This is a genomic window from Butyrivibrio sp. WCD2001, assembly GCF_000424485.1.
Taxonomy (GTDB): Bacteria; Bacillota; Clostridia; order Lachnospirales; family Lachnospiraceae; genus Butyrivibrio.
In genome coordinates, this window is record NZ_AUJZ01000006.1 from 57672 (window position 1) to 115342 (window position 57671).

The window sequence follows — 57671 nt, forward strand, 5'->3', positions numbered from 1 at the left end:
AGAGTTGAGGAGAGAAGAGTAACAACAAAAAGGGGTATGGAATTAAAACTTCGAACTCCGACGGCAGAAGATGCTGAGAAAGTATTGGCTTTCAGGAGGGATGTTGCCGGTGAGACAGTATATCTGACCAGGTATCCCTACGAAATTGAAAATTCCGTGGAAAAAGAGTGTGAAATCATAGGAAATTATTTAAGGGCTGAGCATCTTGGCATGATAGCGATTTTTGATGAGGATTTAATCGTAGGAGTCACTTCAGTAAGCCCTGTGGGTTTAAACTTCAAAACTCGTCACAGGGCTTCAGCAGAGCTTGTGGTGAGAAAACAATACTGGAATTTGGGACTGGGGTCACATCTTCTTGATCAGGCTATAGAGCTTGCTGAGAATTGCGGATATGAGAGATTGGAGCTCAGTGTTTTTGCTGATAATGCAAGAGCACTTAGATTATATAAGAAAAAGGGATTTTTGGATTGCGGTCAGATTCCGCAGGCTTTCAAAATGATGGATGGGACCTATCATGATGAGATTTTGATGTCCAAGAATTTATGGAGACACTAGTACGATGCGAACATCTTTTGCGCCGATGGAAGGCATAACATTATATTGCTACAGAAATGCTCATCACAGAATCTTTGAGGAGGGTATAGATGTCTACTATACCCCGTTTTTATCGATTTATAAGCATCATTCGATAAAAAAGAGAGATATCCGTGAGATATTACCTGAAAACAATTCTGAGCAGGGAATAAGGATAATACCGCAAATAATGGCAAATGATGCGGATGAGATAATTTGGGCATTGGGCGAGCTTCATTCGAGGGGATATGATGAGATAAACCTGAATATGGGCTGTCCGGTGGGAACAGTAGTAAGTAAGCACAAAGGTTCAGGAATGCTAGAGGACCCCGAAAGACTTGATGTATTGTTTGCAGAAGTTTTTGACGATAAGATAACAAGGGATATTAAATTTTCGGTAAAAACCAGGCTGGGACTTGTAAATCCGCATGAATTCGAAGATATTTTACCTGTACTTAATAAGTATCCCTTTTCAAGTGTAATAATACATCCCAGGGTTAGAACTCAGATGTATAAAGGACTTCCTGACATGGGGGTTTTTTCCTGGGCTTATGAAAACAGTAAGAATCCTGTAGGATATAACGGTAATATATTTCATGCAGAGGATTATCAACGAATCATAGGACAGTTTCCGGATTTATGCGAGGTAATGCTGGGAAGAGGGTTGGTTGCAAATCCTGCACTTGCAAGACAGATAAGCGGAGGATCAGGAATAACACTTCTTGAATTAAAGGATTTTATCCGAGAACTTGAAAACTGTTACAAGGTAGAAATTCCTGCAGAAGAATCAATAATGCATAAAATGAAAGAAATATGGTTTTATGTTGGAAATCTTTTGATACAGGAAAATGGACAAGCGGCTGAGCCCTATATACACAAGATAAGAACTGCAAAAAATATTGCGGAATACAGGAATGCCGAGAGGGCAGTATTCAAAAATTGCATAATAAAAGAGACATGACAACAATACATCATGATGTCATGCTGTATAAAAGGAGTATTTATTGCGGAATATCCTTCATGAGCATTTCATGTATGGCTTTTGCCAGGATTTCATCCGGTGCAGCTTTAAGCTTTTTGGCTTTTTCAGCTTCCTCAGGATGTGTTGGTATATCCGCTAATTCTTCTTTTTCCTTATTTTCTGCGCCCATATCGCCTCCTGATATAGAGTGTTTATATACTAATCATATCACTAAAATGGGACCAGAGGCACAAAAAAATGCGGTTTTCATTTTGAAAAATAGCGAAAAAGCGTATAAAAGCGTTGATTTAGATGATAGGTAGTGGTAGAATTTCTTTAGTTTCAAAATACAACCTACAAAGGGGGATAAAAAATGAATAAGACAGAACTTGTAGAAGCTATTGCTAAGGAAACAGGTCTTTCCAAGAAGGATTCTGAGAAGGCTGTTAAGGCTTTCATTGATGTTGTTTCTAAGACACTTAAGAAGAAGGATAAGGTTCAGCTCGTTGGCTTTGGTACATTCGAGACCACAAAGAGAGCAGCTAGAACAGGTAAGAACCCTCAGACAGGTGCTTCCATTAAGATTCCTGCTTCAATCGCTCCTAAGTTCAAGGCTGGTAAGGCCCTTAAGGATCTCGTTAACAAGAAATAATTCAGATCATGAGCTTAGACCCGGGGTGTCATTGGCACTCCGGGTTTTTCAATTTTTACGAGGAATAATTTATGAAAATATTTAAATCTTTTGTAGTTACATTGGCAATTGTATTGGCTATCGGAGGAATATATCTTTACAGTAAAGATTCAATTTTTAATACAAATACCGAGGAGACCGCGGAAACTTCCGAAGAGACGAATGCGGAAGGTGCGAAAAAGCCTGAGGAAAAAGGGATAACAGGTGCTATAGAAAGTGCCAAAAAGGAAGTAGTAAAAGGGGTTGCAAAGACTGTTGTAAACAAGGCTATCGAGGAATACGCAGAAAAGTCCGATTCGGAAGTTAAGGAAAAGTTGGAATCAATTACCGAAGAGGAGAAGGATAAGGTTTCTGAGATTATTTCCGAGAATATCTCTCTTGAATCGATGGGAGATGTGGAATCCTATATATCAAATAAGGATGTAGATGGTCTTATGGACTATGCACAGGACAAGCTTACAGCTGAAGATTATTCTGAATTGACCGGAATTCTTGAAAAGTATTCCGATGGTGTTATGGATCAGATTGACGGAGCTACAAATTAAAATATGAAAAATACAGAGGTGACTGCGGCGGATGCCATAAAGGTAAAGCTTCCGCTGAAAGAATGTCTGATTGGCGAGGCACATTTTTACAAAAAAGTAGCGATGGTTGTCTTGCCGATGATTATACAAAACACCTTGTCCAACGTTGTGGGACTTTTAGATAACATTATGGTTGGGCAGGTTGGAACACTTTCGATGTCAGCGGTTGCAATTGTTAATCAGCTGATGTTTGTATTCATGTTGTGCGTCTGGGGTGCTCTTGCGGGAGCAGGTATTTTCGGAACACAGTTTTTTGGAAAAAGAGATTATGAAGGAGTAAGAATCACCATGTGTTTTAAAATGATAGTAGCGCTGGTGATTTCTGTTTCTGCGATTATTTTGTTCAAAATAGCAGGAACAAGCCTCATTGAGTTATATATAGCAAAAGAGACATCTGCCGAAGAGGCTGCGGAAACAATGAGACTTGCAAGAAATTATCTTAATATTTTGCTTGTAAGTCTTGTTCCGTTTGGTATTACGCAGGTCTATGCAGGAACCATACGTGAATCGGGGAAGACCACACTTCCGATGGTTGCCAGCATGACTGCTATGATTATTAATTTCATATTTAACTACATACTGATATTCGGTCATTTCGGCTTTCCAAAGCTCGGGGTTTCCGGAGCGGCAATAGCAACTGTTATTTCAAGGTTTGTTGAATCAAGTATAGTAGTATTCAGAGGTCATCTTAAGAAGGCAGAGTACGAGTTTTTGAAGGGCTTATATAAGAATTTTCATGTACCTGTGCACATGATATGGCCGATATTGTCAAAGAGCCTTCCGCTTTTGGTAAATGAATGCCTGTGGAGTCTTGGACAGGCGGTTTTACTGCAGAGTTATTCTATGAGAGGAATAGAGGTAATTGCCGCGATGAATATTGCCAATACAATAGCACAGATATTTAATGAGGTATTTTTATCTCTTGGTAATTCAACATCCATTGTGGTAGGACAGGAGCTTGGAGCGGAGCATTATGTGAAGGCGAGGATTTATGCATGGAGAATGGCGGCTCTTAGCATAACAAGCTGCATAATTATGGGCAGTTTATTGTTTTTAGTATCACCTGTTATTCCTCAAATTTACAACACTGAGCCCGAGATCAGGAATCTTGCAACGGAATTTATTAGGATTGTTGCGTGTGTAATGCCTGTAAATGCTTTTGCAAATGTGTCATACTTTACATTAAGATCAGGAGGAAAAACTCTTATTACATTTTTGTTCGACAGCTGCTTTACATGGGCGGTAAGTGTTCCGGTTGCCAGAGTTCTTGCAGGATATACCGTGATGGCTGTGACCACGGTTTACTTCTGCGTTTGCGCATTGGAACTGATTAAGAGTACAATAGGATTTATACTTGTGAAAAAAGGTGTTTGGGTTAAAAATATCGTCAAAAATGCATGATGTATTTTAAGGAGGATGATATGGATATTGAAAAACCCGCATGGATTCTCAAGGAAAAAATATTCTCCGAGGACCATATGTTTACGCGCATGCTCGGTTACGCTATCGAGGAAAATCTCTCAGAGACCTATCAGGCTCTCTATTATGCCAGAGATAAACATGCCGGGCAGACACGAAAGAAAAGTCCCTATACGCAGGAGCATATTCCGTACATAATCCATCCTCTAATGATGGCCTGTCATGCGCACGCGATGGGAATAAAGGATGATCGGCTCCTTGCGACGATTCTTTTACATGATGTCTGCGAGGATTGTGGGGTGGCACCGGAGGAACTCCCTTTTTCAGACACTGTAAAGGAAGCAGTCAAGCTATTGACCAAACCGGTCGATTACAGCGGGACTGCTGATGAAAAGAAGAAATACTATGATGGAATAGCGACAAACGCCATGGCATCGATAGTTAAGGGGCTAGACAGGTGTAATAATGTTAGTGTTATGGCGATGGCTTTTTCTACCGAAAAAATGATCGATTATGTGGAAGAAACACAGGAATATCTGTATCCGATATTGGAAAAACTGAAATATGACAATCTTGAGTATAATGACGCTGTTTTCCTTATAAAATATCAGCTTAGAAGCATGTTGGAGACAATAAAGGCGTTTATTATAAAGTTAAATTGAAACACAAATCCCCGCAGATTAGTTGCATCTGCGGGGATTTTTAGAGGATAGAAAAAAGGAAGGATTAGCGATGGTAGTTTAGCCCATGATGGCTTCTACATGGTATTCCTTAACGGAAGGATCATGAGGAATTACTGTTCCTTCAATCTCAGTTCCGTTTACGATAAGCTTCTTAATACCCTTCTGGGCACCGTTGGTCTTAACGGAGATGTTATAAGTTGTTCCTCTGTATTTTCTTGTGAGCTCAAAATCACCAAAATCAGCCGGAACACAAGGATCAACGGATAATCCCTTATGTGTGGGATAAATTCCGAGGATATACTGTGAAATATTAACAAAGGTCCATGCTGCTGTACCTGTAAGCCAGCTGTTCTTACCCTGGCCGAAGAACTTAGCATCCTTACCGGCTACCATCTGGGAGTATACATAGGGCTCTGTGCAGTGAACATCACTGATTTCCTCTACGTAAGCAGGGCAGGTCTTCTTATAAATCTCGAATGCTCTGTCACCATGGCCAAGAACGGTTTCAGCGATTGAAACCCAAGGATTGTTGTGGCAGAAGATACCTGCGTTCTCTTTGTATCCCGGAGGATATGAGCTAACTTCGCCAAGTTCAAGGTGATACTCTGTATAAGCAGGCTGAAGGATCATTACACCATACTTGGTATCAAGACGCTCTTCAACGCTCTTAAGTGCCTTCTCTGCGAGGCCCTCCTTAACACCGATACCTGCAAGTACGCAGAAGCCCTGTGGCTCGATGTAGATCTGACCTTCCTTGCACTCGTGTGAACCAACCTTGTTGGAGTGAGCATCATATGCACGAACGAACCATTCGCCGTCCCAACCTGCTGTGCAAACAGCATCGTACATCTTCTTAACTTCAGCACGAGCTCTCTCTGCCTCAGCGTTGTCACCCTTAAGCTCGCATAACTGAGCGTACTCTTCACCGTATTTTACAAACATACCTGCAATGAAAACTGACTCGGCAACGGGGCCTTCGCTGGGACCAAAAGTCTGGAAGGATTCACCGGGATGTGCTGAGAAGCAGTTAAGGTTCAGGCAGTCATTCCAGTCTGCACGTCCGATAAGAGGCAAATCGTGAGGACCCTTGTGGTTAACGATGTAGTCGAAGCTTCTCTTTAAGTGGTTCATAAGAGGTGTTGCAACGCTCATATCATTATCAAAAGGTACTGTCTCATCAAGGATTGACATATCACCTGTTTCTCTAATATATGCGCTGGTACCTGCAATCAGCCACAGCGGATCATCATTGAAGCCTGATCCGATATCGGAGTTACCCTTCTTTGTAAGGGGCTGGTACTGGTGGTATGCACTACCATCCTGGAACTGAGTAGAAGCGATATCAATGATACGCTCTCTTGCTCTGTCGGGAATGAGGTGTACGAAACCAAGAAGATCCTGACAAGAATCTCTGAAGCCCATTCCACGGCCGATTCCGGACTCGTAATAGGAAGCAGAACGTGACATATTGAATGTAACCATGCACTGATACTGGTTCCAGATATTAACCATGCGGTCAACCTTTTCATTACCGGATTTGATGTGGTAGATGGAAAGAAGGTTGTCCCAATATGTATTAAGCTCAGCAAGAGCCTTCTCTACATCAGCATCTGACTGATATTTTGCAAGGAGATCATTTGCACGCTTCTTATTAATGATTCCGTGAGACTCCCATTTCTCCTCCTCAGGATTCTCAACATATCCAAGGATGAAGTTGAAGGTCTTGGTCTCGCCGGGAGCGAGTGTGATGTCAATCTGGTGTGCTGCGATCGGAGACCATCCGCTTGCAACGGAGTTTGTGAGCTTTCCTGCGAAAACAGCGTCCGGATGATCGGGGCCGTTGTAAGCGCCAAGGAATGCATCACGACTGGTATCGATGGCATCAACCTTAGTATTTACGGAATATACTGCATAGTGATTGCGTCTCTCACGATATTCTGTTTTATGGAAAATTGTGGAATCAACAATCTCTACTTCGCCGGTACTTAAGTTACGCTGGAAGTTCTTCATATCATCATCAGCGTTCCAGAGGCACCACTCAACATATGAGAAAAGCTGAATCTTCTTCTCGGAAGAGCTGTTGTTTGTAAGCTCAACGTGAGAAACCTCACAGGTATCACTCATAGGAACAAATGTAAGGACAGAAGCCTTAACACTGTTCTTCTCAGATGTGAACTTACTGTAACCGATACCGTGACGGCACTCGTAAGAATCAAGCTCAGTCTTTACAGGCTGCCAGCCGGGATTCCAAACAGTTTCGCCATCCTTAATATAGAAATATTTACCGTTATTATCATAGGGAACGTTATTGTAACGATATCTTGTAAGACGAAGGAGCTTAGCGTCCTTATAAAAAGTATAACCACCGCAGGTGTTAGATATAAGGGTAAAGAAATCCTTATTGCCAAGGTAGTTGATCCAGGGCAAAGGAGTTTTGGGTGTAGTGATTACGTATTCGCGGTTTTTGTCATCGAAAAATCCGTATTTCATCGAAAATCCTCCTAAAAAATCTTAAACGATTAAGCGTTATTTGCTATTGTTGATTATATAGGGATTTCTCATAGATTTCAAGAAAAAAAGGAAATGCGTAAAATGCGCGTTTTCGCAAAGGTTTTCGTTAAAAATGGTCTTTTTTAGCGATTTTATGATCGTTTTTGGAAATATTAATAAATTCTTAATATTTATTTTTGTAAATTTGTTACAAAAAGATACAATGTGCACAACAAAATATAAATTTGATATTGATTTAATGGAAAATGTGTTGTATATTCAATTTACGAAAACGATTTAGAAATTTTAAGGGGGATAGATGGCAGCACGTAAGAGAGTTTCATTAAAAGATATAGCAGCTGCGTGCAAGGTATCTGTCGCAACAGTTTCAAAAGCGTTAAACGATCAGGCAGACATCGGACAGGAGACAAAGGATTACGTTCGCAGGACTGCCGAGTCGATGGGTTATTTTCCTAATTTTGCTGCAAAAGCACTAAAAACAAACAGAACTTATAATATAGGACTTTTGTTTATGGATGATTCCCAGAGCGGATTAACTCATAACTATTTTGCCAGAGTTATTGAGAGCTTTAAGAAAAAGATAGAAGAAAGGGGATATGACCTTACTTTTATCAGTAATAACAGAAGCTCACAGGGATATATGTCCTATCTGGCACATGCAAGATACAGAAATTTTGACGGAGTGGCTATAGCCTGTGTGGATTTCTACAATCCGGAGGTTGAAGAGCTTGTAAGAGGAAACATACCGGTTGTTACGATTGACCATGTTTTCAACGACAGATCAGCCATTGTATCCGATAACGTTATGGGCATGAAGGACCTTCTCACATATATATATGAGATGGGTCACAGGAAAATAGCTTACATACATGGTACAGATTCAGCGGTTACACAGAGCCGACTTAAAAGCTTCTATAAAACGGCGATGGATCTGGGGCTGGAGATTCCGGATGAGTACATCCTGGAAGTGGAGTATCGTGATACCGTAGGCGCGCAGAGAGCGACGGAGAAGCTTTTGGAATTGCCGGACAGACCGACATGCATATTGTATCCGGATGATTTTTCATCCTTTGGAGGCATAAATGCAATAAAACTCAAGGGTTTAAAAATACCGGATGATATTTCAATAGCAGGATATGACGGAATCGATATTGCGATGAAGTACAATCCGCAGCTCACAACAATTGTTCAGGATACGGATTTATTAGGAAGAAAAGCAGCCGAAAAGCTCATTGATTCCATCGAGAATCCAAGAACCACACTCAGTGAACAGGTAATTGTTCCGGGGCACCTGAACGAAGGAGAGACTGTAAAGCGTCTCATTTAATAAAGATTTAGAACGGCAAAAGCTGTTTTAAATAAATAACATTCATTTCATTACTTTTATGAAAAGGGAGGTAAAATTTCATGAAAAGAAAGTTACTTGGTGTATTGCTTTCTACAACAATGGTTGCAGGAATGATTGCTGGTTGCGGTGGCAACAGTTCAGCACCTGCTACAAGTGAGCCCGCAGCTGAGGAGCCCGCAGCTGAGGAGCCTGCAGCTGAAGAGACAGCTGAAGAGCCCGCTGCAGAGGAGACTGCTGAGGAGCCTGCAGCTGAGGAGGCTACTGAGGAAGCAACTGAAGAGACAACTGAAGAAGTTGCAGCAGATGAGGGTAAGGTACTCAACATCTATGCTTGGAACGAAGAGTTCAAGTCAAGACTTACAGATCACTATAAGGGATATGAAGAGGTTGACGCTACACACGGTAAGATCGGTGATGTAGATGTAGTTTGGAACATCACTCCCAGTGATGACAACGCTTATCAGAACAACCTTGATGAGACACTTCTTAAGCAGGCTGATGCAGCTGATGATGACAAGATCGATCTTTTCCTTGTTGAGGCTGACTACGCTCTTAAGTATGTAGATACAGATTACACAATGGCACTTGCAGATCTTGGTATCTCTGATTCAGATCTTGCAGATCAGTACACATATACACAGTCAATCGTAACAGACAGCAACGGTAAGCTTAAGGGATCTTCATGGCAGGCATGTTCTGCAGGTCTTATCTACAACCGTGACATCGCTAAGGAAGTTCTTGGAACTGACGATCCTGAAGAAGTTCAGGCAGCTGTAGCTGATTGGGATAAGTATGTTGAGACAGCTAAGAAGGTTCAGGAAGCTGGTTACACAATGTGCTCTGTAAACGACACATATCGTACATATTCTAACAACGTATCTGGTAAGTGGGTACAGGATGGCAAACTTGTTATCGATGATAACCTTATGAACTGGGTAAACGACTCTAAGGAACTTGTTGATGCTAAGGCTGAGAACACATATGACCTTTGGGGCGATGACTGGGCAAAGGGCAAGACTCCTGATGGAAAGATCTTCTGCTACTTTGGACCCGCTTGGTTCTTCAATTTCTGCCTTGATGCTGATCAGGATGGCACAGTAGCTAACCAGGGTGGTTGGGGTTACTGTGAAGGTCCTCAGGGTTACTTCTGGGGCGGCACATGGATCTGCGCAGCTACAGGCACAGACAATGCTAGTCTTGTAAAGGATATCATCCTTACAATGACAACAGATAAGGACGTTCTTAAGGAAATCGCACAGAAGGATGCTGACTGTGTAAACAGCAAGACAGTTCTTAACGAGCTTGCATCTGATGATTCAGGTAACCTTGCTCTTCTTGGCGGACAGAACCCTTATGCACAGCTTGCAGCAGGTGCTGAGACAGTAGATCTTTCAAACCTTTCTGCATACGATCAGGGATGTAACGAAGAGTTCCAGAACGCAGCAAAGAACTACTTCGAAGGCAATGCAACTCTTGACGAGGCACTTGATATGTTCAAGAAGGCTGTAGTTGAGAAGTATCCTGAGGTTACAACAGACTGATATAAATAATAAAGGCAAAAAGCCTGTGAATTAGATTATGAGGGGATTAGCAGGGCGCATGGAGTTTTCCAATGCGCCCTGTATAATGAATATCTTTAATCTGACATTTACGAAACGCCCCAATAGATGATTTGGGAAGAGATAGAAAAGGGGAATGCTTATGAATAAAAAGAGTAAAGTCGTAAGCTACAATAAATGGGGATACATTTTCCTTATTCCTTTTATTGTTGTTTATCTTGTTTTTCAGATGGTACCGCTTGTAACTACCGTCTACAATTCTTTCTTTGAGAATTACCGTTCAGGTCTTACACAGATTGGACCCAACTTTGTGGGACTTAAGAATTATGTAACTATTATTACAAACGGCGATCTGCCGACTTATCTTAAAAACACTTTGATAATGTGGGTTATGGGCTTTGTGCCTCAGATTCTTTTGTCGCTTCTTCTTGGTGCATGGTTCACGGATCCGTCACTTAGACTTAAGGGACAGGCATTTTTCAAAACAGTTATTTACATGCCCAACCTGATCATGGCATCCGCATTTTCAATGCTGTTCTTTACATTATTTGCTAATACAGGACCGATCAACTCACTTCTTTTACAGCTTGGAGTGATCAAAGAGGCATATCAGTTCATGTCTCATGTATGGTCTGTTCGCTCACTTATTGCATTCATGAACTGCGTTATGTGGTTTGGAAATACGACAATTCTTCTGATGGCCGGAATGATGGGTATTGACCCTTCACTCTTTGAGGCAGCTCAGGTTGACGGAGCTACAGCTACTCAGATTTTCTATAAAATAACATTACCGCTGCTTAGACCTATCCTTGTTTTCGTTATGATCACATCACTCATCGGCGGACTGCAGATGTTCGATGTTCCTCAGATTTTGACAAACGGAACAGGTGATCCGATGCGTTCATCAATGACTCTGATCATGTATCTGAATAAGCATCTGTTCAGTAAGAACTATGGACTTGGTGGTGCACTTTCAGTATTTATGTTCATCATTACCGGAATTCTCAGCCTTATTGTATTTAAGTTCACAGCTTCCGGTGAGACAAAGAAGAAACACTAAAATAGAGCATTTGCTTTATTATCATTGATTTAGAGAGGAAAAGAATATGGCAGCTGATTCAAGTATGGCTTTAGAAAATAGAAGCCTTATGGCGGGACAGAAAGAGAATGGTGCTTCTGTTCAGGTCAGAAGAGTAATTTCATATGTTGTGCTGATCCTGGTATCTTTCCTGTGCTTATTCTGGTTCTATGTGCTTTTCATTAACTCAACCAGATCACATCAGGAACTTAGTGCAGGCTTTACAGCAATTCCCAGCACACATCTTATTGAAAACTGGACAAACCTTAAAAATGGTACATTACCGATTTTTAACGGTATTTTTAACTCGCTTTTAATAGCAGTTGTTACTGCAGTATTATCAACATATTTTTCAACAATGACTGCTTATGCTATTCATGCATATGATTTTAAATTGAAGAACTTTATGTTTACTTTCATCCTTATGGTCATGATGATTCCCGCACAGGTAACTGCGCTCGGTTTCTTACAGTTGATCGGAAAGATGGGACTTGATGATTCATTTATTCCGCTGACAATTCCTGCAATTGCTGCTCCTTCCGTATTTTTCTACATGAAGCAGTATATGGATTCAACTCTTCCGCTATCACTTATTGAGGCTGCAAGAATTGATGGATCAGGTGAGTTCAGAACCTTCAACAGTATTGTATTACCTCTTATGAAGCCCGCTATTGCGGTTCAGGCGATCTTTACCTTTGTAAGTAGCTGGAATAACTACTTCACACCTGCACTTGTGCTTCATACAGATACCAAGAAGACACTTCCTATTCTTATTGCACAGCTTCGTGCAGCAGACTGGCTGAAGTTCGATATGGGACAGGTTTATGTAATGATTGCATTCTCAATCTTCCCTGTAATTATTGTATATCTGCTCCTTTCAAGATACATCGTTGGTGGTGTCACTCTCGGTGGTGTAAAGGGTTGATATAAACTTTATACTTACTCTTTTTAAATAAGCGTTAGTAAAGGAAAACCACGGCATGTTATGTGCCGTGGTTTTCTGCATGTGCGCCTTGCGGCGCACTGTTTTATGTATTTTGTAACAATATATCAATGTAACATCTCAAAACTCTTCAAAGAACCACTGCCGCTTCCTACAAAGGTGAGGTACAGAGCGTTAACTCCGGTTATGGGAGCGAAGCTGCAGGTTCCTTCTTTCCAGATATTCTGGGAATCAACCTTGATTTCTCCGAGGACTTCTCCATCCCATTTTGTTTTCACCTGGACAACTCCGTTGAAATAGCCTCTTGTTTTGATTTTAAGGCCTGTTACAGCCTTCATATCAAAGTATTTGAAGCCCGCTGTGGAATTATTGCAAAACTGTCTTATATAGCCGATTTCGGGATCTCCGTCGCCGCCATCCTGAACAACCCTGGGACCTTCGCCGCCAACGTAGATGTCATGCTTTTCCGTAAACAGATTGCAAGCTATATATGCGGGATATTCGCCTACATCGGATAAAGGTCCGCCGTTAAGGCCGCAGGAGGTTATCTCCGCCTGAATTATGCTTCCATCAGGCTTAAATTCAAGCTTTTCAGCGCATCCCTGTCTGGAATACCAGGTGTTATTTGTATGTCTGTGATAGAAGATATACCATGAATCGCCGATTTGAACCATGCTTCCGTGGTTATTTGCACCTGATGCCATGGACATATCTGCTTTTTTGTAAGAATCGATATGTAAATCACAGTTACTTACAATAACACCGCCATAGGTAAACGGTCCCTCGGGACTGTCGGAAGTAGCGTAGCAGAGCTCATGCATTACTTCTGAGGAATAGATAAAGTAATATTTTCCGTCTTTTTTCCTTATAGAAGGTGCTTCGAAGAAAGCATGTCCTTCATATTCAGTTCCTTTGCTGTAGCAGCTACCGGGAGCAACGATTACGGGAGCTTTTTCTACTGTAAGCATGTCCGGACCAAGTACTGTCAGCATAGCACCGTGTCTGGATTTATCACCATGTCCGCAGAAGCCGGTGAAGAGATAAGTCTTATCGCCTTCCGTAAGTACTCCGGGATCAAACTGGGGTTCGTCGCCTTCTTTGTCGCCGAGTTTTGTTCCGTCCGGATAGTGAACATATCCGAGGAATTCATATTTTCCTGCGGGAGTATCGCACACTGCAACAGAAACGATTGATATTTTATCAAGTACATAGTATAGGTAATATCTGCCATCGGGGCCCACAGTCACGTCAGGGGCATAGAGGCACATGTGGCCGTCCTTGTTGAGCGGATCAGCGGTCTTTGGATAGATAACTCCTTCGTAGTGCCAATCTCCGAGATTGGCAACTGGAGCGGACCAGCATACATAGTCGCCTAGGCAGAAAGTCTCGCCATTATACAGGTCGTGTGAACCGTATACATAGACTCTGTCGCCGAATACATAAGGTTCTCCGTCCGGAATGTATTCCCAGGAGGGAAGATAGGGGTTAACTGCCTGCTTTTTACCTGTTATTCCAAGTCTTATGCCGCCTTCCTTTTGAGGAGTGGCACCTCTGCCATCAAATACCATCTCAGCGCGATTTTTATCGGTGTAGGGCTCCCATACGGGAAGATCTTCGCCGTCCCATCCTTTTCCGTTAGGATCGCCGGTTTTAATAAAGTTGGCAAACATATCGCACATTTTTCTTGCGAGTTCAAAATGTCTTCCCTCAAAGGGTCTCCAGCATTTTCCAAGAGACTCAAAGAAGAACCAGAGGTCTACGGAATGGAAGGTTCCGGGGGTGTCATCGCCCGGGATATCGGGATCAAATCTGTAATAGTAGTGATTCTGATTTCTGCCGTTTTTCTCTGCATCAAGGAAGACAGTCTTAACAGACAGCTCTACGCTGCTTTCGCCATCGATCTGGAACTCGTCTGTGGTATTTCCGGAAATAACCGGTACCGGAGCATTTCTTCCCTCAAGGAACTTTACGGCAGGATCCTCCTTGCAGAATATGCCGTCCTGAATAGGGAACATGCGGGGATGAGACTGCGCAAACTCACCATATTTTTCTCTGAGAGTAAAGACATCAATTTTTCTTGCTTCTTCAAGCGTTTTTACTCCGACAAATTCAAAGAATTCTTCACCGAGCTTCTCAGCCTTAGGCAAAGCAAGGGGTTTAAAAATATCATCTGTCATTTTTGGATGATGAATCATGCCGCTGATAACAACGGCACCCTTGATTTTGTCGAAGTTATCATCGCATGCGAGTTGGTGCATTGTGCTGCCGCCACCTGCAGACTGACCTGCGATAGTAATCTGATCGGGATTTCCGCCAAATGCGGCAATGTTTCTGTAAACCCACTCGAGACCTGCTTTCTGGTCGAGAAGGCCGAAGTTTCCGGGAGCATCCGGTGCTTCCTTCGTTATCTCCGGGTGAGAGAGGAAGCCAAGGTGATTTAAGCGATAATTAACGCTAACAACAACGATTCCGCGTCTTGCCAGCTTTTCGCCATCGAATTCCATCTCAGCTGTGTAGCCCCACTGAAAACCGCCGCCGAAGTACCATACTAGTACGGGGAGCTTTTCGTCTGTCTTTTTTGCAGGAGTCCATACATTTAAGTACAGGCAGTCCTCATCCATCGGAATTTCGGGATCAACGTGCCACTCTCTGCAGTAAATGTCGGTTCCAAGGCCCGGGGTATCCTGCACGGAAATGGGGCCGTATTCATAGGCGTTTAGTGTGCCTTCCCAGTCTTTGCAGGGCTGAGGCGCACGCCATCTGTTTTCGCCAACAGGCGGAGCAGCGAAGGGGATTCCCTTGTAAACGGTTATTCTGGGATCTGAGCCCGGAAGGCCTTTAACCGCTCCGTTTTCAACTTTAGTCTGTCTAAGCATTTCTTTTAATCCTCCATTTAAAGTTTCCTACTTTATACCTATTCTCTATTTTGATTGTAGCTATATTGGATTTCCGAGGTCTATGCGAATCTTGCTTTTTGTTTTCTAAAGATTGCTATGCACTACGCAATTTATGCAAAAAAATCAGCAATTAGTTTGTGGAAAGTAATGCCTGTTATCAATAAAATTTATTGTAGATTGGTATAAATATAGGGATTTGCGGTTTTCGCAAGATTTGGGAGGCAGTAATGCAGGTTTTAGAAGAAATGAACATGAAGGAAGTTTTTGCTAATATAAAACTTTCTAAAGCGGTAAAGGGTCTGTCTGAGCATAACCCGGTTATGACGCAGAGATTTGGTGCAGATCCGTATGCGCTTGTTTACGACGGAAGGGTTTATCTGTATATGACAGGAGATAAGCCTATGTATGATGCTGATGGCAAGCTTTTGGAAAATACATACAGCAATATTAATACAATATGTGTTGTATCATCCGAGGATCTTGTGAACTGGACCGATCATGGTACTGTCTATGCGGCATCAGAGACCGGTGCGGCAAATTGGGGTGCTAATTCTTGGGCTCCAGCTGCGGCATATAAAAATATTGATGGAAAAGACAAATTTTTCCTTTATTTTGCAAATAATGGAAATGGAATAGCAGTTCTGTCCGCGGACAGTCCGGTAGGTCCGTTCACGGATCCTATTAACGGGCCGCTTATTTCCAGACAGACACCTAACTGCGCGGAGGTTACATGGCTTTTTGATCCCGCAGTTTTAATGGATGATGACGGAAGCGCTTATTTATATGTAGGAGGCGGTGTTCCTTCTCTTGAAATGGCTGCAAATCCGGGTACGGCAAGAGTTGTAAAACTTGGCGACGATATGATCAGTCTTGCTTGTGATCCTCAGCCTATTGAGAATGTTCCTTTCCTGTTTGAGGATTCCGGAATCAATAAGATGGGCGGGAAGTATTTCTATTCATATTGCTCAAATTTTAGCATGACGCCAGAAGATGAGGAGAAGGAAGGCTATTTGCAGGGAGAAATCGTAACACTTGTGTCCGATTCACCTATGGGACCGTTTAAGCGTTATAAGCCTGTTTTAAGAAATCCTGAGCATTTCTTTGGACTTGGCGGAAACAACCATCATTGCATGTTTGAGTTTAAGGGAAACTGGTATATCACATATCATGCCCGCATTCTTGAGGAAGCGATGGGAATGAATGGCGGATACAGAAGTACAAATATAGATGTACTTGAGATTGAAAATGGCGGTCCGTCCGTTTCAAAGGGAACCCGAAACGGAGTTGTACAGCTTTCTCACCTTAATCCGTATGATGAGGTAAAGGCAGTGACCATGGCAAATTCTGCCGGAATAGACACTGTGCAATATGGTGAAGAGGCAGAGAGATGCGGTTCGGGTGATATGATTGTCACCGGGATGAGTGATGGAAGCTGGATTGGCGTTAGCGGTGCTGATTTTGGAAATGAAGAGCCTTTTGAAATTTGTCTTAAAGTCGGCGGCAATGGATCAGGTGCTATCCGCGTGAGCCTGGACAGACCGGACGGTGAGGTTCTTGCCTATGTTCCGGTGGAGGAACAGGACAACGAGGTAGCGGATGTGTTTGTCTCTTTGGATAAGACCCCGAGCGGAGTACACGATGTATTCTTTACTTTTGCCGGAGAAGGATATGAATTACATTCATGGAGATTTGTGAAATGATTAAAGAGAAGGTTTCCTTAGGGACAATAAATCCTATAATTCCGATGGATTATCCGGATCCGGATGTAATTCGTGTTGGGGATGTATACTATCTGGCCACTACAACTATGCATTTTTTTCCGGGATGTGAGATATTGAGATCATATGATCTGCTTCACTGGGAACACGCATCTTATGTATATGACAGGCTTGATGATACGCCCGGACAGCGACTTGCGGATGGTGAGAATATCTACGGAAAAGGTATGTGGGCTCCGTGTCTCAGATATCATAACGGTAGTTATTATCTGAGCTTTTGCGCTAACGACACGCAAAAGACGTATTTGTATAAGGCGGATTCAATTACAGGTCCATGGAAGAAGCAATATATTGAAGGTTTTTATCATGATGCGAGCATTTTGTTTGATGATGACAGGGTTTTTATCGCATTTGGTAACAGGGAGATAAAGCTGGTTGAGCTTGACAGTGACCTCAAGGGACCCAAGGAAGGCGGACTTCAGAGGGTGCTTGTGAAGGAGGAAGGCAATAATTTTCTTTCATATGAAGGGTGCCACTTCTACAAGATAAATGATAAATACTATCTTTTCCTGGTACATTCTCTGCCGGACAGATGGATGAGAACGCAGAATTATTTTGTTTCATCTTCTCTTGAAGGTGAATTTCGTGGGGGAGAGATATTTTGCGACGATATGGGATACTTCGGACAGGGAGTTGCCCAGGGGGGTATAGTGGATACTCCGGACGGACACTGGTTTACAATGCTCTTTCAGGATAGGGGCGGAGCCGGAAGAACACCGTTCCTGTTGCCGCTTCGATGGAAGGGAGCAGTTCCGTTTATAGAGGAAAATGGCAGACTTCCTGCAGAGATAGAGTTGTGCAATGCAGATCCCGGCTATGAATATCTGCCGCTTTGCGGAAGCGATGATTTTAGCGAAAGCGGGAAGATATCTGATGTGACTGATGGAAGAAAAACTGAAAAGCGGGAATATGACTGCTTCGGCATGAAGAGCTTTTGGCAGTTCAATCACCAGCCGGAGATGTCTCTTGTAAAGCAGGACACAAAAAAGAAAAGATTTCTCATACAAACCGACAGGCTTTGTGAGAGGTTTGATAAGGCGATAAACTCTTTGACGCAGAGAATGACGCTGCCTCGAAGCAGAGCAAGTGTTATTGTAAATGTCGAAGGATTAAAGGATGGTGACAGGGCCGGAATCGGCATTTTGTGTGAAGAATACTGCTATCTTGCCATTGAAAAGACAGAAAAGGGCAACGAGCTGCTTCTTATCTCCAACGAGGAGGGAGAAGAAGTAGAGAAATGCAGAGAATTTTTGGGAAATGATAAAGCTTATGCTTTCAGAATAGATGCAAATACCTTTGCACCTGTCGGTAATGCGACGGTATTCTGGAAGAAGCTTTCCGAAAAAGATTTCAATCCGATTCCATTTTCAAAGAGTCTTAAATTCACTCTGGCGCACTTTACCGGCTGTAGATTCGCGCTGTTTATGTTTAGTAAAAAGAACATCGGCGGAGAAGCTGCATTTTCAGAATTTAAATATGAGGTGTATTAAAAAACAGGGAAACGCTTATATGGGCGTTTCCCTGTTTGGTTTCTTAATAGTAGTTCTTTAATCAAATTATACTTGTAGCAAAGGAGTCTTTTTCAATTACCTGCTCATTGGCATCCGCTGCGTCATTTTTGTTATGGCTGAAGAGTGCTCTGTACTCTCCGGGAGTGCATCCTTTCTTGGCCTTGAAGGTTCTGTTAAAGGTAGAAATGCTCGAAAATCCGGCCTGAAGAGCAACATCTGTTATTGAAAGATCGTGCTGTGAGAGCAGGATTTCAGAGGCTTTGATGCGGCGACCTATAAGATAATCGTAAAAGGTGCTGTTCATGTACTCTTTGAAGAGTCTGGTGAAGTGGAACTTTGAAAAACCGCTGAAATCAGCAACTTCATCAAGGGTAAGGTCTTCGGTATAATGTTCGTCAATATATTCAAGAACGCCGTTAAGTCTTGTGAAATAATCTCTCCTCTTGTTCGGGCTGCTCTCAGTAAACAGATGAATCTGGTTGAGCTGACATCTGGTTAACAGGGTAAAAGCCTGAAGGAGATTAGCATAAATTGAAAATTCATAAAATTCCGTATTCTGGAAATATTCGTTCCAAATCTGTGTGAAAAGGTCATAGATTTCGCTGTAAACAGGCGCATAACTCTCGGGAGTTATGTGAATGCAGCTGTTTTTTACAAACAGCATACCGGTATAGTCCTTGACCTGTGAGAAGAAATCTACATTAAAAAGGCATATGAAGCGAGCTCCGCTCTCGGGAGCATGAAGATGGTGCATTTTACGGGGAGAAATCATGAGAATTTCTCCGGGAAGCACGTGATGAGGCTCGTTATCTATATCCACATCATAATAATTATCGATGGGAATGATCACTTCCATAGCATCGTGCCAATGGGGCAGATAATCACTGGTCTCGACATTATACCAGATGCGAACGGACGCATCCTTGGGGAAAATACTGTTTTCCTTTTCGGCGACCATGACCCTGTTTCTGAAATCGGTATTCTGCTGATAAAAGTTAAGATTGAGATTTTTCTTGCTGTTCTTCATAGTACCCTCTTAGTTATAAAACCAATATTCGACAAATAGATATTTGCTATTTATACGCAATTATTGCGAAACGCAATCTTATATTTCCGTACTTTAGCATATATTGCTGGATATAGTAAATAGAAAAAGCCCTATTTTAGCAAGTTTGTGAAATGCGTACAAGAAATGCATGCAAAATTTGGACTTAAAAAAGCAATAAGTGAGAATTAAATAGCAACAACAAAGAAGAAAAATTTTGCTCAAGGTTGTAGCCCACATTTTGCGATTATGAACAGAATATGTTCTATATATAAACTAATTATTAAAAAGGGGTGCATGCAAAAATACGGTATTGTATAATATTAACAAAAAGTGACTCCGTTTTTTGGGAAGTGTCTAGCAATAAGCGCGTATGGAAAAGCAAAATATGATAAGCATATTATTCTGTAAACGGCTAAACTTTAGTAACAGTACAGCTTTTAAGACTTTTAGCAAATTTTGAGAAGTAGAAAGGAATATTTCGGGATGAAATATGATCTTATAAAGCGCCGAAGGGTTGACGTCGCGGCATTACTGATGGCAGCGGCAATAATCGGTACAGGATGCGGACAAACCCCTGTAGGAAGCACTACTGAGACAAATAATGCGGAGGAGATAACCGCAACATCTGATGATTCAAATAATGAGCAGCAAGACACTGCAGATGAAGATGATAATAATGAAGCTTCTAATATAGAAGAAAGTGCTGAAGAAGAAACGGAGGCAGAAGAAGCTGAAGAGGAAAAGAGCGACGAAGAAAACGATGATAGCGCTAAAGAGAGCGAGGAGGAAGAGTTGCCTGCACTAAAGGACAGTGTTGAAAAAACAATGGGATGCAGGTTCGGATGTGCAATAACAGGGCAGGAGCCTTGGGATCTGAGCGTTTGGGATATAGTAACCAAGCATTTTAATTGTGTAACACTTGGAAATGAGTTGAAACCGGATTCGTTGTTCGGATACAGCAACGGAAAGTGTCCGGGAACTGAAGAAGCCGAGCTTAACGGCGAGACGATAACAGTTCCGGTTCTTACTTTTAAGAATCCCGAGAAGATTCTCGACAAGATACTTAAATGGAACGAAACTCATCCGGATCAGGCGCTGCAGGTAAGAGGACATGTTTTACTGTGGCATTCACAGACTCCCGAGTGGTTCTTCCATGAGGATTATGATAAGGAAAAGCCTTATGTGACAGCCGAAGAGATGGATAAGCGTCAGGAATGGTACATAAAGTCAGTGCTTGAACATTTTGTTGGCGAAGACAGTAAATATAAGGATCTGTTCTATGGCTGGGATGTTGTAAATGAAGCGATTTCCGATTCGACAGGAACCTACAGAACGGATACGGAGAGGCCGGATGAAGATCTCTCAGAGGATACACATGGTGGCAACTCAAGCTGGTGGCACGTATATCAGAACGAAAGCTTCATTATAAATGCTTTCAAATATGCAAATAAATATGCACCTGAGTCGCTTGAGCTTTATTACAACGATTATAACGAGTGTAATGCCAAGAAGAGAAGTGGAATCTTAAAGCTTCTCGAAGCGGTAAAAGCTGAGGAGGGTGCTCCCGGAGAGGGAACAAGACTTACGGCGATGGGTATGCAGGGACATTACAGCGTAAGCGGTCCTTCAACAGCTGAGTTTGAGACTTCTGTAAAAGCATACGGAGAAGCGGTTGGAAATATTCAGATCACTGAGTGGGATCTTTCGGCCAGTGATTCTTATGACAGCAGCGATCCGGCATCGGTTGAGGCTGAGTACGAGAAGAACAGAAAGCAATACAACCTTCTATATTATGTACTTAAGTCAGCACAGAAAGCCGGAACCGCAAAAGTGACAGGAATGACTTTCTGGGGAACCATTGATAAGTATTCATGGCTTCAGTTCCGCTCCAATGTAGGCGGTGGTAATAAATCGGGACAGTCACAATGTCCGCTTCTATTTGATAGTAAATATGAGCCTAAACCGAGTTTCTGGGTATTTGCAGAGACAGATTCGGAATAAAAGAATTTGGTGGATAACATGAAAAAGACTTCCAGAACAATTTTAATTGTAGTCGGCGTTTTAGCAGTTCTGATTGGAATATGCGTACTTCTGTCGATGAGAGATGTGGATGATTTCCATAATAAATATGAAGGATCAGATCTTTCGGTTGATGTTGAAGGTATGGAAAGGACAGGAACCTACACACTTTACCTGAATGGACATGCAGATGCAGATAAACCGAGTGAGTCAATAGACATTGATCTGTATAATAATCAGAGCGAAGGAGATGTTCATGAGGAGGACAGTCCTGAGGGAGATGTAGAGAAAGCTCTCTACACAGAGACAGGATCCAAGGTGACTTGGAAGGTCAATGTACCTAAGGCTGGATTGTATAACCTCTATGTTAACTACTTCCTTCCCGAATCCAGAGGAGTTCCGGCAGAGAGATCGGTTTTGATCAATGGGGAAGCGCCTTTCGAGGATGCAAGAAACATCACATTCACAAGAATATGGACTGATGGCGGTGATGTTAAAGTAGATAACCAGGGTAATGAGATAAGACCTACACAGACAGAGGTTTTTGACTGGCAGAGTGCATACTTCAGAGATGACATGGGATTCATTACAGAACCTTATCAGTTCTACTTTGAACAGGGCGAGAATGAACTCACACTCGAAGCGGTAAATGAGCCGATGCTTATTTCAGAACTTCAGGTTAAGGCAATTGAACAGCCCAAGACATACGCAGAGTATTCTGCAGAGGTTGGTGGCAAGGACGGTTCAGATACAGCCAAGACATTTATTCAGACAGTACAGGGTGAAGATTCAACATTAAGATCAGAATCTTCATTATATGCAAAATATGACAGATCTTCACCGACAACTGTTCCCAACAGTGTTACACATACAGTTCTTAACTATGTCGGTGGTGACAGCTGGAGAAGTTCCGGACAGTGGATTGAGTGGGATGTTGAGGTTCCTGAGGATGGATTATACAACCTGATGATTAAGGGACGTCAGAATTACTCAAGAGGTTCTGTATCAAGCAGACGAGTTCTTATTGATGGCGAGGTTCCTTTTGATGAGCTTAACGAGGTGTCATTCCCGTTCGAAAACGACTGGAACAGCTTAACACTTGCAGATGAAAACGGAACACCTTACAACATTTTCCTCACAAAGGGTACACATACAGTAAGACTTGAGGCTACCCTCGGAGGACTTGGTGAGATCCTTGAAGAGCTTGAGGATTCAACCTACAGACTCAACCAGATTTACAGAAGAGTACTTGTATATACAGGAGCAAATCCTGATATTTACAGAGATTATCATATTGAAAAGACCTATCCTGAAATTATGGAAGCTATGGATCTTGAATCCAAGCGTCTCTATAAGATAGTAGATGACATGGTTGCATTCAGTGGACAGAAAGCAGATCAGATAGCATCAGCGCAGACAGTAGCGCAGCAGCTTGAGAGATTCTGCAAAAAGCCTCAGAAGATAACCACAGAGTTTACAGCATTTAAGGATAATATCACAGCACTTGGTACCGCATCACTGAACATGAGTGATACAAAACTGGATATCGATTATCTGGTAGTATCAGGTACCGGAGTACAGCCTAAGAAAGACAAGGCAAACTTCCTTTCAAAGAGCGGACATGAGATTAAGTCTTTCGTAGCATCATTCTTCGTTGATTACAATTCAGTCGGTGATGTATATGATGCAAACGGATCAGATAAAGTAGTTAAGGTTTGGATACTTACAGGACGTGATCAGGGTACAATTCTTAAGTCAATGGTGGATGATACCTTTACACCTGAGAGCGGAGTAAAGGTTAACGTAGAAATCGTTGCACCTGATGCGCTGCTTAACGCAGTACTTGCAGGAAGAGGACCGAACGTAGTTCTTTCAGTCGGTGCCGATCAGCCTGTAAACTACGCACTTCGTGGTGCTGCAGAAGATATTACACAGTTTGAGGGATGGGAAGATGTTCTTGCTCACTATTCCGAGAGCTCATATGAGCAGTACAGACTTGACGGGCATGTATACGGAATTCCGGAGACACAGACCTTTAACGTAATGTTCTATAGAAAAGACGTACTTGAGGAGCTTGGACTTGAGCCTCCGCAGACCTGGCAGGAACTTATAGAGATGATGCCCACAATTCAGGGCAGCAACCTCTCAGTCGGAATACCTACCGCAGCAGGTAACAGTGGTTCAGCAACAGCTTCAACCGCTATCATGTCAAGCACACCTGATCTTTCAATGTACTTCTCACTGCTTTACCAGTATGGCGGCGATATGTACAACGATAATGGTACAAAGACAACCGTCAATACCGAGGCAGGCGTTAAGGCATTTGATGATTATGTAAGATATTTCAACGATTATGGTCTTCCGGTTATCTATGATTTCGTAAGTAGATTCAGATCGGGAGAGATGCCGATAGGTGTAGCACCTTATTCAACATATAACACACTTATGGTATCAGCACCTGAGATAAGAGGTCTTTGGGACTTCACACTTATACCCGGAACAGAGAAATCCGATGGAAGCATTGACCGTTCAGATTTCATCACCGGTAGTGCAACAATGATGATCAAGGAAGAGGATGAAGAGCTCAGAAAAAATTCATGGGAATTCATGAAGTGGTGGGCTGAGCCTGATACACAGATCAGATTTGGTCGTGAAATAGAGGCCCTCCTCGGTTCTTCCGCAAGATATGCTACAGCAAACAGAGACGCATTTAAGAATCTGTCCTGGAGCGCAGAAGACATAGAAGTACTTGATGATCAGTGGGATCAGACAGTTGGAATCAGAGAGGTTCCCGGCGGATACTTCACCGGACGTCATATCTCCAACGCGATACGTAAGGTAATAAATGAAAAGGTTGACTCACGAGAGACAATCATTGACTACTCGATCCTGATAGATGAAGAGATTGTAAAGAAGAGGAAAGAGTTTGGTATGCCGGTTGAAGAATAGACCGGTACGGGCACAGAAATCCGAGATATTTAGGAGAGAAAGAATGAAAGAGTATCTTCAAAAATACTTCACCCTGCGCAAACATGAAGCGCGGGTGGCAGTTAAAAAGGCGAAAAATCGAAAAATGTGCTATCTCTTTCTTGCACCCTATGCGATTTTATTCACCATGTTTTATATTTTTCCGGTTGTGGCATCCATATATTTTAGTTTTACATATTACAACATATTGGAAGCTCCGCGATTCATCGGTCTGCAGAATTACATCAGCCTGATTCTGCAGGACGACATCTTCCTAATCGGTGTGAAGAACACGCTGTTGATTGCAGTAATTACCGGACCGCTTGGCTACATAATGTCCTTCCTTTTTGCCTGGCTGATTAACGAATTGCCAAGATGGGTACGAAGTATAGCAGTCATGCTGTTTTACGCACCGTCGATCGCGGGAAACTGTTATGTTATCTTCTCTGTATTCTTCAGAGGTGATGCATACGGTTATGTAAATGCATTCTTGATGAATGTCGGAATTATTGACAAGCCGATCTTATGGCTCATCAATCCGCAGTACATGTTACCGGTTTGTATGGGAGTTATCCTTTGGATGAGTCTTGGCTCAGGATTCCTTTCCTTCGTGGCAGGTCTCCAGGGCGTAGATAAATCTCAGTTTGAAGCCGGCTACATGGATGGTGTAAAAAACCGTTGGCAGGAGCTTTGGTACATCACACTTCCCAACATGAAGCCCATGCTTATGTTCGGTGCCGTTATGTCAATAACACAGGCATTCAACGTATGTGAAGTCACAATGGCTCTTTGCGGATATCCCAGTACCGATTATGCAGCAAGAACAATCGTTACTCACCTGTTTGACTACGGTTTTTCAAGATTTGAAATGGGATATGCATGTGCTATAGCGACAATTCTGTTTTTGATGATGATCTTATGTAACAAAGCAATTCAAAGTCTCTTGAGGAGAGTGGGAACCTGACATGAGTAAATTAAGCAGCAAGAAAAAAATTGAAAAAGAAGAGAAAGAACAGGTTTACCGTAAAAAGCTGATAAAGAGAAGGAAACCTAACCGTTCAATCGTAGGAGACTTTTTCCTTTACTTATTCCTGGTACTGGTTGCCATGGTAATGGTTTTCCCGATCGTTTATGCGGTAAGTAGTGCGCTGAAGCCTCTTGATGAACTGTTTAAGTTCCCGCCTACGATTTTCCCTCAGCATCCGACACTTGATAACTTCTCGGATTTGTTTGTAACAATGGGAAAATCCTGGGTAACCTTTTCAAGATACCTGTTTAATACAGTATTTATCACATTTGTAGGAACATTCGGACACCTGATCATTTCATCTATGGCGGCATTCGTACTTGCTAAGTATGAATTCCCCGGAAACCAGACATTCTTCAAACTGGTTACAGTAGCCATGATGTTCACAGGTTATGTAACAGCAATTCCGAACTACATTATTTTGAACAAACTTGGATGGATTGATACCTATTGGGCAATCATAATACCTGCGTTTGCAGCACCTATGGGACTCTTCCTTATGAAACAGTTTATGGAAGGTCTTCCGACTTCACTTATTGAAGCGGCAAAAATTGATGGCGCAAATGAGTGGAAGGTATTTTCAGGAATAGTAATGCCGAACGTTAAACCGGCGTGGATGACACTTATCATCTTCTCGGTGCAGAGACTCTGGAACGACAGAGCGGCAACCTTTATCTATTCTGAAGAAAAGAAAACTCTGGTATTTGCCCTTCAGCAGATTCAGAGCGGTGGTATCGCAAGAACAGGTCAGGGTGCAGCCGTACTGGTTGTAGTAATGATCGTACCGATTATCATCTTTGTATTCTCTCAGAGCCAGATCCTCGAGACAATGGCTAGTTCAGGTCTTAAGGACTGATGAAGAACATTACCATACCATATTTGGAAAGGTGTTAGTTATGCAGACTATGAAAAAAATCGTAAAGGGAGCAGCTGCTGTTCTGGCAGGACTTGTGGTAATAACCGCCACTCCTTTAACGACATACGCAAGTGAATACGGATATACCTATAACTACGATTATTGGGGAGATGTTCAGGAAAGCCCTGATTTCTACACAGTTTGTAAGGTATTTACCGCATCAGACCTGGGACTTGATAAAAACTTAAGCAGCCCGGACGGAATTTTTGCTTACGGTAACATGATATACCTCTGTGACAGCGGTAATAACCGTATCCTTGAACTTAAGAGAGATTCCGCTGAAAAGCTTGAACTGGTAAGAATCATAGATTCATTCGAGGGAGACTGTGAGGTAAAGACATTCTCCAATCCCACGGATGTGGCTATTTCGGAGAGCGGAGAATTCTATATCGCCGATCAGGGCAACGCCAGAGTATTAAAGCTTGATAAAGACTTAAATTACGTGATGGAATTCACAAAGCCCGATGACAATACTCTTGATCCGAGCCTTGTATTCCAGCCCAAGAAACTGGCAATTGATTCAGCGGGCCGTGTGTATTGCATAGCAACCGGAATCAACAAAGGTCTTATCAAATATGAAAATGACGGAACTTTTTCAGGATTTGTCGGAGCTACACCGGTTAAATTCGATTGGACCGATTACATTTGGAAGAAATTTGCTTCTCAGGAACAGAGAGCGAAGATGGTATCCTTTGTTCCTACAGAGTATGAAAATATCTTCATGGATTATGAAGGCTTTATATATGCAACAACTGCCATAAATGAAGATAAGGCAAGCAAAACTGACAATGCAGTCAGAAAGCTCAACCTCGTTGGAAGTGACATTCTTGTACATAACGGAGAATGGGGAATCCTCGGAGATCTTTACTGGGGTTCCGGTGGTGGATATGAAGGACCTTCAGTATTTACTGACGTAACTGTCATGGAGAATGATATATACGTTTGTCTCGACAGAAACAGAGGCAGATGTTTCGGATATGATGATCAGGGAAATATCGTGTTCTGCTACGGTGGAAACGGTAATATGAACGGATATTTCAGAAAGCCTACTGCAATTGACTGCATAGGTCACGACCTTTATGTAGTGGATGCGCTGGACAACTCAATCACGGTTTTCGTACCTACAGAGTTTGGACAGACAGTATACAACGCAGTAGAGCAGTTCGACCAGGGTAAGTACACCGAGTCTGGTGAGTCCTGGGAGAAAGTAATGAAGCAGAACGGTAACTACGATCTTGCATATATTGGAATAGGAAGATCACTTCTTCGTCAGAAGCGCTATAAGGAAGCTATGAAGTACTTCGAGCTCAAGTATGACGATGATAATTATTCCAAAGCTTATAAGCAGTACCGTAAGGAATGGGTAGAAGATCATATTGTCTGGATTGTAATTGTTATTCTGGCATTATTCCTTATTCCTCTTGGAACCGGAAGAATCAAGAAAATCAGACATGAGATTGACACTGCAGATATTTTCATGAATTTACAGGACGGAGAAAAATAATGGCAGCTATCACAAAAGAGAAATATGATCGATATATTGACTCGCTGAAGTTTGCTCTATACTGCATCACTCATCCGCTTGACGGATTCTGGGATCTTACGCACGAAAAGAGAGGAACTTACGCAGCAGCTAACACAATACTGATCGCAACGGTACTTATAAGAATACTGAAGCTGAGATATACAAGTTTCATATTTATGACTGTTTACTGGGAAGATCTGAATATTTTCTTATACATAGCAAGTATCCTATTCCCCTTGAGTTTGTGGGTAGTAGGAAACTGGGGACTTACCACTTTGTTTGATGGTAAAGGCCGTCTGGGACAGGTTTACATGGCTACATGCTATGCACTTACACCCTATCCGCTTGTACAGTTCCCGCTGATGATCTTCAGTAATTTTGTAACTGTTGATGAAGCTGAGTTTTATGCCATGGTCAGTGCCATATCCCTGGTTTGGGCAGCACTTCTGGTTATAGCGGCAATGGGACAGATTCATGAGTATTCAGCAGGAAAGAACCTGCTTTTTACAGTAGCAACACTATTTTCAATGCTGGTAATGATCTTCATACTGATGATCTTCTTCAGTATGATATCTCAGGGAGTATCCTATTTCATATCTCTGGGTAAGGAATTTTTGTTCCGACTATAGGAATTACGGATGGGAGCAGACATGAAGGATAAAAAGAACGGAAAAATACGACAGATAGTAAAGAGCCTTGCGGCTCCGGTCATAATATGTGCGCTGATACTTGCTGCCGTAATTTTCATAATAAATCATAAAAATGCCAGTGATACGGGTGAAGCGATCGCGCCATATTCATATGAAGGCGGTGAGGATGCGGAGCCGGTTATAGTAGAGAATGATAAGCTCAAGCTTGAGATGGATCCACTTACCACACAGTTTACTGTTACAGTTAAGGAAACCGGTAAGGTATGGCGCTCAAATCCCGAGAATGCAGCAAATGACAGTGTTGCACTTCCTGAGGAAAAGGCAAATCTTCAGTCACCGCTTATCATGTCATATGCGGTTGTAACCGGACTTGAAACAACATATAACACCTATGCTTACAGTACATCAAACCAGATATATAACATAACTCAGGAAGGTGATTCCATCAGAGTTGATTATTCACTCGGTGATGTAATTAAGGAATATGTTATTCCTCCGGTAATCACCAAGGATAGCCTTGATGCATGGCTCGATAAGATGGATAAAGGTGATGTCAACTTCATCCAGCAGTATTATAAGAAGTATGATATCAACAAGCTTGGTAAAAAGGATAATAAGGATGAGCTTTTAGCTAATTATCCTGCTCTTGCCGACAATGTAATCTATGTTCTTCGTGATAAAACCAAGGAGAACGTTAGAAAGAAGATGGAGGCTGCCTTTGAAGCTGCAGGTTATACCTATGATGATTTCCTTGCAGATAAGGCTCAGGACCTTTCAGTAAAGAGCTCTGACAAGCCGGTCTTCAATGTAAGCGTTGTTTACAAGCTTGACGGAAATGACCTTGTTGTTGAGGTTCCCATGAAGGACCTTGCATATAAAGAAGATTCACCGATTTATACTCTTACACCTCTTCCGTATTTCGGAGCAGGCGGAACAGACGAAGAAGGCTATATGTTTGTGCCTGAGGGCGGCGGAGCAACCATTAACTTCAACAATGGTAAGACATCACAGAGCAGCTATTATACAAATGTATACGGTTGGGATATGTGTCTTAGCAGAGATGCGGTTGTTCATAACACCAGAGCATATTACGGAGTATTTGGTGTAGCTGAAGGGGATGATTCCTTTATCTGCATACTTGAAGAAGGAAGCCCTTATGCATCAATCCAGGCTGACATCAGTGGAAAAAATAACAGCTACAATTATGTAAACGCAGTATACAGCATATGTCAGAGAGAGCAGTACGACGTTGGTGATATCGCAAACAGTGATGTGTACGAGTATGTTCCTTCACTTCCGGATGAGACTCTGACAAGAAGATATACATTCATCAATTCCGGAAATTATGTGGATATGGCCAAGGAGTATGGTACATATCTCGATAACAAATATGGCGATTCTCTTGCAGTTAACAATGATGAGAGCGTTCCTGTAGCAATTGAAATTGTCGGAGCTATTGATAAGGTTAGACAGATTCTCGGTGTACCGGTTAAGAGACCGCTTAAACTCACAAGTTATAAAGAAGCAGCTGATATGATAAAGGATCTCAGCGCAAGCGGAGTCAAGAACATGTCAGTTAAGCTTACCGGATGGTGCAACGGCGGTGTTGACCAGAAGCTTCTTAAAAAGGCTAAGCCGATTGGCAGTCTTGGAAGCAAGAAGGATCTTAAGAACCTTGCAAAGGTCGGAGAAGAGACAGATTCCACAATTTACCTTAACGGAATCACTCAGTATGCTAACTCATCCAACCTGCTTGACGGATTTTTCTCATACAGAGATGCAGCCAAGCTCATCAGTAAAGAGCAGGCTAAACTTTATGATTATAGCCATATAACCTATGCACAGAGAGAAAATTCAGATCATCTGTATTATCTGCTTCATACAAACCTTGCTATGAATATTGCAGATAAATTTGCAAAGGCAGTAAAGACTTACAATGCAGGCGTGAGCTTCCAGGATATGGGTAAGGATCTTTCTTCAGACTTCTACAGAAAGAACACCCACAGCAGACAGACTGTTAAATCCCTTCAGGAGGAGGAATTCAAGAAGATTCAGTCCGAGGGAACACCCATAATGATCAACATGGGTAACGATTATGCTGTACCTTATGCAAGCATGGTTACAGGCATGGATCTCAGAGGAAGTGAGTACACAATCCTTGATCAGTGCGTACCTTTCTATCAGCTTGCTGTACATGGAAAAGTTAATTATACCGGCGATTCAATAAATGTCGGCGGTAATCAGGAAAATGAAGTTCTTTACAGTGCTGAGTACGGCGCAGGCTTATACTTCACATTTATGAAGGAAACTTCATTCGCCACACAGAAGACACTGTACACCGATTATTATGGTGCTACATACGATTCCTGGAAGGACAAGATGGTCGAGATCTATACAAGATATAATGAAGAACTCGGACACACCTTCAATCAGGAAATGGTTGATCACGAGAATATCACTGAGGATTTATCCCGTACAGAATATGCAGACGGAACAAATGTCTATGTAAACTACGGATACAGTGATGTACAGACACCGGACGGAAAGACAGTTCCTGCCAGAGATTATCTGGTTGTCAGATGAGAGGAAATGGTTTTATGGAAAAGCAGAAGCAAAAAAAGAAAATTGTAGGACTGCAGAAGAGAAAAGCGAAAGCCGGTTATGCATTTATTGCACCTTTCGTAATCGGATTTCTGGTATTCATGATAAATCCTTTAAGGCAGTCTCTTCAGATGAGTTTTTGCAATGTTGAGCTGGGAGCAGGTGATTTCAAAACAACCTGGCTTGGTCTTGCCAATTATATCTATGCCTTCAGAGTAGATCCTGAGTTTACAAGACTGCTGGTTGAAGAGTTATCAAGAATGATTGTTTACTCACTGGCTATCATAGTATTCAGTTTCTTCGTAGCACTGATACTTAACCAGAAGTTCAAAGGACGTGCTCTTGTAAGAGCGATATTCTTCCTTCCGGTTATCCTTTCATCAGGTGTAATCGTTGGACTTGAGTCAAACAACCAGCTTATGGCAGCACTTGCACAGACAATTGAACAGTCAACTCAGGGCGTAAGCGTAACGGCTGCTATGGAAAGTATACTTCGTACTGCCGGCATCGGCGTAAGAGCTTATGAAAAGGTATTCGAAGTTATTAACAACATTTATGATGTTGCTATTGCTTCAGGTATTCAGATCATTATCTTCCTTTCAGGGCTTCAGAGCATTTCATCAAGTATGTATGAGGCTGCTGATATCGAAGGATGTACAAAGTGGGAAAGTCTTTGGAAGATTACCTTCCCGATGATCAGTTCACTTTTCCTTGTAAACTGGCTCTATACAGTAGTTGATTTCTGTATGCGTTCCGATAACGGAGTTATCGAAAAGATCCAGAAGGTAATGGTTGACCAGTTGCAGTATGGTAATGCATCTGCAATGTCCTGGATATACTTCATTGTAGTACTTGCGTTTGTCGGAATTACATCTCTTGTTATCTCGAAGGGAGTTTATTACTATGACTGATATGGCATTAGCACAGAAAATGAGAGCCGGTGCGGAAAAAAAGAAGAATGTGGATCATTCCCAGAAAACTTTTTGGGAAAGAAACAAACTTTCCGGCGGATATCTCTTAAAAAAGCGTATAATGGATGTTGGTGTTAGTATTGTAAGATTCATTCTACTTTTCGGAATGTGCTTCATGATACTTCAGCCCATCCTGAATAAAATATCAGTCAGCTTCATGACTGAGCAGGATTTGTACAATCCTATCGTTATTGCGATTCCTGAGCACTTTACAACAGCGAACTACAGACTTGCTGCTGAGCTCATGAATTACAGTCAGGCTCTTGTGAATTCACTTATTGTAGCACTGACTATCGCACTTTTGCAGATCACGGTCTGCACACTTGTAGGATACGGATTTGCAAGATTCGACTTCCCGCTTAAGAAGATATGGTTTGCCTGTGTTATTCTGGTAATCCTTATCCCGCCGCAGACAATAGCAAGTTCACTGCATCTGCATTTCAGATTCTTTGATATACTCGGACTTATTAAGCTTACAACGGGAAGTACATTGAACCTTAGGGGTTCAGCTATTCCTTACTATCTGATGAGCGCAGGCTGTATGGGGTTAAAAAACGGTCTGTACATATTCATCATCAGACAGTTCTTCAGAGGACTTCCTATCGATCTTGAAGAAGCAGCATACGTTGACGGATGCGGAATGCTTAAGACCTTTGTAAGAATCATGCTTCCGCAGGCTAAGCCGCCTATTACATCATGCTTCCTGTTTGCCTTCGTTTGGCAGTGGACAGACGGATTTTATTCCAGACTGTTCCTTGGAAACACAAAGCTTGTAAGTACAAGCCTTTCACGTATCATTGATAGCCTGGGTGCTTATATCCAGCGTATCAACGGTGTTAAGACTACAATTTCAGTAGCTTATTCAAACTGTATCCTTGCGACAGGTACATTGATGATCATTATGCCGCTCATCATTCTCTATCTCTTCGCACAGCGTGCATTTGTTGAGAGTATTGCAAGTACAGGTATCAAGATGTAAAAAATCTCTTCGCACCGCGTTGGTGGGAGAGTGTATAAAATATTTTTTCTTATCAGGGAATGCCCATTTGCCCTGGTTGCACCCGGGAATGCGCCGGGGCAGATGGCTTCTATATAACTTTAAAATGAGATTTTCAAATCTCAAAACAAAAGGAGGACAAAAATGAAAAGGGCATTAACCAAAAAAGTAACAGCTGCTATTACACTTGCAGCAATGACAATGAGTGCTGTTGGTTGTGGCGCTACATCTAATGGGGGAGATGCAACAACAGCAACTTCCACAGAGGCTACAGAGGACACAGCAGCTACAGCTGAGGAGAGCACAGAAGCAGCTGAGGAGACAGCAGATGCTGAATCTGAGGATGCTGGCGATGCTGAGGAAGCTGACGCTGCAGAGAGCAGTGATCTCTTTGAAGTAAAGACAGATGCAGATGGTAACCCTATCGATCTCGGCGGTATGGAAATCATCATTCGTGACTGGTGGTCAGGCGACCCGGCTGAACCCGCTAACGATTATGAGGAAGCTCAGCAGGAGTACAGAGATTGGATTCAGGAGACATACAACTTCACAATTAAGCAGCAGGCTATATCTGACTGGGGTTCAACACCTGCAGATTTCGTTGACTATGCTACAACAGGCGGCGACGAGAACTATCTCTGGATCCTTCGTGATGATCCGGCTATCACATCTGCTATGTCAAGCGGACTTATGTATGACCTTTCTACACTTGACTGCCTTGATTTCAGCAAGGATAAGTTCCAGAAGAACCGTCTCCATGAGCAGTATGGCAAAGACGGCAAGATCTACGCTATGTATGCTGGCATGTCTGAGCCCAGAACAGGTGTATACTTCAACAAGAGACTTCTTACAGATGCAGGTATCGATCCTGAGACAATCTATGATATGCAGGCTGACGGAACATGGACATGGGATGCTTTCGAGGATCTTCTTTCCAAGGTTCAGCGCGATACAGATAACGACGGTGTTATCGATATTTACGGTATGACACTTAACGAAGGTGTCATGACAACTGAGGCTATCTTCTCTAACGGTGGCGACATTGTTGGTAAGGATTCCAGCGGTAAGTACACATATGACCTTGAGAGCCCTGAGACTCTTGAAGCTCTTGAGTGGACAGTAAAGATGTTTGATAACTATGATGCTGAGAAGGCTAATCCTGAAGGCGCTGAGTGGGATTACTACAAAGAGCAGTTCATCAATGGCCAGGCAGCATTCCTTGTAGAGGATGAGTATGCTGGAACACCCGGCAACTTCCTTGAGGATATGACAGACGAGCTCGGCTTCGTAATGTTCCCTAAGGGACCTAAGGGCAAGGATTACATCAACGTTTGGACAAATAACCCGGTAGCTATTCCTGCTTGCTATGATGCAGATAAGGCTTGGAAGCTTGCATTTGCTTGGGATCTTTGGACAAATCAGCCTGAAGGCTATGAAGACTTCAACGGATTCCTTTCTACAGCACGTAACGGTATCTTCGATACAAGAGCTGTTGATGAGACAATCACAATGATGTCAGATCCTCAGTACGGAACAATTGCTTACCACGGCATGATTCCTAACATGAGCATTGGTTCAGACTTCATCTGGAACATCACACCCGGTTGTGTAGTTTCTGAGCAGGTTGAGGCTATTGCTGATACATGGAAAGCATACATCGACGATGCAAATAAATAATTTCTGCTTAACTCGATAAGTGGAGAATCAGAGGGGCGGCTGAACTTTTAGCCGCCCCATATTTTTTCAGAGGTATTAGTTATGAACAAGGTAAAATTTCATCTTCCGGGACTTAGATACAATTATCCGTTAAATATGTTCTGGATCAGTCTTTTGGAACAGCACCCCGAGTATTTCAGGGAAGGTGTTGAAATAGCATCATTTTTCGGAGCATTTCCGCTTGCGCTTTGGAATGGCGGAAGATTCCTGGGGAACGATCAGTGTGATGCAGGATTCGTGAAAAATGTGGTAAAGAGCATCAACGCAAAGGGAATACCGATCAGGTACACTTTTACAAATCCACTTCTGACCGAAGATGACCTGGATGATCCTTTCTGTAACTTCTGCATGGAAGTCGGCGATAACGGAATGAATGAGGTCCTTGTTTTTTCGGAAATATTGGAAACGTATCTGAGGGAAAAATATCCCTCCTATCATTTCAACAGCACAACCTGCAAGGAAATTCGTGATGTTGAAGCTTTGAATGAGGAAATGAACAAGGATTATAAGTATGTGGTCCTTGATTACAATTTAAATAACAAGTGGGATTTATTAGAGAAAGTAGAGCACAAGGAAAAGCTGGAAGTGCTCATAAACGCTTGCTGCGTGCCTGATTGTAAGCGCAGAGGCGATCACTACAAAAATATTGCAATAAATCAGAGAACAACCCTTGAGAACAGAAAGCTTCCCAAGGATAAACAAAAGCCCATAAAGCCCTGGACCTGTGAATACGGCGATAAGAATTGTATATACACTATTCAGGAGTATTCAACCTTTGTTTCTCCGGAGATGATCTGGGAGAAATATGTGCCTATGGGTATAAATAACTTCAAAATTGAGGGAAGAACAGGAAATCTCTTCTCCTTAATAGAAACCTACAGTTTTTACATGTTAAAGCCAGAGAAGGTCGGAGAGGCAAGACTACTGCTTCTCAGAAATCTCGAGAGCTCAGGAATAATAAGTGTTAACAAACCCAGGCCGGGCAGATGGCCGTGATAGAAAAGAGGACAGCATGAGTAACGAAGAAAGAAAGGGGCCGGTAGCCCCTAAGGATCCAACAAAGAAAAGACCATATTTTTACATAATGCAGGACAAGGGAATATTTGCGGCACCTCAGCCGGATGGAAGAGGAATTCAGTTTATCTATGAAGACAGCGGCAGACTTCCCGATTCTGCGAAGTTGACAGGTAATGTAACGGATGAAAAGCTCCTCGATATGTTAAGGACTGCAGAGGGCTTTAAGAAGCTTGTACACAGCATAGGGGTATCCGTTACGGAAGATTCAAAGACTGAGAAGGTTAATTTCGTATTTCAGATGTATGGCGCAAACCAGTGCGATCCCGCAACAATGGTAAGCAAAGAGTTTGTGGCTGACGGCTCAGAGCAGATTATAGATCTTACCGAGATAACATGGTATGACACAGATACCGTACCGGGACAGATCCGCTTTGAATTTGAAAAATCGGGCATACAGGCTATGGCAGATGTGTGCTTTTATCTGCACGATGGATTCGAAGCGCCTGAGCAGCTTTCAGACAGCGCAGTAGACTTTGAATCTGATGCATATAAGAAAATGATTGCCAAGTCCGTAATGAGTAAGGGCAATCTCCTGCGTCTTCGCAGCGTGATCGATAAAGCGAAGAGAGGAGAGGATGTGACACTCTCATTTATCGGTGGCTCAATAACTCAGGGTGCTGGCGCGATTCCGATTCATGAAAAATGCTACGCAAGAATATATGCTGATGCTTTTGAGAAAGAATTCGCAAACGGCGGTGCAGTAAATCTAATAAAAGCAGGCGTCGGCGGAACGCCCTCCGAGCTTGGAATGATTCGTTTCGAGAGAGATGTTCTCCGTGACGGTAAGGAAAAACCCGATTTAATAGTAATAGAATTTGCCGTTAACGATGAGGGAGATGAGACCCAGGGCGTATGCTATGAGAGTCTTGTAAGAAAGTGCCTTGCATTACCATGGAAACCGGCCGTTATTTTATTATTCGCAGTATTTTCCTACGATTGGAACCTTCAGGACAGACTTTCACCTGTCGGAACAAATTATGACCTTCCGATGGTGAGCGTTCTTGATGCGGTAACTCCTCAGTTTGGCTTAAAGCCCGGCGAGGGAAGAGTTATTTCCAAGAAGCAGTTTTTCTATGATATCTATCATCCGAGTAACCTCGGACATCAGGTTATGTGCGATTGCCTGATGGAGATGACAAGAGAATCCGTAAGCAGTACAGAGTCTGAGGAAGATCCGGCTCTTCTTGAAAGAAAGCCTGCGATTGGAGCTGATTTTGAAAAAGTATTCCTTATTGATCGTGAAAATCCCGGAAGCGCAGAAGTACAGGTAGGCGCTTTTTCGGGAACAGACAAGATGCTTCAGATGGTTGAAATGGACAGTGAAGTGGTTCCCGTGCCGGAATTCCCTTATAACTGGTATTACGATGGAGAAAGTGACAATCCGGAGCCATTTTGCATGAAGATAAACTGTAAAAAGCTTCTTATCGTATCAAAGGATTCCGGAGAGAATATATTCGGAACCGCCGAAGTGTACGTGGACGGCAAAAAGGCTATTGATGCCGATCCTCATATTAACGGATGGACACACTGTAATCCTTTGATAATCCTTAATGAAGAGGAGAATAAGACACACGAAGTAGAAGTTCGCATGGCAAAGGGTGATGAGAGAAAGAAGTTTACAATTCTTGGATTTGGGGTTGTGGAGTGATAAAAAACAAGTGTTATTGGGAAAGGTGATGAGATGAACAGAGAAGAGGCAAGAAAAAAAGCTAAAAAGCTTGTAGCTAAGATGACTGTTGAGGAAAAGGCCTCGCAGCTCAAATTTGATGCCCCTGCTATAGACAGGCTGGGGATACCTGCATATAACTGGTGGAATGAGGCGCTCCACGGAGTAGCCCGTGCGGGTACCGCAACAATGTTCCCTCAGGCAATCGGCCTTGCAGCTGCATTTGACGAAGAACTCATGCAGTGTATAGGTGAGATTATCGCTATTGAGGGCCGTGCGAAATATAATGAGCAGTCCAAGAGAGAGGACCGAGACATTTACAAGGGACTAACTTTCTGGGCGCCCAACGTAAATATCTTCCGTGATCCCAGATGGGGCAGAGGTCATGAGACCTACGGAGAAGATCCTTATCTTACAAGCAGACTGGCTGTGCCCTTTGTAAAGGGTATCCAGGGCGACGGAGAATATATGAAGGCTGCTGCATGTGCCAAGCACTTTGCAGTGCATTCGGGACCTGAGGGAGAGCGTCATCATTTCAATGCCATCGCCTCCAAGAAGGACCTGGAGGAGACCTATCTTCCGGCTTTTGAGGCATGTGTAAAGGAAGCCGGTGTTGAGGCTGTTATGGGCGCATACAACAGAACAAACGATGAGCCCTGCTGTGCCAATGAGGAGCTGATGAACGGCTATCTCAGGAAAAAATGGGGCTTTGAAGGTCATTATGTATCCGATTGCTGGGCAGTCAGAGATTTCCATGAAAATCACAAGGTGACAGGTGCTCCCGAGGAGTCAGTAAAGCTTGCCCTTGAGACAGGCTGCGATCTTAACTGCGGATGTACCTATCAGAAAGTAATGAATGCATATCGCGCAGGGATGCTGGATGAAAGCGTTATAACAGCATCCTGTGAAAGACTTTTCACTGCAAGATATCTTCTCGGAATGTTTGATGAGACCGAGTATGACAAGATTCCTTACACGGTGGTTGAGTGTAAAGAGCATCTTTCGGTTGCAAAGAGAGCTGCAGCTGAGAGTATGGTTCTTCTCAAGAACGACGGAATTCTGCCGCTTAAAAAGGACGGAATCGGAACCATCGGCGTTATCGGACCCAATGCAAATTCAAGATCTGCTCTTGTCGGAAATTACCATGGTACTTCTTCAAGATATATCACTGTTCTTGAGGGTATTCAGGACATGGTCGGAGAAAATACGCGTGTTATGTATTCAGAGGGCTGTGATCTCTGGAAGGAGAATGTAAGCGGACTTGCGGATCCCAATAAGCCCGACAGACTTTCCGAGGCTAAGACTGTAGCAGATTATTCCGACGTAGTAGTTGTAGTTGTCGGCCTTGACGAGACTCTTGAGGGTGAAGAAGGTGATACAGGTAACCAGTTCGCTTCAGGTGACAAGATAGATTTGAATCTTCCTCTTTCACAGAGACAGCTTCTTAAGGCTGTTCTTGATTGCAACAAGCCTACAATTGTCGTTAACATGTCAGGAAGTGCGATTGATCTCTCTGTAGCCGAGGAGCGTGCAGGAGCAGTGCTTCAGACCTGGTATCCCGGCGCCAGAGGCGGCGTAGAAGTAGCACAGGTACTGTTTGGTGAGATTTCTCCTTCAGGAAAGCTTCCCGTGACCTTCTACAATTCATCTGCAGATCTTCCGGATTTCAGGGATTATTCCATGAAAAACCGCACCTACAGATACTTTGAGGGCGAGGTTCTCTATCCCTTCGGTTATGGACTTACCTACGGTGACTGCAGCGTGAAAGATATGGATGTTACCTTATGTGATAAGGCAGTTACAACAAGTTCTGAAGATACTAAATACACATTTAATAAAGCTGATAATTCTGAATGTTACGGGGCTGATTTAAAAATAACAGTTGCTAACAATGGAAGCGTTGAAACAGAGGATGTTGTACAGGTTTACATTCAGGATACAGGTTTTGATAAAGCGATCCCGAATCCCTGTCTCTGCGGCTTTAAGAGAGTTCGTCTCGGCGCAGGCGAGGAGAAGGAGATTACTGTTCATATAAGCGCAAGAGCATTTACCTCCGTTGATGATGAAGGAAATAGAAAGATTATCTCAGACAGCTTCAAGGTATTTGCCGGTGTATCTCAGCCTGATGCACGTTCTGCTGAGCTTACGGGCCATAAATGCGTTTCAAAGGACATTCGCTTTTGATAAATAATAAAAATCACCTGATGTCAGAATAATGTCATTTTTAACATGAAAATGGTACCCTTTTCCTAGACATTGGCGTATATTGATATTTGGATACTTTATTACTCTGGCTGTTTTAGTCAGAGTAATATTTTGTGGAAAGGGAAAAGAAAATGAAAAGAAAAGTAATGGCGTTGCTGCTTGCAGTAACTATGATATCCACCGCAGGCTGCGGAAGTGGAACAGGCGAAGGCAATGGTGCGCAAACGGTTGCGCAGGACTCCGTTAAACCCGCAGATTCAGCAGAAGTTGCAGAATCTACTGCGAAATCTACAGAAGTAGTTTTGGATGAAAGCAAAGATGAAGCAATAGAAGCCGCAGAAGAAACAACTGAAGATACGGATTCGGCAGAGGAGGACAGCGTGGCTACAACACCTGCATGGGAAATTGTCAATGACATGACTATAGGATGGAACCTCGGTAATACTCTTGATGCACATGATTCAAATATTAAGATAAGCGATCCGCCGTCAAAGCAGGAGACCTGCTGGGGTAATCCCGAGACTACACAGGAGCTGATCGATGCAGTTCTTGATCTTGGTTTCAACACTGTAAGAATTCCGATCACCTGGAAGGATCACATCGATGAAGAGGGCAATATCGATTCTGCATGGATGGACCGTGTTCAGGAGGTTGTGGATTACGTATATGGCAGAGGTGCATATGCCATAATTAATGTTCACCATGAGGATTGGAACTATCCTTACTATGACAATCAGGATGCGGCTTCTGAGAAACTCGCTTCAATCTGGACACAGGTTTCCGAGAGATTCAAGGATTATGATACGCACCTTATTTTCGAGCTTCAGAACGAGCCCAGAAAAGTCGGAACTGACGTGGAATGGAACGGCGGTGACAAGGAAGGAAGAGAAGTCGTAAATGCTGTAAATATGGCAGGATATGAGGCTATAAGAGCTGCAGGCGGAAATAATGAAAAGCGTCTTATTATGTTCCCCGGATATGCAGCAAGCTCACAGGGTAATTGTCTCAGAGCTATTGAGCTTCCCGAGGACGACTGCGTAGCGGTTTCGGTTCACGCGTACACACCTTATACCTTTGCCCTTGAGAGCCCCGGAAGATCCACCTATGACAACGATCATGGTGATCTCGACCAGCTTTTATCTGATATTGAGAGAATTATATTCTTCAAGAATGTACCGGTTATAATCGGTGAATTCGGTGCTGTGAACAAGGACAACGAAGCAGACAGAGTAGAATGGCTCAGCTACTATTTGAAAAAGGCGAGAGCAAAGAATATTCCCTGTGTATGGTGGGATAACGGTCAGTTTAACGGAGACGGAGAAAACTTCGGAATAATTGACAGAAAAACGTTTGAAACACCTTATCCGGAACTCATGAAAGTATTTGAAGAATATAGGTAATTTCTATAAAAAAAGCATAAAATAGCGGTTTTTCTCGCGCTAATGTGATAAAATACATTTATTCACATAATATCGTGTTTCTATCTTGAGGGGGATTAGTAATGCGTGGAAGAATAATTGGTTTATCATTGGCAGCAATAACGTTCGTGATATTTCTCACAGCTAAGGTCAGTGTATCGGCAGATGGCTTTGATGCGAACTTTTATGCTAATAAGTATCCTGATGTAGTGGCAGCCTTGGGAAATGATCCCGCCGTTCTTTACAATCATTACATAACTTATGGCATAAAAGAGGGAAGATCCCAGAACCAACAGGAGGATACCGCAAAGTATCAGGCAGCACTTGCTGGTGGGGCAGCACCTACGCAACAAGCAGCACCGGCGAACGAACCGGTAAATGGATTACCGTACAGCACCTATGTGGATGTTGATATAGACGGACAGTGCATGACCTATTATGAAAATGGTCAGGTTGCACTTCAGTCACCTATAGTATCCGGCAATCCTAATCGTGGAAACGGGACACCAAGAGGTACCTATACGATTCAGTCTCATATTGCAGGTAAGAATCTGGTAGGACCTACCTGGAATGTATGGGTTGACAGATGGATGCAGTTCACACCTAATCCTTGTCACATAGGTCTTCACGATGCATCCTGGAGAAGTTCCTTCGGAGGCGAGATATACAAGACTAACGGATCCCATGGATGTGTGAACCTGCCGCATGATACAGCAGTAGCACTTTTTGACAGAGTAAATGTCGGAACACCGGTGGTTGTTCACTGATGGATATCAAAACAAATTAATAGAACAGGCAAGATGTAGACATACATTTTGCCTGTTTTTATGTATAATAAAAAGGTATTGACTTTACGCACAATATGGTGCGTAATATATTGTAACTAAAAAGATTGCACAAAATATAAAATTGGAAATATAGTAGGATAATGTTTGACGAAAATACATTGGGGCTGATCATCAGCTCTTTTCCCAAAATATTGGAATATGGTTTAAAGGTTACAATACCGCTGGCGGCTCTGGCCTTTATACTATCAACAATTCTCTCGGTACTTGTTGCGATGGTACAATACGCGCAGGTTCCGGTAGCAAGGCAGATTTGCCGGTTTTACATCTGGATTATCAGAGGAACACCGCTCCTCGTTCAGTTGATGGTTGCTTTTTACGGGCTTCCGCTTCTGGGAATTCATTCCAATCCGTTTGTTATGGCGGTGATAGTCTTTACGATAAATGAAGGTGCATACAGTGCAGAAACAGTAAGGGCCGCCATGGAGGCTGTTCCTGCGGGACAGCTTGAGGCAGGATACTGCGTGGGGATGAACTATATGCAGATAATGTGGCATATCATATTGCCCCAGGCGTTCAGAACGGCTTTTCCGTCGCTGTTTAATGCTCTTATCAGCATGGTTAAGGATACGTCGCTTGCATCAAGCATAACTGTGGTTGAGATGTTTACAAGGACCAAGCAAATTGCGGGACAGTCCTATAATTATCTTCCGTTGTACATTGAGGTTGCCATAGTTTATCTGCTGTTTTGCACTGTGCTGACCTATGTGCAAAAGAGAGGAGAGCTTGCGCTTGGCAGCTACGGCGTAAGGAAATAACAGGGGTTAGAGATGGCTTTATTAGAGGTTAGAAACATACATAAAACCTTTGGCGCCGGAGATGTGCTAAAGGGCATTGATATAAAGATTGAAAAGGGCGATGTGGTATCTGTTCTCGGGGCTTCGGGTTCAGGTAAGACCACGCTCCTTAGATGCATAAATTTTCTGGAAAAAGCAGATAAAGGACAGCTGTTATTTAATGGGACTACATACGACCTTTCAAAGGTAAGTAAAGCAGAAATGGCCGCTGTCAGAAAGCATACGGGCTTTGTTTTTCAAAACTATTGCCTGTTTGCAAATAAGACAGTACTTCAGAACGTCACTCTGGGACTTACGTCAGCACGCCATATTCCGCAAAAAGAGGCAAAGGAAAAGGCTCTGGACGTCCTTAAGAAGGTTGGAATGCTTGAACACGTGGATAAATATCCCTCGCAGCTCTCCGGCGGTCAACAGCAGAGAGTGGCAATTGCAAGAGCACTGGCTACGGATCCGAGCATAATATATTTTGACGAGCCGACTTCTGCACTGGATCCCCAGCTTACTGCAGAGGTACTGGAAGTAATGCGAAGACTTGCGGATGACGGCATGACAATGATAGTTGTGACTCATGAGATCGGCTTTGCAAAGGAGGTTTCATCCAAGGTTGTCTTTATGGCAGACGGCGTTATTGTCGAGGAGGGGAGTCCTAAGGATATCTTCGAGAATCCCAGAGAGGAAAAGACCAGAGAGTTCCTGAGAATTACAGGGTAGTACCAGAATTGGTTATTCATATTTAACAAGAACAGGAGGAAAATTATGAAGAAAAATCTTTCTATGATGCTTGCAGCAGTGATGATTACAACTTTTGTCGCAGGTTGCGGACAGGGAGCCGGAGGAGCAAAGACAAGTTCCGGAGATGATCACCTTGCAAAGATCAAGGCGGCAGGAAAAATCACGGTTGCTACGGAAGGCTGCTGGGCACCTTTTACCTACCACGATGAGACCACAGATGAGCTCGTCGGTTTCGACGTTGAAGTAGCAGCTGCTATTGCCGAAAAGCTCGGCGTAGAGGCGGACTTCCAGGAGGTTGCCTTTGACGGAGGCCTTACCGGAGTATCCACCGGCACTTTTGATATGATGGCTAACGGAGTTGATGTCACTGACGACCGCAAGGGAACCTATGACTTTACCGAGCCTTATGCTTACGACCACGCCGTGGTTGTTACTCTGGCAACAAATGATACTATCACTTCATTTGACGATTTAAACGGCCATACAACAGCGAATTCCGCAGGTTCCACCTATGAGGCTATGGGAAAAGAGCATGGTGCAACCGTTTCAAATGTGGATACGCTCGGAGAGACAATGACACTTGTCCTTAACGGCACTGTAGATGCTACAATAAATGCCAATACTTCTGCTCAGGATTATTTCAATACAACAGGAACAACAGAGCTTAAGGTTGCTGCTGTTGATCCGGAAGTTACAATGTATGCGATCCCGCTTGCAAAGGGCTCTGACAACGATTCTCTTCGTGAGGCGATTAATGGGGCAATTAAGGAGCTCAGGGAAGAAGGAAAACTGAAAGAGATTTCGGAGAAGTATTTCGGTGCTGATATAACAGCAGAATAAGTAAAAAAGTATTAAAGGAGTTTTTGAAATGATTTACAAGACAAAAGGAACCTGTTCCACACAGATTGATATTGACGTTGAGGGTGGAATTATTAAGCATGTAGCCTTTACAAACGGCTGCAACGGTAATCTTCAGGGTGTATCAAGACTCGTGGAGGGTATGAAGGCAGAGGATGCCATTGCCAAGCTTCGCGGCATCAGATGCGGAATGAAGAGTACATCCTGTCCCGACCAGCTTTCCTACGCTATTGAGCAGGCAATGCAGGAAGGCTGAGATGAAACTTAAGAAACTGATAAACAATAGCAGAAGGTTTTTATGCGGCGCGCTGTGCGCCAGCCTTCTTTGCGGTACCGGCTTTAATGTGGCTGCAGAGGAGAATAATGAAAATATCGAAAGTGAAATCCATGGAATATACGTGAGTGCCTTTGTTGCAGGCACGAAGAATATGATGGATGAAATCATAACTCATATAGACGAGACATCCATAAACGCAGTGGTAATAGATGTTAAAAATGATGACGGCAACATAGTGTTCGACATGGACTCAGAACTTGTGGATTCTCTTGGGACAAAGGATATTCTTGTGGGAGACATGCCGGGACTTATTAACACACTTCATGAGCATGGAATCTATGCGATTGCAAGATGCGTTGCCTTCAGGGATCCTCTAATCGATGATATAAAACCCGAATGGGTTCTGAAAAAGGCATCCGGTGAATTATATGAGGATAGCAAGGGATTTTCCTGGATGGATCCCGAGAACGAAGAAGTAAAGGACTATCTCATCGAAGTAGCTCTTGGCTGTAAAAAGGCCGGATTTGATGAAGTTCAGTATGACTATGTGAGATTTCCCACAGGTATAAAGGAAGAGGATCTTGGAATGAATGGCTACGGCAGACGCCGTGCTATCTACAAATTCGTCCGCGATGCTCATTTTAGTCTCAAAAAGGAGGGGATACCGCTTTCGCTTGATGTATTCGGAACAGCGATGGGCTCCAAGGTTGACAGAGACATTGTAGGGCAGGAATACTCCTGGCTTTCCATGAACTGCGAGTATCTCTCGCCAATGATCTATCCTTCACATTACTACGAGGGTTCTATGGGGCTTGATTATCCCGATCTTCATCCCTATGAGACCGTGGATGCGGCCATGAAATACTCCGATGCCGAGCTTAAAGTGGTCAATCCGCTTGGAAAAAGACAGCAAGCTTCGGTACGCCCCTGGCTTCAGGGATTTACAGCATCTTATCTGTCAAAATACAGAGATTACGGAGTAGAAGAAATACAGGATCAGATTAGGGCTGTTAATGAGAACGGAGTTTATTCATGGATCATATGGAATCCTTCATGCAAATATAAGTGGGATGCGTTTAAATGAAAGACAGAGTAGATATTTATATACTGGATACAGAGCGGCTGAAGGGCCGGGAAGACAATATTGTACAAGGTATTGCACCCTATTACGCAGATAAACACCGCAGAGCTAAGGTAGAGAGCGTAAAAATGCAGGAACTTGGTGCCGGATACATATTGTTCAAGGTCCTCGGAGTGACCAAAGATGAGCAATTGTCCTTTGGGGAGCACGGGAAGCCGTTTTTGAGTGATAAGTCTAAGGAATTTAGTCTGTCGCATGCCGGCTGTTATGTGGTGCTGGCTGTATCAAAAGAGCCTGTCGGAGTTGATATTGAGAGCACGGAAAGACTCACGCTTTCTGTACTAAAGCGTGTTCTTCCGGTTTCATATTACGACGAACTAATCAGCATGCGAGAAAAAGAGACTCCCGGCTGCGATAAAGCTGCCGAAGAGCCTCAAAGCCCCGAAGAGAAGCTTCGCTGGGCGAAGGCCTGGACCTCTGTAGAGGCAGTTCTAAAGGCGATAGGAAGCGGCTTTTTCCTAGATCCCAGAGAGGAAAACTCCTTCATGGATGGGTGGCATATTGAGAGCTTCCCGCTTAGTGATGAGTTTATGGTGAGCTGTGCCGCTCGCTTTCCTTTTACTGTTCATCAGAATGAACTGACTTAAAATCAAGTTCTGAAATAACCTTTACTTCATTGGCACCGTTTGAGGCTTCACATCGAAGAACGAATTCGCCGTCGCTAAGGGCTTCAACTATCGCATTACAGCCGTCTTGTCTAACCTTTGCGATGGTTGTCTCGCCGCGATTTCTGCTAAGAATTCTAAAACATAAATCGCTGTCATCTGCTCCTTCGGGGAATACTTCGGCAGAGACGGTGATTTTTTTATTGCCCGGAGTCAGTGTATATATGCCGTTATCTGTGGGATTTTTTTCACAGACTTTAAGCTTTATAGTTCTGATATCGCGTCCCGGAAGGAGAGAGGGCACAATCTTCGGAACGGAGTTTGTTATACGACTGCCTTCCGTATCCAGAGTACTTTCTTTCCTTACAATAACGAGTGCTTTTCCTGCAAAAAGTCTTCTTGTATCAGCTTTGTAGCTGTCGTAATCGGTGCTGTCTCCGTTATCAAAACCTACAAGAGTCCCGTTTTCTACGGTTACCTTTACGTAGTCACGCGCGTTTTCGACAGGATTTCCGTCTTCATCCACTGCACTTATTTCAGCAAAAATGAGATCACCGGCATCTTCCGTTGTCACATTAAGGGCATGGGTATCCTTAAAAGAGCGTCTTACGGTCTCGGCAACGATTTTTCCTTCTTCATCGTAAGCGGCAGCGCGAAGTTCGCCTTCTTCATAAATCACACTGTAATCAGCGATAATATGATTTCCGGCCACGGGTGCGTGGGTTAGTTCCTGTTTGCCAAGACTTCTACCGTTCAAGAACAGCTCTACAAAGGGTAAATTGCTGACTACGCGCACATCAACGCGCTGACCTTCATTAAAATCCCAGTAGGGGAAAATGTGCACGAAGGGATCGTCCTTGCAGCTTACCCATGCGGATTTCCAGACATAATAGGCGTCCTTGAAAAATCCTGCGGTATCTATCAGGCCAAAGTAAGAGTTTTTCGTCTCATAGGGCGTAGGCTCTCCGATGTAGTCATAGCCTGTCCAGAGGAACTGTCCGAGAGAAAATTCCATATCTCTATCCTCACAGACGCAGGCTTCCATGCTTTTTGCACTCCACTCGGTAATGCTGTTTCCCAGGGAGGAACACTGGAGGTCAGATTCCTTAATTATGTGCTCATCGAGTGGGAAATGGTAAATTCCGCGGCTCTGAACGATGGAGGAAGTCTCACTTCCGAAGATTATCCATTCGGGGTTGGCTTTATGCTGCTTTTTATATAAGCGTTCCAGGTAGTTATATCCCACAACATCGAGTTCCGGGGCGCATTTTTGCGCATTTTCCCATTCCATATAGTTCGAAGCGGAGGTAACAAGACCATTTCTTAGCGGATCGTGTTTTCTGACCTCATCCCGGAGAATGATAGTAAGCTCAAGACCTCTGCTGTCCACATGGGTGTCATATATTTCATTTCCGATACTCCACATGAATACGCTTGTGTGATTTCTGTCGCGTCTGACCCAGCTTTCAACCTCTTTTTTATACCAGTCGGGGAAAAATCTTGCAAAATCATAATCGGTTTTTGAGCGTTCCCACATGTCCAGAGACTCGGAGAGCACTAAAAAGCCCATCTCATCAGCCATATCAAGTACGGCGGGATCATAGACGTTGTGAGTAAGACGGAGGGCATTTACGCCCATTTTCTGCAGCTGAACAAGGCGTCTTTTCATTGCACCTTTGTTAAAGGCGACGCCAAGGGCACCAAGGTCGTGATGCAGGCAGACACCGTTTAGCTTTATATGCTTATCATTTATGAAAAGGCCCCTATTGTTGTCAAAACGAATATTTCTAAAACCGATTCTGACGCTCTCTGTCTGAATCGGATATGTGTGCTGATTTGATGTATCCACATCGACGCCTGCGTATAACTCTACCAGGAGTTCATAAAGTACAGGAGAGGAAGGGCTCCATTCCTTGGGATTATCTACAATAAAGCGTCTGTAGGTGTGAACTTCTTCATCTTTGTTGATTTGGGGCATGATAGGTATTTCATTACCATCGTTGTCAAACAATTTGTGTCTGACATAGACATTCTCATTTTCATCGGATTTCCTAAGGCCGGAAATTTCCGTAGAAATCTCCAGAAGATAGCTTTCGCCTATTTTGCTTGAATGTACATATATGCCATTTTCCGGGATGAAAATATCACTGTAGTCGCAGAGCCAGATATTGCGGTATATACCGGCACCTGTGTACCATCTGGCACTGGGATATTTGCATCTTGCAGCGACAAGAATCTCATTGGTGCCGGGAACTACGTAGTCCGATACATCCAGAACAAATTGGGAATAACCGCTTTTCCATTCACCGGCTTCATGCCCGTTTATATATACAATACTGTCCATATAGATTCCGTCAAAGACGAAAAAGAGACGCCGTTCGTCCATAGCTTCAAAGTGGTTTAAATACCACCCGGTTGCGTCCGCATACAGATTTTGAGCGTCCTCTATCATCCAGTCGTGAGGAATCTCCACATCGTTAAAATCGCCCAGGCACTTATGAGCCTCATCAAAGGTAGTGCCTGCGGGAGTTTTCAGGAATTTCCAGTTTTGATTAAATAGTCTCTTCATAGTAGTAACCTGTTATCAGAAAATCCTTTCAGAAATATTGGTAATCAGTTGTCGACATCAAAGTGTTCCAGCACATTCTTCTTGGCTGTGGGCTTTACATCTCCGTGTTTAACGAAGAGCATGGTAATAAAGGACAGGCAGGAGAAGACGAATGCATAGGGGAACAGGGTCCTGTAGGACACGTGCTCAAGCAAAAAGCCGGAAAAAATCGGGGTAAATACCTGGGCTGCCATGGAAAAGGTATAGTACAGACCGGTGTATTTGCCAATGACGCGGCTCTCGCCCATGCCCACGACCATGGGGTAGGAGTTAACATTTATCGCGGCCCAGCCTATTCCGATAATTGCGAACAGGAAGTTCAGAGAAGCGTTATACTGCGGCATCAGGGCTGCAGACAGATAGCAGATGCTCATTAGTGTTATACCTATGAGTATTGTCTTTTTTCTACCAAGTTTGGCGGAAACAAAGCCCACGGGAATATATGAAAGAACAGCTGCTATCATTGCTATCATCAGACAGTCAGCGTAGGCTCCGTTGCGGAGTCCCCATACTTCTGTTACGTATCTGGAAAAAGCAGTAGTTACCGCATTGTAGGCTGTAAACCACAAAAATACGGAGCAGAGCAACAAGGTAAGGCTTCTGAATACGTCTCGGGAAAGTTTTCCTGCGTTCTGATAGGCTTCATCCTCATCTTTTCCTGTCAATTCACGCACGTCATCTCCGTCAAAGTTCTCAACACCCTCACGGACCTCGGACATGAGCCTTTTTTCGGGAATCGTAAAGAAAAGAATAGCAACTGTAATCACCATAAAGGCCGCAATTGCTATGGCCAGAGGGGTGTAATTTGTTTCTGCTTCGACTGCAGCGGATTTAAGGAAAACCTTGATCATTATAAGTGTATATACTGCGCCAAGGGTTCCCATAAGGTTGATGATGGCGTTGGCTCCGCTTCGATGCACGGCGGGGGTCAGCTCAGGCATCAGTGATACGGCCGGAGATCTGTAAATGCCCATGGCAACCAGGAGCAAAAGCAGTATAAAGATAAAAAGCTGAAGATTAGTACTGACATGAGCAATATATATGAGAGAAAGGAATAAAATTACAGACAGGACGGTTCCGATAAGAATAAATGGCATGCGCTTACCCAGTCTGGTATTAGCCTTGTCGGAGAGTGTTCCGAACATGGGTAAAAGGAATAGTGCCAGAACATTGTCAAAGGCCATAATAGTGCCCGTAAGGGTCTCGCCGAGCCCGAAATGATAGGTTAGTATCTTTGGGATTTCATTGTCATAAAACTGCCAGAAGGCGCAGATGGACATAAAAGCAAATCCGATAAGTATTGTCCGCTTATAATTGAGCTTCATTTTAACTATTCCCCCTAAAACTATTCTTATCTCCTATAATATCATCCTATCCGAATGGATGGAAGATATCGGTCATTTTGATGAGAAGTGTTTGTTAAGTCGGGGAGGGTATGGAATGGCGGGAAGGATTGTGATAACTTTTCTCTCATAAATGAGGTATGAGGAGGGACGTTATGACTAAGAAATATCCGCTGACAGCAGCACAGAACATGCATTACCGATGGATAAAGGAATATGGGACACAGCAGGTATCGGGGCTCAGCTTTATTGCATCACTCAAGGTGGAGATTGATTTTGATCTTCTGAAAAAATGCATCCGTCTGGAAATGGAGAGATACGGTTGTATGCGAATCAGATTTACCAAGGCGGATAAAAACGGGGATGTTAAGCAGTATCTGATAGAAAAGGATGACAGAGACATACCGCTTAGGGATTTGTCTGATTTGACAATGGAGGAGGCGGATGCCGTAATGCAGGAATGGGCATACAAGACCTTTGACGGCGATGATATCCCAATGTGCGAAGTGTTTTTGACAAAACTTCCCGAGGGTTACAACGGCTTCTTTGTACATATGGATCACAGGCTCATCGATTCCTGCGGAATATTCGTCATGACCGGAGACATTATGGCGCTCTATACTCATTATAAGTTCGGTACAGAGTTCCCTGCTGATCTGGTGGACTATGAGGAAGCCCTGCAGAGGGACCTGACAAAGGCATCCAATGAAAAGAGAGTAGAGAGAGCAAAACAGTTTTGGGGGAGTATGCTGGATAAATGGGGAGAGCCCTTATACTCTGATATACAGGGCGGTGCTGTCCTTGAAAAAGCAAGAAAGAAGCACAAAAACCCGAATTTAAGAGCGGCTGATATTGAAAGAAAGCAGTTGTTTGTTGCGGTTAAGGACTACAAGCTTGACGCTAATCCCACAAAGGAACTGTTTGACTTCTGCGAGGGGCATAACCTGACCATAACCAATTTGCTTCTTTTGGGGCTTAGAACCTACCTTTCCAAGCAAAACGGAGGGCAGGAAGATATTACTGTGGAGAATTTCATTGCCAGAAGACTATCCAGAAACGACTGGATGTCAGGCGGAAGCAGAACAATCATGTTCCCCTGCAGAACCGTGATATCAGGAGATACAAAATTCACGGTGGCAGCGGATGAAGTGCAGAACATGCAGAACAAGGTGTATATGTTCAACAGCTATGATCCGGAGCTAATAAAAAAGGAGATAAAAAAGCGCTATCACACGCCTGCACATACTACCTACGAGAGTTGTTTTCTAACCTATCAGCCCATGCCGGTAAAGCTTAATAATCCGCTTTTAAAGGATATCCCGATGCATACGAAGTGGTTTGCAAACGGCGCAGCCACCAAGAAATTGTATCTGACGGTATCTCACACGGAGGACGGAGGTCTTAATTTTTCATACCACTATCAGACAGCGGACCTCACGGAAAAAGACGTGGAGCTTCTCAACTACTATCTGATGCGCATACTGTTCAAAGGTGTGGAACATCCCGATATGTCAGTGGGAGAGATAATGGCGGCAGTATAAATACAAATTATTTCAGATATGGTAAAACACCGCCAAGGAACATTTTGGTCATAATATCAGCGATATTTTCAGCGGGGGATGCAAAATCCTCCGCTATCCATTTATGTAATATACCGATGGTAATGCCGATTGTACCCGCGATAAGATAGGAAAAATTGTCCCTGGACGCGCTCTCTGCGTGAGTTTCATCGGTAACGCTTGTTACGTAACGATGGAACATATGCATGGCTTTTTCAAAAAATGTGTCACCGCGAGCGCTCTCTAAGAGATTAGCAAGAAACGGATTATTCCTGGTGTAATTACATATCGCAAGGAAATAAGATTTGCACATATCGTGATCGTTCTCGGGATGAAAGCTCTCCATCATGCGAAAAATATCATCTAAGGTCTTGTCCTCTGCAGCGGTCACAAGGGCAGGAATATTCTCATAGTGATTATAGAAGGTGCTACGTACGATCCCTGCCTTCTGAATCACGTCAGCTACCGTTATTTTTTCCAGATCCTTCTCCCTTATCAGAAGAAAAAAGGAATCAATTATAGCATCTTCAGCAGTGCTGTAACGTTCATCCGATTCGTTCATGTTATCCTCCGGTGGCTGCATTACAGATATCTGGCGGTTTAGTATCCTACGCTCTTTGCCGCGTATTCAGCCTGTTTCTGGGTGAAAGAGTAACCGTCCACAAGAAATTTAACTAGATCGTCATGGGTAACATCGTCAAATAACCCTACATAGAGTTCGGCTTCTTCTTTTGCCTCTGCGTACCAGTCGGCTTTCTTGTTGGTTTCGATGTAGTTCATTGCGTATTCGGCCTGTTCTTTAGTGAAAGCCATATAACCTTCAGAAAGGTCTTCCATTAGTCCATCTTTGGAATATGCAGCACCATCAAGCAGTATTTCTGCCCATCTGATTGCTTCATCGTTCCAGTCGACAAGTCCCTCGGCCTCAAGATAATCAACGGCAACTGTGGCTTCCTCCTCAGAAAAGCCATAATATTTATCCTGAAGCTCCTCAATGAGATGTTCTCTGGAGTAAGGAACGGAAGTAAGTAGATCCTGAGCCTGTCTTATGGCCTGCTTCTCGCCCTGAGTCATATCCTTGACATCCTTGGCTACAATCTGCGTAGTAACGGCAACGGGCTCCGCCGGAGTAACAGTGCGGTTAGAGCTAAAATTAAAAATGGAAAATCCACAGATGCCTACGAGAGCAAGTGCTGCTACAGAGCAGGCGATGGCCAGATAAATCGGCTTTTTGCTCTTTGTTTCTTCCGCAAACATATCTTCGTCATAAGGACTAAGTACGGTGTTTTCATTTATTTCAAAGCCTGGAATGGACTTATCCACAGGAAATGGAACACTTCCGACCATTCCCATCTCTTGTGGCTGTTTCTGCATTGCAGAACTGCCGTTGTTTTGATAAGTTGTTGCACCCGGTGCAGCCTGATAGGCGCTGTTACCGTAGGTTTGATATCCCCCAAATGATTTGTTTTCCATAAAAATATAATTCCTCTCTAAACTTGACTGAAAAAATCAGTTTATATTCTAATACATATCCGTACTGAAGATAAGATATGAATTGTCCTGTAAAATAACGTGTCCGGTAAGATCTGATGAGTATTTATCCCAAAGATCCTTGTCAACAATGATAAGTGAACCGTCATCACTAAGGAAATTGTCCAATGTTCCGTCTACAGCAACGAAATCACAGTACATTTCGGCGGGCGCGACATATTCACATTCCCAGTGTCCCTGCTTCGAGTACTGTCTGAAATCTGAGAGAAGATATACGTTTCTTCCCGCATATTCATCCCCGTACTGAGAGGCAAAATCCAGCATATCCTGTGTGAATTCGTCAACCGGATGTCCGCCCGTCCCCGCAAGATTGATATCGTTCTTAATGCAGGGAACGATGAAGAAAAATGAGGCAGCCACGATAAGGCCTGTGGTAATAACTGCCACTGTGGGATTTTTCCTCACAAGATGCTCTATAACAATTCCGCCAAGTCTTGCCACTAAGATACACAGGGCAAGCAGGGAGGTGTATATATACCAGTCAAGGTAGCTCTTCAAAATTGCAAAGAACATGACCGGGAGAACTGTCCATACAAGGAGCAGATAGTTTTCCTTAATAAAATTCGTAACAACTGTTATCGATCTGTTGCCGGAACGAAGCTTTATAACGGCCATTGCCACAGTTGCAACAATTATTGTGATGATGAAAAGCTGCATCACATTCGATCCGATGAAATCGATGATGGGTTTTGAAAAGTTCTCGTCGGATGTGCTTACTCTGTCGACTGTCTCGCCGAACATAAGAGTATCTATGAACTGCATTCCATCAAACATCGAGCGCTTGACCATCCATGCGACCGGAAGAAGAGCAGCAAGAAAAGCGGATATAACCACTCTTGACGGCTTTTTGAAGGCTTCTCGAATCCTCGGAATGTATAACAGCCCGATCATGAAGATAAGAGCAGCATGAGGTCCCTTGCACATGAAGGCGAGGCCCAGGGAGATGCCGTATAAGTACATGAAACGTGGGTTATACATGATTTCGTAGAGCGAGATCATGGCAATCACGAAAAAGAGATTAAAGAAGGAATCCATCTCCGCCGCTCTGTACATGTGAAATGTAAAAAAGGGTGTACATGCCGCAAATATAAACGGAAACAGAACCGCTGAGTAGAGATTATCTCTTCTGATCAAAAACAGGATGACCACAAGCAGCGTTAAAAGACCGCCAACTGCAGATGGAAAGCGCGCTGCAAAATTGCACACACCGAGAAGCTTATAGCATATAGCCATCATATCAAGGCAGAGCGGAGGCTTGGAATTAAAATAGTCCGCAGCATACTTGTAAGTGTTTACAATCCAGTTGCTCTGTTTGTACATCTCATATGCGTTTGTCGCATGGTAGGCTTCGTCGGTTGAAATCAGATATCCTGCACCGAGATTATGAAATAACATATAGACAATCAGGAGCGTAGCACCTGAAAGAACAGTTAATAACAACCCCATTTCAACTTTTTTCCCCATATATAATTATCTCCCCATAAAAAACCACAAAATACAGTGGTATAATCCACCGATTTTCTTAGAGATATTATATTCTTTCGGAGAGTATTTTGCATTATTATAATTTGCCAAAAATATCCGCAAACGAAAAGAGAGACTTAAAAGCCTCTCTTTTCTATCGTATGAACTGTATTCAGTTTTGTATTCAGTTGTCATTCCATTTTCAGGTTTTGTATGGTTATTACGGTCATTCCAACCTGAATGAAGAATACCATCAGCCAGGCACCGCCTATAATGGCATTTCCTCCAACGAAGAATGTGATCGTCAGAATCAGACACAGACATGTCCAAAGAATCTGCATTCTTGCTCTATTCATAACCTTCAAAATCCTCCTCACAGAATATTTGAATATCTGTCTATATTATACAACGTTTTGTGTTTTTATGCGAAATTTTTTTGCATTTTTCACGAAAAAATTTGAAAAATATTTTCAGAGGGGTGGAGGAGGCCCTAAAAATCACTCTCTGGCGGCTTTTGAAGCTACTTTATCCTGATACATAATACTATCCGCGCGTTTAAATACATCATTTATACACCGGTCGGTATTTTTATCATATATGGCCATACCTATAGCGGCAGAATAGCGTCGCCACGGGCTTCGGTGCTCATCTACTGCGGTGTCGGCAAAAACTTCCTTGATCTGGGAAAGGAGACTGTCTCTGTTTTCATAATCACTTTTTTCCAGAAGAACAACGAATTCATCGCCGCCGATTCTGAATACGGGCGAGTGTTCATAAACAACGCAGAGCTTGTGGCAGGCACCGAAAATATAGTCATTTCCGTGCTCATGACCATAGGTATCGTTGATTTTTTTCAGGTTATTAAGGTCAACCATCAGAATTCCGAACTCTGCGGTTCCTGAGTCTATATCCTGATCTACACGCATGGCAACATTGTCATACCAGGCCTTGTTCTTAACGTGGGTAAGGGCATCCTGATAGGCTACGGTATCCATATAGTTTACCTGGTTTTTCATGTCCTCTACCTGAACCTGGGCTTCAAGAATATTGCTTGCATAGGTGCGCATGTCCTCTGTCATCTGGCCTATGGCTTCAGACAGAGATTCAACCTCATTCTTTGAATGGATATGTGGATCGTTATATATCAATAGGTTGGGATCCGTCTGGGAATGACTGCTCTTGGCAAAGGCCGAGACACTTTTTTCCAGACGTCCGATGGGTTCTGTGATGCTGCGATTTGCCCATATTATGAAAAGAATTGAGAATGCTATGCCAAGTATGAGAATAAGGATAATACAGAGTGCCGTATATGTTCTGATAGCGAGCTGCACATCTTCCACCTCGATATCCACACACAAAAGGGCGAAATGTTCGCCTTTGCTGTTGATCAAAGGCTTGGAAATAGTGTAGTCATATCCCCAGGTAGTGAAATTTTTGCAGAAGGATATGGTGTTTTTATCAAGTGCATCCTGATATACATAAAGATCCTTTTCTTCGTAAACATCATAAAGAATATAACCCAGGTAGTAGCCGTCGGGATCGGTTGCCCTTCCCTCTGCGGTATCTGCGGAGATGATGTTCATCATGCCATTTCGGTCGCCGTCCAGTACCGGCTTGACTATATAGAGGTAATGAATATCAAAATCCTCCATTATTGAATCCATAAAGGTGATAAGTTTGATGAATTTCTCGGATTCGACACCTGTTTCGACGCAGGTGGACAGATCCTCTATGTCTATATGGCTGTAGACATAGTTAACAATGTCAATCATTCGCTTGTTATATGAACGATAGATTGCCGTCGTGAAGGTTTGGTATGTAATTATGCTGAATAATACGCACAGCGTTGTGAGAAAACCTAACATGAATAGGATTATGCTGCGCTTTAATGGTTTCTGCGTTGTATTCATAGCATCATCACCCAAAAGGTCACAGTATCAATAATATTGTATCCAATTTTGACGGGAAAATGTTAACGAAGCACATTTCTTAATAAAGAAATAAGAGGTAATTTATAGGTTTTTAACAGATGCTGATAATATGTTTGACCAAAGCGGTTGTTTTGCTTACTATTTACTGTATAGGAATTGAGAGGAAAATCATTGGGATGAAGATACGATTTATAGAACCGGGGAACAGGCCTTATAAAAAGACCATTCTAAACTATTTTGTTTACGATAGGTATATAAGGACTCCTTCCGTCGGGCTTAACACGCTTGCAACAATAGTAAAGAAAGAGATTCCGGATACATATATGTACAGTGAATCAATTTCGAAGATTAAATATGATGATGTGCTTGATGCAGACATTATCTTTTTGGGCATATTTACCTTTGCTGCGGTAAGGGGCTATGAACTTGCCGATTTTTTCAGGAAAAATTCCTCCGCAAAGGTTGTGCTCGGAGGTCTTCATGCCTCGATGAATTATGAGGAGGCAGTACAGCACTGCGACTATGTGATGCTGGGAGAGGGCGATGAGACAATAATGCCTCTGATACGGGCAATCGAGCGCGGAGAAGAGCCATCAGGTAAGGGATATGCCTATCTGCGCG

46 protein-coding genes (2 of these 46 cut by a window edge) are annotated in these 57671 nt (G+C 43.1%); 35 read left to right on the plus strand and 11 right to left on the minus strand.

Features of this window, described 5'->3' with window-relative positions:
* Window positions 1-555 carry the 3' portion of a GNAT family N-acetyltransferase gene (locus tag G630_RS0106795; protein ID WP_026498144.1) on the plus strand. The gene continues 3 nt to the left of window position 1, outside the view, so the window shows 555 of its 558 coding nt (coding positions 4-558); its start codon lies off the left edge, out of view; its stop codon occupies window positions 553-555.
* A gap of 4 nt (window positions 556-559) precedes the next feature.
* On the plus strand, window positions 560-1534 hold the full coding sequence (locus G630_RS0106800; RefSeq protein WP_022761212.1) for a tRNA dihydrouridine synthase: 975 nt from the start codon (window positions 560-562) through the stop codon (window positions 1532-1534).
* Between the two features lie 40 nt (window positions 1535-1574).
* Here G630_RS0106800 and G630_RS24610 read toward each other — a convergent pair whose 3' ends face one another.
* Complete coding sequence (locus G630_RS24610; RefSeq protein ID WP_022761213.1) at window positions 1575-1724, minus strand: hypothetical protein; 150 nt, start codon at window positions 1722-1724, stop codon at window positions 1575-1577.
* 183 nt (window positions 1725-1907) lie between these two features.
* On the opposite strand from G630_RS24610, the gene G630_RS0106810 reads away from it, so the two are divergent.
* The 4 genes from G630_RS0106810 to G630_RS0106825 all read left to right on the plus strand — a co-directional run bounded on the left by G630_RS0106810 (window position 1908) and on the right by G630_RS0106825 (window position 4890).
* A complete protein-coding gene (locus G630_RS0106810) occupies window positions 1908-2186 on the plus strand; it encodes an HU family DNA-binding protein (RefSeq protein ID WP_022761214.1) in 279 nt (92 codons plus the stop codon).
* Between the two features lie 71 nt (window positions 2187-2257).
* A complete protein-coding gene (locus tag G630_RS0106815) occupies window positions 2258-2770 on the plus strand; it encodes a hypothetical protein (protein ID WP_022761215.1) in 513 nt (170 codons plus the stop codon).
* 3 nt (window positions 2771-2773) lie between these two features.
* Window positions 2774-4210, plus strand: coding sequence for an MATE family efflux transporter (locus G630_RS0106820; protein WP_022761216.1), 1437 nt, complete (start codon window positions 2774-2776; stop codon window positions 4208-4210).
* Window positions 4211-4230: 20 nt separating this feature from the next.
* Window positions 4231-4890 (plus strand): bifunctional (p)ppGpp synthetase/guanosine-3',5'-bis(diphosphate) 3'-pyrophosphohydrolase, encoded by a 660-nt coding sequence (locus G630_RS0106825; RefSeq protein ID WP_022761217.1) that lies wholly within the window; start codon window positions 4231-4233, stop codon window positions 4888-4890.
* 78 nt (window positions 4891-4968) lie between these two features.
* Here the strand turns inward: G630_RS0106825 and G630_RS0106830 are convergent, their stop codons facing one another.
* A complete protein-coding gene (locus G630_RS0106830) occupies window positions 4969-7401 on the minus strand; it encodes a GH36-type glycosyl hydrolase domain-containing protein (RefSeq protein WP_026498146.1) in 2433 nt (810 codons plus the stop codon).
* Between the two features lie 319 nt (window positions 7402-7720).
* Between G630_RS0106830 and G630_RS0106835 the strand changes: the two genes are divergently transcribed.
* The 4 genes from G630_RS0106835 to G630_RS0106850 all read left to right on the plus strand — a co-directional run bounded on the left by G630_RS0106835 (window position 7721) and on the right by G630_RS0106850 (window position 12332).
* Window positions 7721-8749, plus strand: a complete 1029-nt coding sequence (locus G630_RS0106835; protein WP_022761219.1) for a LacI family DNA-binding transcriptional regulator — start codon at window positions 7721-7723, stop codon at window positions 8747-8749.
* 80 nt (window positions 8750-8829) lie between these two features.
* A complete protein-coding gene (locus G630_RS0106840; RefSeq protein ID WP_026498147.1) occupies window positions 8830-10311 on the plus strand; it encodes an ABC transporter substrate-binding protein in 1482 nt (493 codons plus the stop codon).
* Between the two features lie 160 nt (window positions 10312-10471).
* Window positions 10472-11389 (plus strand): carbohydrate ABC transporter permease, encoded by a 918-nt coding sequence (locus G630_RS0106845; RefSeq protein ID WP_022761221.1) that lies wholly within the window; start codon window positions 10472-10474, stop codon window positions 11387-11389.
* Between the two features lie 88 nt (window positions 11390-11477).
* Window positions 11478-12332 carry a carbohydrate ABC transporter permease gene (locus G630_RS0106850; protein ID WP_026498149.1) on the plus strand — a complete coding sequence of 285 codons (855 nt, stop codon included), beginning with the start codon at window positions 11478-11480 and terminating at the stop codon, window positions 12330-12332.
* Between the two features lie 125 nt (window positions 12333-12457).
* Here the strand turns inward: G630_RS0106850 and G630_RS25700 are convergent, their stop codons facing one another.
* A complete protein-coding gene (locus G630_RS25700) occupies window positions 12458-15226 on the minus strand; it encodes a carboxylesterase family protein (protein ID WP_330363774.1) in 2769 nt (922 codons plus the stop codon).
* A 248-nt stretch (window positions 15227-15474) separates the two neighbouring features.
* Between G630_RS25700 and G630_RS21045 the strand changes: the two genes are divergently transcribed.
* Window positions 15475-16947 (plus strand): glycoside hydrolase family 43 protein, encoded by a 1473-nt coding sequence (locus G630_RS21045; protein ID WP_081667827.1) that lies wholly within the window; start codon window positions 15475-15477, stop codon window positions 16945-16947.
* On the plus strand, window positions 16944-18515 hold the full coding sequence (locus G630_RS0106865) for a glycoside hydrolase family 43 protein (protein WP_026498151.1): 1572 nt from the start codon (window positions 16944-16946) through the stop codon (window positions 18513-18515). The genes G630_RS21045 and G630_RS0106865 overlap by 4 nt, the downstream gene beginning before the upstream one ends.
* Before the next feature lie 61 nt (window positions 18516-18576).
* Here the strand turns inward: G630_RS0106865 and G630_RS21050 are convergent, their stop codons facing one another.
* On the minus strand, window positions 18577-19563 hold the full coding sequence (locus tag G630_RS21050) for a helix-turn-helix transcriptional regulator (protein ID WP_081667828.1): 987 nt from the start codon (window positions 19561-19563) through the stop codon (window positions 18577-18579).
* 477 nt (window positions 19564-20040) lie between these two features.
* Between G630_RS21050 and G630_RS0106875 the strand changes: the two genes are divergently transcribed.
* The 21 genes from G630_RS0106875 (at window position 20041) to G630_RS0106975 (ending at window position 46576) form a co-directional block, all read left to right on the plus strand.
* Window positions 20041-21585 (plus strand): endo-1,4-beta-xylanase, encoded by a 1545-nt coding sequence (locus G630_RS0106875; RefSeq protein ID WP_196805765.1) that lies wholly within the window; start codon window positions 20041-20043, stop codon window positions 21583-21585.
* An 18-nt stretch (window positions 21586-21603) separates the two neighbouring features.
* A complete protein-coding gene (locus G630_RS0106880) occupies window positions 21604-24552 on the plus strand; it encodes an extracellular solute-binding protein (RefSeq protein WP_026498153.1) in 2949 nt (982 codons plus the stop codon).
* 94 nt (window positions 24553-24646) lie between these two features.
* Window positions 24647-25534, plus strand: coding sequence for a carbohydrate ABC transporter permease (locus tag G630_RS0106885; protein ID WP_242829174.1), 888 nt, complete (start codon window positions 24647-24649; stop codon window positions 25532-25534).
* Between the two features lies 1 nt (window position 25535).
* Window positions 25536-26453, plus strand: coding sequence for a carbohydrate ABC transporter permease (locus G630_RS0106890; protein WP_022761229.1), 918 nt, complete (start codon window positions 25536-25538; stop codon window positions 26451-26453).
* Between the two features lie 49 nt (window positions 26454-26502).
* Window positions 26503-28017, plus strand: a complete 1515-nt coding sequence (locus G630_RS0106895) for a hypothetical protein (RefSeq protein WP_196805766.1) — start codon at window positions 26503-26505, stop codon at window positions 28015-28017.
* A complete protein-coding gene (locus G630_RS0106900; RefSeq protein ID WP_022761231.1) occupies window positions 28017-28667 on the plus strand; it encodes a YIP1 family protein in 651 nt (216 codons plus the stop codon). The genes G630_RS0106895 and G630_RS0106900 overlap by 1 nt, the downstream gene beginning before the upstream one ends.
* A 21-nt stretch (window positions 28668-28688) precedes the next feature.
* The gene (locus G630_RS0106905; protein ID WP_155831950.1) at window positions 28689-31271 is read left to right on the plus strand and encodes a DUF5696 domain-containing protein; all 2583 of its coding nucleotides are present in this window, start codon (window positions 28689-28691) and stop codon (window positions 31269-31271) included.
* Window positions 31272-31285: 14 nt separating this feature from the next.
* Window positions 31286-32200, plus strand: a complete 915-nt coding sequence (locus tag G630_RS0106910; protein WP_026498156.1) for a carbohydrate ABC transporter permease — start codon at window positions 31286-31288, stop codon at window positions 32198-32200.
* On the plus strand, window positions 32193-33239 hold the full coding sequence (locus tag G630_RS0106915) for a carbohydrate ABC transporter permease (RefSeq protein WP_242829913.1): 1047 nt from the start codon (window positions 32193-32195) through the stop codon (window positions 33237-33239). The genes G630_RS0106910 and G630_RS0106915 overlap by 8 nt, the downstream gene beginning before the upstream one ends.
* 162 nt (window positions 33240-33401) lie before the next feature.
* Window positions 33402-34934: an ABC transporter substrate-binding protein gene (locus G630_RS0106920; RefSeq protein ID WP_022761235.1), complete on the plus strand. Its 1533-nt coding sequence runs from the start codon at window positions 33402-33404 to the stop codon at window positions 34932-34934.
* 81 nt (window positions 34935-35015) lie between these two features.
* Window positions 35016-35969 carry a hypothetical protein gene (locus G630_RS0106925; protein ID WP_022761236.1) on the plus strand — a complete coding sequence of 318 codons (954 nt, stop codon included), beginning with the start codon at window positions 35016-35018 and terminating at the stop codon, window positions 35967-35969.
* Window positions 35970-35985: 16 nt separating this feature from the next.
* Window positions 35986-37698: an SGNH/GDSL hydrolase family protein gene (locus G630_RS0106930; RefSeq protein WP_026498158.1), complete on the plus strand. Its 1713-nt coding sequence runs from the start codon at window positions 35986-35988 to the stop codon at window positions 37696-37698.
* Window positions 37699-37731: 33 nt separating this feature from the next.
* Entirely contained in the window at window positions 37732-39900 is a 2169-nt protein-coding gene (locus G630_RS0106935) for a glycoside hydrolase family 3 C-terminal domain-containing protein (protein ID WP_026498159.1), read from the plus strand.
* Window positions 39901-40052: 152 nt separating this feature from the next.
* Window positions 40053-41321 (plus strand): glycoside hydrolase family 5 protein, encoded by a 1269-nt coding sequence (locus G630_RS0106940; protein WP_026498160.1) that lies wholly within the window; start codon window positions 40053-40055, stop codon window positions 41319-41321.
* A 101-nt stretch (window positions 41322-41422) separates the two neighbouring features.
* A complete protein-coding gene (locus tag G630_RS0106945) occupies window positions 41423-42106 on the plus strand; it encodes a L,D-transpeptidase (RefSeq protein ID WP_026498161.1) in 684 nt (227 codons plus the stop codon).
* A 161-nt stretch (window positions 42107-42267) separates the two neighbouring features.
* Window positions 42268-42942 (plus strand): amino acid ABC transporter permease, encoded by a 675-nt coding sequence (locus G630_RS0106950; protein ID WP_022761241.1) that lies wholly within the window; start codon window positions 42268-42270, stop codon window positions 42940-42942.
* Window positions 42943-42954: 12 nt separating this feature from the next.
* Window positions 42955-43692 carry an amino acid ABC transporter ATP-binding protein gene (locus tag G630_RS0106955; protein WP_022761242.1) on the plus strand — a complete coding sequence of 246 codons (738 nt, stop codon included), beginning with the start codon at window positions 42955-42957 and terminating at the stop codon, window positions 43690-43692.
* A gap of 45 nt (window positions 43693-43737) precedes the next feature.
* Entirely contained in the window at window positions 43738-44553 is an 816-nt protein-coding gene (locus G630_RS0106960; RefSeq protein WP_022761243.1) for a transporter substrate-binding domain-containing protein, read from the plus strand.
* 28 nt (window positions 44554-44581) lie between these two features.
* Complete coding sequence (locus tag G630_RS0106965; RefSeq protein WP_026498163.1) at window positions 44582-44827, plus strand: TIGR03905 family TSCPD domain-containing protein; 246 nt, start codon at window positions 44582-44584, stop codon at window positions 44825-44827.
* A gap of 1 nt (window position 44828) precedes the next feature.
* Window positions 44829-45932, plus strand: coding sequence for a putative glycoside hydrolase (locus G630_RS21055; RefSeq protein ID WP_049946129.1), 1104 nt, complete (start codon window positions 44829-44831; stop codon window positions 45930-45932).
* Window positions 45929-46576: a 4'-phosphopantetheinyl transferase family protein gene (locus G630_RS0106975; protein WP_026498164.1), complete on the plus strand. Its 648-nt coding sequence runs from the start codon at window positions 45929-45931 to the stop codon at window positions 46574-46576. The genes G630_RS21055 and G630_RS0106975 overlap by 4 nt, the downstream gene beginning before the upstream one ends.
* Here G630_RS0106975 and G630_RS21060 read toward each other — a convergent pair.
* Window positions 46548-49163, minus strand: coding sequence for a glycoside hydrolase family 2 TIM barrel-domain containing protein (locus G630_RS21060; RefSeq protein WP_049946130.1), 2616 nt, complete (start codon window positions 49161-49163; stop codon window positions 46548-46550). The genes G630_RS0106975 and G630_RS21060 overlap by 29 nt on opposite strands.
* Window positions 49164-49207: 44 nt before the next feature.
* A complete protein-coding gene (locus G630_RS0106985) occupies window positions 49208-50527 on the minus strand; it encodes an MFS transporter (protein ID WP_022761247.1) in 1320 nt (439 codons plus the stop codon).
* Window positions 50528-50700: 173 nt separating this feature from the next.
* Between G630_RS0106985 and G630_RS0106990 the strand changes: the two genes are divergently transcribed.
* The gene (locus G630_RS0106990; protein ID WP_026498165.1) at window positions 50701-52086 is read left to right on the plus strand and encodes a condensation domain-containing protein; all 1386 of its coding nucleotides are present in this window, start codon (window positions 50701-50703) and stop codon (window positions 52084-52086) included.
* Window positions 52087-52093: 7 nt separating this feature from the next.
* Here G630_RS0106990 and G630_RS0106995 read toward each other — a convergent pair whose 3' ends face one another.
* The 5 genes from G630_RS0106995 to G630_RS0107015 form a co-directional block, all read right to left on the minus strand.
* Entirely contained in the window at window positions 52094-52666 is a 573-nt protein-coding gene (locus tag G630_RS0106995) for a TetR/AcrR family transcriptional regulator (RefSeq protein ID WP_022761249.1), read from the minus strand.
* Between the two features lie 38 nt (window positions 52667-52704).
* On the minus strand, window positions 52705-53577 hold the full coding sequence (locus G630_RS23440; RefSeq protein ID WP_049946131.1) for an Ltp family lipoprotein: 873 nt from the start codon (window positions 53575-53577) through the stop codon (window positions 52705-52707).
* A 48-nt stretch (window positions 53578-53625) separates the two neighbouring features.
* Window positions 53626-55119 (minus strand): ArnT family glycosyltransferase, encoded by a 1494-nt coding sequence (locus G630_RS0107005; RefSeq protein WP_026498166.1) that lies wholly within the window; start codon window positions 55117-55119, stop codon window positions 53626-53628.
* Between the two features lie 191 nt (window positions 55120-55310).
* A complete protein-coding gene (locus G630_RS24615; RefSeq protein WP_022761252.1) occupies window positions 55311-55475 on the minus strand; it encodes a hypothetical protein in 165 nt (54 codons plus the stop codon).
* Between the two features lie 141 nt (window positions 55476-55616).
* Window positions 55617-57029: a GGDEF domain-containing protein gene (locus G630_RS0107015; RefSeq protein WP_044958902.1), complete on the minus strand. Its 1413-nt coding sequence runs from the start codon at window positions 57027-57029 to the stop codon at window positions 55617-55619.
* Window positions 57030-57226: 197 nt separating this feature from the next.
* Between G630_RS0107015 and G630_RS0107020 the strand changes: the two genes are divergently transcribed.
* Window positions 57227-57671, plus strand: the 5' portion of a protein-coding gene (locus G630_RS0107020) for a B12-binding domain-containing radical SAM protein (protein ID WP_044958947.1). Its footprint extends 1013 nt past the window's final position; only the first 445 of its 1458 coding nucleotides appear in the window; the start codon lies at window positions 57227-57229; its stop codon lies off the right edge, out of view.

What these genes read in the sequence shown, in the direction of transcription:
- G630_RS0106830 (WP_026498146.1), bottom strand. Translation starts at nt 7,401, where the DNA reads ATGAAATACGGATTTTTCGATGACAAAAACCGCGAATACGTAATCACT.
- G630_RS0106925 (WP_022761236.1), top strand. Translation starts at nt 35,016, where the DNA reads ATGAACAAGGTAAAATTTCATCTTCCGGGACTTAGATACAATTATCCG.
- G630_RS0106815 (WP_022761215.1), top strand. Translation starts at nt 2,258, where the DNA reads ATGAAAATATTTAAATCTTTTGTAGTTACATTGGCAATTGTATTGGCT.
- G630_RS21045 (WP_081667827.1), top strand. Translation starts at nt 15,475, where the DNA reads ATGCAGGTTTTAGAAGAAATGAACATGAAGGAAGTTTTTGCTAATATA.
- G630_RS0106890 (WP_022761229.1), top strand. Translation starts at nt 25,536, where the DNA reads ATGAGTAAATTAAGCAGCAAGAAAAAAATTGAAAAAGAAGAGAAAGAA.
- G630_RS0106935 (WP_026498159.1), top strand. Translation starts at nt 37,732, where the DNA reads ATGAACAGAGAAGAGGCAAGAAAAAAAGCTAAAAAGCTTGTAGCTAAG.
- G630_RS0107005 (WP_026498166.1), bottom strand. Translation starts at nt 55,119, where the DNA reads ATGGGGAAAAAAGTTGAAATGGGGTTGTTATTAACTGTTCTTTCAGGT.
- G630_RS0106825 (WP_022761217.1), top strand. Translation starts at nt 4,231, where the DNA reads ATGGATATTGAAAAACCCGCATGGATTCTCAAGGAAAAAATATTCTCC.
- G630_RS0106950 (WP_022761241.1), top strand. Translation starts at nt 42,268, where the DNA reads ATGTTTGACGAAAATACATTGGGGCTGATCATCAGCTCTTTTCCCAAA.
- G630_RS24610 (WP_022761213.1), bottom strand. Translation starts at nt 1,724, where the DNA reads ATGGGCGCAGAAAATAAGGAAAAAGAAGAATTAGCGGATATACCAACA.
- G630_RS0106975 (WP_026498164.1), top strand. Translation starts at nt 45,929, where the DNA reads ATGAAAGACAGAGTAGATATTTATATACTGGATACAGAGCGGCTGAAG.
- G630_RS0106865 (WP_026498151.1), top strand. Translation starts at nt 16,944, where the DNA reads ATGATTAAAGAGAAGGTTTCCTTAGGGACAATAAATCCTATAATTCCG.
- G630_RS0106850 (WP_026498149.1), top strand. Translation starts at nt 11,478, where the DNA reads ATGGCGGGACAGAAAGAGAATGGTGCTTCTGTTCAGGTCAGAAGAGTA.
- G630_RS0106840 (WP_026498147.1), top strand. Translation starts at nt 8,830, where the DNA reads ATGAAAAGAAAGTTACTTGGTGTATTGCTTTCTACAACAATGGTTGCA.
- G630_RS21050 (WP_081667828.1), bottom strand. Translation starts at nt 19,563, where the DNA reads ATGAAGAACAGCAAGAAAAATCTCAATCTTAACTTTTATCAGCAGAAT.
- G630_RS0106960 (WP_022761243.1), top strand. Translation starts at nt 43,738, where the DNA reads ATGAAGAAAAATCTTTCTATGATGCTTGCAGCAGTGATGATTACAACT.
- G630_RS0106990 (WP_026498165.1), top strand. Translation starts at nt 50,701, where the DNA reads ATGACTAAGAAATATCCGCTGACAGCAGCACAGAACATGCATTACCGA.
- G630_RS0106940 (WP_026498160.1), top strand. Translation starts at nt 40,053, where the DNA reads ATGAAAAGAAAAGTAATGGCGTTGCTGCTTGCAGTAACTATGATATCC.
- G630_RS25700 (WP_330363774.1), bottom strand. Translation starts at nt 15,226, where the DNA reads ATGCTTAGACAGACTAAAGTTGAAAACGGAGCGGTTAAAGGCCTTCCG.
- G630_RS21060 (WP_049946130.1), bottom strand. Translation starts at nt 49,163, where the DNA reads ATGAAGAGACTATTTAATCAAAACTGGAAATTCCTGAAAACTCCCGCA.
- G630_RS0106910 (WP_026498156.1), top strand. Translation starts at nt 31,286, where the DNA reads ATGGAAAAGCAGAAGCAAAAAAAGAAAATTGTAGGACTGCAGAAGAGA.
- G630_RS0106945 (WP_026498161.1), top strand. Translation starts at nt 41,423, where the DNA reads ATGCGTGGAAGAATAATTGGTTTATCATTGGCAGCAATAACGTTCGTG.
- G630_RS0106920 (WP_022761235.1), top strand. Translation starts at nt 33,402, where the DNA reads ATGAAAAGGGCATTAACCAAAAAAGTAACAGCTGCTATTACACTTGCA.
- G630_RS0106915 (WP_242829913.1), top strand. Translation starts at nt 32,193, where the DNA reads ATGACTGATATGGCATTAGCACAGAAAATGAGAGCCGGTGCGGAAAAA.
- G630_RS0106845 (WP_022761221.1), top strand. Translation starts at nt 10,472, where the DNA reads ATGAATAAAAAGAGTAAAGTCGTAAGCTACAATAAATGGGGATACATT.
- G630_RS0106955 (WP_022761242.1), top strand. Translation starts at nt 42,955, where the DNA reads ATGGCTTTATTAGAGGTTAGAAACATACATAAAACCTTTGGCGCCGGA.
- G630_RS0106895 (WP_196805766.1), top strand. Translation starts at nt 26,503, where the DNA reads ATGAAAAAAATCGTAAAGGGAGCAGCTGCTGTTCTGGCAGGACTTGTG.
- G630_RS21055 (WP_049946129.1), top strand. Translation starts at nt 44,829, where the DNA reads ATGAAACTTAAGAAACTGATAAACAATAGCAGAAGGTTTTTATGCGGC.
- G630_RS0106820 (WP_022761216.1), top strand. Translation starts at nt 2,774, where the DNA reads ATGAAAAATACAGAGGTGACTGCGGCGGATGCCATAAAGGTAAAGCTT.
- G630_RS0107015 (WP_044958902.1), bottom strand. Translation starts at nt 57,029, where the DNA reads ATGAATACAACGCAGAAACCATTAAAGCGCAGCATAATCCTATTCATG.
- G630_RS0106995 (WP_022761249.1), bottom strand. Translation starts at nt 52,666, where the DNA reads ATGAACGAATCGGATGAACGTTACAGCACTGCTGAAGATGCTATAATT.
- G630_RS0106905 (WP_155831950.1), top strand. Translation starts at nt 28,689, where the DNA reads ATGAAGGATAAAAAGAACGGAAAAATACGACAGATAGTAAAGAGCCTT.
- G630_RS0106985 (WP_022761247.1), bottom strand. Translation starts at nt 50,527, where the DNA reads ATGAAGCTCAATTATAAGCGGACAATACTTATCGGATTTGCTTTTATG.
- G630_RS24615 (WP_022761252.1), bottom strand. Translation starts at nt 55,475, where the DNA reads ATGAATAGAGCAAGAATGCAGATTCTTTGGACATGTCTGTGTCTGATT.
- G630_RS23440 (WP_049946131.1), bottom strand. Translation starts at nt 53,577, where the DNA reads ATGGAAAACAAATCATTTGGGGGATATCAAACCTACGGTAACAGCGCC.
- G630_RS0106930 (WP_026498158.1), top strand. Translation starts at nt 35,986, where the DNA reads ATGAGTAACGAAGAAAGAAAGGGGCCGGTAGCCCCTAAGGATCCAACA.
- G630_RS0106965 (WP_026498163.1), top strand. Translation starts at nt 44,582, where the DNA reads ATGATTTACAAGACAAAAGGAACCTGTTCCACACAGATTGATATTGAC.
- G630_RS0106880 (WP_026498153.1), top strand. Translation starts at nt 21,604, where the DNA reads ATGAAAAAGACTTCCAGAACAATTTTAATTGTAGTCGGCGTTTTAGCA.
- G630_RS0106900 (WP_022761231.1), top strand. Translation starts at nt 28,017, where the DNA reads ATGGCAGCTATCACAAAAGAGAAATATGATCGATATATTGACTCGCTG.
- G630_RS0106800 (WP_022761212.1), top strand. Translation starts at nt 560, where the DNA reads ATGCGAACATCTTTTGCGCCGATGGAAGGCATAACATTATATTGCTAC.
- G630_RS0106835 (WP_022761219.1), top strand. Translation starts at nt 7,721, where the DNA reads ATGGCAGCACGTAAGAGAGTTTCATTAAAAGATATAGCAGCTGCGTGC.
- G630_RS0106810 (WP_022761214.1), top strand. Translation starts at nt 1,908, where the DNA reads ATGAATAAGACAGAACTTGTAGAAGCTATTGCTAAGGAAACAGGTCTT.